The sequence below is a fragment of the Amaricoccus sp. B4 genome, assembly GCF_043226085.1.
Lineage (GTDB): Bacteria > Pseudomonadota > Alphaproteobacteria > Rhodobacterales > Rhodobacteraceae > Amaricoccus.
Genome location: NZ_CP171225.1, coordinates 2495975 through 2551510, shown reverse-complemented (window position 1 = coordinate 2551510; position 55536 = coordinate 2495975). Strand labels below are relative to the sequence as shown.

Genomic DNA, 55536 nt, shown 5'->3' with positions numbered 1-55536 from the left:
AGGCGGCCGCGATAGCCACCTTGGAGGCCCGCGAGGACGCGCAGGAGCGTGGTCTTGCCGACTCCGGACGGGCCGGTGATCGCCACCGTCTCGCCCGGCGCCACCGTCAGCGCAAGCGCGCCGAGGATCGCCGTACCACCGAGGTCGAGCCCCTCGAGCTCGAGCGCGATCGCAGGCGCTTCCCCGGCGGCGGGGGTCGCCCGCTCAGCTTCCGGGGCGATAGAAGACGCCATCGGGCAGAGCCTTCACCGGACCGAGAAGTTCCTCGCCGCCAAGACCGGCCATGAGCTGGAGCATGCGGTCGGCCGCCACCTCGTCCACCGGGCCGGGCGCAGGCGTGCCGGCAAGGAAGCCTGCCTTCAGCGCCGCGAACTCGGCATCCGATTTGGCGTTCATGCGCGGGCGCAGCCGCTCCCAGGCCGCATCGTCGGTCGCCAGAAGCTCCTTTGCCTGCTGCGAGGCGTTGGCGAGCGCATCGGCAATGCCCGGATGCTCGGCAATCGTTTCGCCCTTGAGCACATAGCCGAGCAGCGGCGTGTCCGGGTCGAGCCCGAGTGCCACGGCCGCGTCATCGACGGTGACAAGCGAGCGCATCCCGTCGGCTTCCATCTTGGCAAGGAAATGCCAGAAGTTGATCGCACCATCCAGCCCGCCCGAGATCGCCGTCTTGTAGATGAGCGGCGGGGCCCCGAAGACCTGCTCGGTCTCGCCGGCGAGATCCATCCCGTATTCCTGCTCGGCATAGGCGCGGAGGATCAGCCAGCTCTTGTCGAGCGGGCCGCCCGCAATGCCGATCTTGCCGCCGCGGAGATCGGCAAGGGTTTCGGCCTCGCTGTCGGCGGGCACCAGGAGCCCCCCCACCGCGCGGGAATAGGGGACGAAGACGTAATCCCGGCCGTTGGCGCGCTGGCGGGCAACCCAGAGCCAGTCGGAGACGATCGTGTCCGCCTCGCCACCCTGGAACGCCACCTGCGCGGCCGAACCGCCCGCGACGCCACGGACTTCGAGCTTGAAGCCGTTGGCCTCGTCGAGACCGTAATGGCTGATGGTGTCGAGTTCCCAGTTGACCGTGCCCGACTCGAGCACCGCGGCGCGCAGGACCGGCGTTTCCGCACAGGCTGCAGATACGGACGCGGCCATGGCGAGCACCATGCCGCAAAGCATGCCGAATGGCTTCATGATGTCCTCCCCTTTGCCGCGCAGCCTACGGGATCGGGCCGGGGTCGGCAAATGGGACGAAAGGCTATGACGCTTCACGTTCCGGATACGACCAATGTGCAATTTCGCGGTTGGTGCAGAGAACAATAATGACCGGCATCCGACCGGAACACGGCTCTCTGGAATCGCCGTGACGCCAAAACGAGGAGGGAGGAACGCCCATGAATCGCTTCATCGCCGCCGTCACGGCAGGCATTATGGTCGCCTGTGCGGCCCATGCCGAAGTGACCGAGGAAGACATCGCCAATGATCAGACGATCACCAGCCAGATCGTCACCAACGGCATGGGACGGGGCCTCCAGCGCTTCAGCCCGCTCGACATCCTGAACAAGGACAACGTCAAGAACCTGGTCCCGGCCTGGGCCTTCTCCCTCGGAGGCGAGAAGCAGCGCGGCCAGGAAACCCAGCCGCTCGTCTATGACGGCGTGATGTATATCACCGGCTCCTACTCGCGCATGTATGCGATCGACCTCGCCACCGGCAAGGAGATCTGGCAGTACGACGCGCGCCTCCCGGAAGGCATCCTGCCCTGCTGCGACGTCATCAACCGCGGCGCCGCGATCTACGGCAACAACATCTATTTCGGCACGCTCGACGCCCGCCTTGTGGCGCTCGATCTCAAGACCGGCAAGGTGGTCTGGAACAAGAAGATCGAGAACTACAAGGAAGGCTATTCCTACACCGCCGCGCCGCTGATCGTGGACGGCAAGGTGATGGTCGGCAACTCCGGCGGTGAATTCGGTGTGGTCGGCGCGGTCTATGCCTATGACGCCGAAACCGGCGATCTAGTCTGGAAGCGCCCGACCATCGAGGGCAACATGGGCATGCTCAACGGCGAAGAGAGCACCATGACCGGTGAGCTCAACGCCACCTGGCCCGGCGACATGTGGAAGACCGGCGGCGGCGCCACCTGGCTCGGCGGCTCCTATGACGCGGACACCGACACGCTCGTCTTCGGCGCCGGCAACCCCTCGCCCTGGAACTCCTGGCTGCGCGGCGCCGGTCAGGCCTCCGGCAAGGACGACCATTCCGGCGACAACCTCTATGCTGCCACCCGCCTCGGCATCGATCCCGCCACCGGCGAGATCAAGTGGCACTTCCAGACCACGCCGCGCGAAGGCTGGGATTTTGACGGCGTGAACGAGGTTGTCGGCTTTACCGACAAGGACGGCAACAAGCGCTACGGCACCGCCGACCGCAACGGCTTCTTCTACGTGCTGAACCGCGAAGACGGCGCCTTCGTGCGGGCCTTCCCGTTCGTGCAGAACATCACCTGGGCCGAAGGCATCGACGAAACCGGCCGGCCGATCTACGTCGAGGCTGCCCGCCCCGGCGATCCGAGCAAGGCGGCCGACGGCGAGAAGGGTGAACCCGTCTTCGCGGTCCCGGGCTTCCTCGGCGGCAAGAACTGGATGCCGATGTCCTACAGCGAGAAGACCGGCATGTTCTACGTGCCGTCCAACGAATGGGGCATGGACATCTGGAACGAGCCGATCACCTACAAGAAGGGTGCCGCCTATCTCGGCGCGGGCTTCACCATCAAGCCGCTCTTCGAGGACCATATCGGCTCGCTCAAGGCGATCGACCCGAACACCGGTGAGATCAAGTGGGACCACAAGAACGACGCGCCTCTCTGGGGCGGCGTGATGACCACTGCGGGCGGTCTCGTCTTCTTCGGCACGCCGGAGGGCAAGTTCATCGCGCTCGACGACGAAAGCGGTGAAGAGCTGTGGTCGTTCCAGACCGGCTCGGGCATCGTCGGACAGCCGGTCACCTGGGACCAGGACGGCGAACAGTATGTCTCGATCGTCTCCGGCTGGGGCGGTGCGGTGCCGCTCTGGGGCGGCGAGGTCGCGAAGAAGGTCGCCTACCTGAACCAGGGCGGCATGGTCTGGACGTTCAAGCTTCCCAAACAGCTGGCCGCGGCGGAGTAACCTCCCCCTACTCCTCTCTGCAGCCTGACTTGCGCACCCCGATCTGATCGGGGTGCGTTTTTTTATGAGGCCGGGCGGGCCGGCCCCGGACGATGAACGGAATCTTGCCGGCGATCGACCTGACGCAGGGCCTGGCCGGGAGGATCAGACCGTCTTGTCCGCAGTCTCGGTCTTGGCCTTGGCGCTCCGCCGGGTTGCCGTGCCTGCGGCCTTGGCGCGCGGTGCGCGTTTCGGCTTGGCAGGGGCAGGTTCGGATGCAGCTTCGGCCGGGGCCGCAGCGGGAGCCGCCGCCGTCTTGGGCGCGCGTGCAGCAGCGGTCTTGCGGGGCGCGGCCTTGCGCGGCTTGGCCGTTTTCGGCACCGCTCCCTCGAATGCGACCTCCTGGCGGGCACGGTGCCAATGCTCCTCGGAGCGGCCCTCCGGGCGGCCCTCTTCCTCCCAGATGGAATGGGCGCGGGCACGGATCTGCTCCTCAAGGGTATTCGTCATGCTCGGTCTCCTTGGTCTCTCACTCCGCGCATGACGTTAGAGCGGCATTCCGGTCCAGAAAAGCCATTTGAACGGCGATTCGGCCCGTGAACCGCCCCGAAGCGCGATCCGCGCAGAGATTGTGCAGTCCCGCGCGCAGGAAGTGCCGCACAGGGGGCCCGCGTTTCACGTGAAGCAATGCCTGCCAGGGGCGGCGGAAGGCTCAGAGCGCGGCAAGCGCCGCCATCATGCCCTCGCGGCCCGGATGCTCGGCAACCCGGCGGTCCGCGAAGCTCAGCGTATCGAGCTTCGCATCGGCCGCGGCGCTGAGTGAAACGGAGATGCTGCGCGCAAAGAGCCAGCCGTTTTCCTTCGCCTGTTCGGCAAAGATCGTCGCGGTGCGCGGCGAGAAGACGGTGAAGACGTCAAGCTCTCCGACCCGGAGGAGATCCGCCGCCCGGCCCTCGATCTCGCAGGCCACCTGATCATAGAGCTCGGCCGCCCGGACCTCGATCCCCGCCGTCTCGAGCCGCCCGGCGAGATCGCCCGCCGCGTGAATGCCGCGGATGTGGAGGCAGGCCCCGGCCTCCGGCGGGTGGCGCGCGATCACGAGATCGGCGAGCGCCTCGACATCGCCATCCGCCGAGCGCGCATCGAAGCCTGCCGCACGCGCAGCGGCGGTGGTCATCGCGCCGACGCAATAGGCCAGCCGGGTGCGGTCCGGCGACCGGCGCACGAACTCCCCGACCCCGTTTGCGGAGGTGAAGAGCAGCGCGCCCACACCGGCGAGCTCGATCTCGCCCGGCAGCGGCTCGATCCGGAGCAGCGGCGCGATGAGCACCTCGAACCGCCCGGGAAGCTCTGCGGCGAGTGCCTTGGCGAAGGCAGTGGACTGGGGTTCGGGACGGACGAGAAGCAGGGTCTTCGGCAAGGTTCGGTTCCTTTCGCTCGCGATGACGGGCGCGCCGACGTTGCGCGTTCAAGGCGCCGGTGTTACCTGCGGGGCGCGTGCGAGGCAATCGCCTCGCAACCGGAAGGGGGACGCCTTGGCGCAGACGCGCATCATCCTCGGGATCGAAAGCAGCTGCGACGACACCGCGGCCGCCCTTCTGCGCGCCGAGCCCGGCCGGCCGGTCGGCGAGATCCTCGCCGCCGAGGTCTTTGGCCAGGAGAGCCTGCACGCGGCCTTCGGCGGCGTCGTCCCCGAGATCGCTGCCCGCGCCCATGCCGAGCGGATCGATGTGGTGACCGAGGCGGCCCTCGCCCGCTCGGGCCTGACCCTCGCCGATGTGGATGCGATTGGCGTCACTGCGGGCCCGGGCCTCATCGGCGGCGTGCTTGCCGGTGTGATGTTTGCCAAGGGCCTTGCCGCGGCGCGCGGGCTGCCGCTCTGGGGCATCAACCATCTCGCCGGGCACGCGCTCACGCCGCGGCTGGTCGAACCCATCGAATTTCCCTACCTCATGCTGCTCGTTTCCGGCGGCCACTGCCAGTTTCTCGCCGTCGAGGCTGCCGACCGCTTCCGTCGCCTCGGTGGCACCATCGACGACGCGCCCGGCGAGGCCTTCGACAAGGTGGCGAAGCTCCTCGGCCTTCCCCAGCCCGGCGGCCCGGCGGTCGAGGCCGAGGCAGGTGAAGGCGATCCCGCGCGCTTTGCGCTGCCGCGCCCGCTTCTCGACCGGCCAGGCTGCGACCTCTCGTTCTCCGGCCTCAAGACGGCGGTGCGCCGGGCCTGCGACAGGCTTGTCGCGGAACAGGGCGGGCTCACCCGCGCCGACCGGGCGGACCTGTGCGCCGGCTTTCAGGCGGCTGTCGTCGAGACGCTGGCGGAGAAGACCCGCCGCGCCTGCGCCGCCTTTGCGGCGGATCACGGGCCACGCTGCCTCGCGGTTGCCGGTGGCGTTGCGGCGAACGCGGCGATCCGGGCCGCCCTCCGGACCGTGGCCGAGGAGCAGGGCTTCGGCTGGTCCGCCCCGCCGCTCCGGCTCTGCACCGACAACGGCGCAATGATCGCATGGGCCGCAGCAGAGCGGATGGCGCTCGAGGGGCCCGACGATCTGACGCTTTCCGCCCGTCCGCGCTGGCCGCTCGACAGGGAGGCGGCACCGCTGCTCGGCTCGGGGCGCAAGGGGGCCAAGGCATGATCGGCGTCATCGGGGCAGGTGCATTCGGCTCGGCCCTGGCGGTTGCCGCCGCTGCGGCCGGGCGCCCAGTGCTGCTCTGGGGCCGCGATCCCGCCGCGATGGCCGCAGCGGAAGCCGCGCGCGCCGTGCCCAGGCTGCCCGGCATCACCCTTCCCGCCGAGATCACCTGCACCGGCGATCTCGGCGCGCTGTCCGGTGCGGACGCCCTGCTCCTCGTCGTCCCCGCGCAGCAGACCGAGCATTTCCTGCGCGAGAATGCGCACGCCCTGCCAGACGTTCCGCTCGTCCTCTGCGCCAAGGGGATTGAGGCGAAAAGCCTCCGCCTCCAGACCGGGATCGCCGCCGAAGCCGCGCCGGGGCATGCGCTCGCCGCGCTGACCGGGCCGGGTTTTGCCGGGGAAATCGCCCGCGGCCTCCCGACCGCGCTCACACTCGCCTGCGCCGATCCGGACATGGGCCGGAGCCTGCAGGAACAGCTCTCCGGTCCGCGCCTGCGCCTCTACCTCACCGACGATGTCATCGGCGCCCAGGTCGGGGGCGCGCTCAAGAACGTCATCGCCATCGCCTGCGGCATGGTGGAGGGCGCCCGGCTCGGCGCCTCGGCCCGCGCCGCGCTGATGACCCGCGGCTTTGCCGAGATGACCCGCCTCGCCGTGGCGATGGGCGCCCGCGCCGAAACGCTTGCCGGGCTCTCCGGGCTTGGCGATCTGTCGCTCACCTGCAACTCGGTACAGTCGCGCAATTTCAGCGAGGGCTGTGCCATCGGCAGCGGCGCGGTGCGGCCCGGCGGCACGGTCGAGGGCGTGGCCACTGCACGCGCGGCCTGTGAACTCGCCGCCCGTCACGGGGTGGAAATGCCGATTGCGGCGGCGGTGGCGGATGTGCTCGATGGGGCGCTGACGCTCGACGCCGCGATGGGGGCGCTGCTCGCCCGACCGCTCAAGGAGGAATGAATGCTCTTCGCGCTGATCTGCACCGACAAGCCCGGTGGCCTCGATATCCGCAAGGCCAACCGCACCGACCATCTCGCCTATATCGAATCGACCGGCGTGGTCACCCAGGCGGGTCCGTTTCTCGATGCCGAGGGCGGAATGTGCGGCTCGCTGGTGATCCTCGATGTGGAAGACCTCGCCGCGGCCGAAGCCTGGGCGGCGGGCGATCCCTATGCGAACGCGGGCCTCTTCTCGTCGGTCGAGATCCGGCCGTGGAAGAAGGTCATCGGCTGAGGAGGGCGCGAGAATGGCCCACTGGCTCTTCAAATCCGAAGCCTCGACCTGGAGCTGGGACCAGCAGGTCGCCAGGGGCGAGGCCGGCGAGGAATGGGACGGCGTGCGCAACTATCAGGCGCGCAACAACATGCGGGCTATGAAGCGCGGCGAGCGCGGCTTCTTCTACCACTCCCAGAAGGAGAAGGAGATCGTCGGCATCGTCGAGGTGATCGCCGAGGCCCACCCCGATTCCAAGGCGGGCGATCCGCGCTGGGAATGCGTCGACATCATGGCGATTGCACCCCTGCCGACACCCGTGACGCTCGACATGTGCAAGGCCGAGCCCCGGCTTGCCGACATGGTTCTCGTCAACAATTCCCGCCTCTCGGTACAGCCGGTCTCGGATGCCGAGTGGCAGGTGATCTGCGAGCTGGGCGGCGTCGCCGACTGACGCCACAATGTCAGGCGCGCGGCCCGGCCCTTCGCGCCCGGCCGCCCGCCGGCAGGCCCCCTGCGCGGCCGTGCGCAATCTGGCCAAGATTAATCGAATCTTAGTCAATAAACCTCTGATATAACGATTGTTTCAACTAGTACACGTATATCCGCACGAATAATAGTCGGGAGGCGTGGAATGCACATACTCGTGGTGGATGACAATGCCATCAATCTCACGGTGCTGAAGTCGATCGTGTCGCGGGTTCTGCAAAGCTGCGTCTCCGCGCTGAATGATCCCGAGGAAGCGCTCGCCTTCGCCAACCGCACGGTCTGCGACCTCGTGCTGGTCGATTACAGCATGCCCAGGATGAACGGCGTGGAGTTCATCAAGCGCTTCCGGGACAACCCGCAGAATGCGCATGTGCCGGTTGTGATGATCACCGTCGATTGCGAGCGGGCGCTGCGCATCGCCGCCATCGAGGCCGGAGCGACCGATTTTCTCACCCGGCCTGTCGATCCCGACGAACTCAAGGTCCGCGCGACCAATCTGCTCAAGCTGCGCCAGGCGCAGGTCGAGCTCGCCGACCGCGCCAACTGGCTCATGCGCAAGGTCGAGCAGGCGACGCGCAACCTGCTTGAGCGCGAGGAAGAGATGATCTGGCGGCTGGCCCGTGCCATCGAATACCGCGATGGCGGAACCGGCGAGCATATCAACCGCGTCGCGACGATCTCGCGCATCATCGCCGAGGAGCTCGGGCTCGATCCCGAGCATTGCCGCGACATCTATCTCGCCGCGCCCCTGCATGATGTCGGCAAGATCGGCGTTCCCGACGCGATCCTCATGAAGCCGGGCAGTCTCGACCCCGCCGAAACCGCCGCGATGCGCGAGCATGTGACCTTCGGCGCCGCGATTCTGGCAGATGGCAAGAGCAACCTGCTGCGCGTCGCGGAGTGCATCGCCAAGTCACACCATGAACGCTGGGATGGCACCGGCTATCCCGACGGGCTCGCGGGCGAGGCAATTCCCATCGAGGGCAGGATTGCGGCGATCGCCGATGTCTTCGACGCCCTCTGCACCGTCCGGCCCTACAAGGAGGCCTGGAGCCTGGAAGAGGCGCATGACGAGATCCTCGCCGGAACCGGACAACATTTCGACCCCCGCTGCGTCGTCGCCTTTGACAAGGGCTGGAGCCGCATCGTCGCCTACATGACCCCGAGCCCGGAAGCGAGCTCGGCCGCCTGAGCGATCGCCTATCGCCAAAACCAACCGGAGCAGTCAGATGAACCTCAAGCGTCTTTCACTCGGCCTCCTTGCCGCCATCGCCTTCGCATGCCCCTCCCTCGCCGGGGAGCTGGCCGCGCCCGAGGACCGGGTTGTCCTCACCGTCTCGGGAGCCATCGACAATACGAACGCGCCGGATGGTGCGGAGTTCGACCTCGCGATGCTCGACGCGCTGCCGCAGGACAGCGTCACCGGCAGGACCCCCTGGTACGACGATTCCCGCACCTTTTCCGGACCGCTGATCTCGGCGATCCTCGAGGCTGTCGGCGCGCATGGCAAGGCGCTGCGCGTGACGGCCGTGAATGACTATTCGGCCGAGATCCCCGTCAGCGATATCGAGGACTACCCCGTCATCCTCGCCACCCGCATCGACGGCGCCACCCTGTCCGTGCGCGAAAAGGGCCCGGGATTCGTGATCTATCCGTTCGACAAGGCGCCTGAGCTCTACAACGAGAAGTACTTCGGTCGCTCGGTGTGGCAGGTGACCTCGATCGAGATCTTCTAGCCCCGGCAGCACCGCCATGTGGGAGCGCCAATTCCGCCTGCGCAGCCTGGGGACGTGGATTGTCGTGCTCGGGCTTGCCTGCGCCGTGGCGATCTTCGTTGCGATCGTCACGATGTATCTCTCGCTCAACGAACGTCATCGCGGCGAGGAGGCAAGTGCTCGGGAAAGCGCGCTCTGGGCCTCGTTCCAGGCCGATCGGGAAGCCGGACGCTTCGTGGAATCGGTCCTCGTCGCCATGCGATCGCCGACGCCGAAGACCCTCAACGAGCTCCGCACCCGCTATGACGTGCTCTACAGCCGGGCGGGCATTCTCTCCGAAGCGCAATTTTCGATCTCGTTCGGGCCCGGCGCTGACGTGGAGGACAGCGTTTCGGGCGTTGCCGACTCGATCTTCGGCCTTGCGCCGGAAATCGACTCCCTTGCCGACAACGACGCGCTCATCGCCGCGCTGCCGATGCTCTACGGGCAGGCGCAGGCGATTCGCAGGGCGACGGAAAAGCTGACACTCCACACCAACGCCGCCAACAACGAGGCCAGTGTCGCGGCACGCGCCGAGACCTCGACACTCCACGACCGGATCGCCTTCAGCGTCACCCTTCTCATGATCGTGCTCGGGCTTCTCGTCGGCCTCCTGTTGATGCAGCTCATGCAGATCTCCCGAGCCGGGCGGGAAATTGCCAGGATCAGCGAACGCAACCAGCGGGCCCGCGAAGCGGCCGAGGCCGGCAACCGCGCCAAGTCGGCATTTCTCGCCTCGATGAGCCACGAGATCCGCACGCCGCTCAGCGGCATCATCGGCATGGCCGAAGTCCTCTCGCATACGCGCCTGAGCATTCCTCAGGCGCGCCAGCTCAGCACCATACGCCTTGCGGGCGATCACCTCCTCGACGTCATCAACGACATTCTCGACTTCTCGAAGCTCGAGTCGGGTCTGGTGGAGGTGAACCTTGTCACCTTCAACCTTTCCGAAGTGATGGATGCGCTCGGCGACATCATGATCCCCCGCGCCGCCGAACGCGGCCTCCAGCTCACCTTCGAAAGCCCCGACATCTCGCTTCACAGCGACCCCGCCCGGCTGCGCCAGGTGCTCATCAATCTCGTGAGCAACGCGATCAAGTTCACCCCTGAAGGCTCCGTCCATGTGCGGGTCACGCGTCGCGGCCCGGACAACCTGCGCTTCGAGGTCGAGGATACCGGCGTCGGCATCCCGCCCGAGGCGATACCCAAGCTCTTCAAGGAGTTCAGCCAGGTCGACGCCAGCTACACGCGGCGGTTCGGCGGCACCGGGCTCGGGCTCGCCATCAGCAAGCGGCTCGTCGAGGCCATCGGCGGCGGCTTCGATGTCCATTCGGTGCCGGGCGAAGGCACGCTCTTCGGCTTCGAGGTGCCGGCCTCGCCGATCGGCGAGGCCTTGCCCCGCTGGCCCGAAGCCCCAAGCCAGCCAAACGAAGAGACCCGCTTCGAGGGGCGCATTCTCGTCGTGGACGACAATGCCATCAACCGCGAGGTCGCCTGCAGCCTTCTCACACGCCTTGGTGTCGAGACACGCACGGCGGAGAATGGTGCCGAGGCCTTGCGGATCCTCGACGAAGAGGTGTTCGACGTCGTTTTCATGGACATGCAGATGCCCATTCTGGACGGGCTCGAGACCACCCGCCGCCTGCGGAACGAGAGTTACGCCGGCGCGATCATCGGGCTTACGGCGAATGCCTTCACCTCCGACCGCATGGCTTGCCTCGATGCAGGGATGAACGACTTCATGCCAAAGCCCGTGACCCGACCCAAGCTGATCGAGATGCTCTGCCCGCGGCTCCGCCAGCGCGCCGAGATCGAGCCGGCCCCGCCCGTGGCCGAGGATCCCGAACCCCAACCGGCGGAAACCGTCGAACGGCGGTCGGTTTCGGACTACCGCGCCGCGCTGATCGAGGAACTCGGGGCCGAAACCTACCAGGAGCTGCTTCTGGCCTTCATCGAGGATGCCCAGCAGCGTCTCGACGTGATCCGGGGCACCCTCTGCGAGACGCAGATCGAGCGCGAGCTCCACTCCCTCAAGGGATCGGCCCTGACCCTCGGGCTCGAGGAGATCGCCGAACTCGCGCAGGACATGCGCAGCCTCAGCCCCGACTTCGCGGACCAGCTTGCGCGGATGGAGAGGCTCGTCCGGGGTGTGGCCGAAACCCCGCTCATCCGGTCCGCCTGACGCCACCGATCACGTCTCCATGAGCCGCCGCCGGAAATGGCGATCCGGCGCGTGAATCCTGCGGCGACAGGAAGATGAGGCGATCGATGAAGCACATACGGCCGGTACCGGGCATGGACGCGCCTTCGGACGACACGACTGCGCAGACAAGGCCGGGCGCGCGGCGGCGCTGGCGGCGCGCCGCTGGCCTTGCCGCCCTCCTCGCCCTCCTGCTCGGTGGCGGTATCGCCTACCGTGCAAGCCTCGCGGGCGCGCCCGGCCCGGAGGTCATGACCGCGCCGGTGGTGCGTGGCGACATAGAGGATGCCGTGCTGGCGACCGGCGTGCTGAAACCCGCCCGGCTCGTCGCGGTCGGGGCGCAGGTCTCGGGCCGGATCACCCGTCTCGCCGTGGCGATCGGCGACGAGGTGAAGGCCGGCGATCTCATCGCCGAAATCGACTCGATCCCCCAGAAGAACGCGCTCCGCACCGCCGAGGCATCGCTCGCCGAGGTAAAGGCCCAGAAGGCGGAGAAGGAAGCCACGCTCGGCAATCTCGAGCGCACACTCGCCCGCCAGACGGCGCTGGCCGACCGGCGGACGATTGCGCAGGCCGATCTCGAAACCGCCCAGGGCGATGTCGCGGTCACCAAGGCGCAGATCGAGGCGCTCGATGCTGGGATCGCCGCGGCCGAGGTTGCCATCGAGACCGCGCGGGTCAATCTCGGCTATACCCGCATCACCGCCCCGATCGACGGAACCGTGCTCGCGGTCAGTGCCCAGCAGGGCCAGACGGTCAACGCCGCCCAGACCACGCCCACCATCGTCGTGCTCGGCGATCTCGACACGATGGCGGTCCATGCCGAGATTTCCGAGGCCGATGTGACCCGCGTCGCGCCCGGTCAGGAGGTCTATTTCACCATCCTGGGCGATCGCGGCACGCGCTATTCCGCGAGTCTTGCCTCGATTGCGCCCGCGCCCGAGTCGATCACCGAGGATTCGAGCCTCGGTCTCACCGGCACCGCCTCCGCCTCGTCGACCAGCACGAGCGCGATCTATTACGACGGGATCTTCGAGGTGCCGAACCCCGACCGGCATCTGCGCACCTACATGACCGCGGAGGTCCATGTGGTGCACGCGAGCGCCCCGGACGTGCTTGCGATTCCCCTCACGGCGCTCGGCCCCGCAGCAGCGGACGGCAGCCGCACCGTGCAGGTTCTCGGGCCGGATGGCACGATCAGCACCCGCCGGGTCGAGACCGGCGTCATGGACAGGAGCAATGCCGAGGTGCGCAGCGGGCTTTCCGAGGGCGAACGTGTGGTCATCGGCACGGGCACCGGCGCAGGGAGTGCTCCGGCCGCCGGGCCGCGCATGCCGCGCGCGCCGATGGGGCTCTGAGGGAAAGACGGCATGGCCAGCGCACCGCTTATCTCGCTCCGCGGCATTTCGCGCGCCTATCCTTCGGGCGAGCGAATGGTCTCCGTGCTCCGCGATGTCGATCTCGACATCCGGGCCGGTGAGATGATCGCGATCGTCGGGGCCTCGGGCTCGGGCAAGTCGACGCTGATGAACATTCTCGGCGGGCTCGATCAGCCGAGCACCGGCACCTACCGCTTTGCCGGGCGCGAGACCGCGCATCTCGATGCCGACGAGCTGGCCGCGCTGCGGCGGGAGCACATCGGCTTCATCTTCCAGCGCTATCACCTGCTCCCGGAGCTCACCGCGCAGGAAAACGTCGAGATGCCGGCGATCTATGCCGACCGGCCGGCCGAGGCGCGCGCGGACCGGGCCCGCGCGCTGCTCGAGCGGCTGGGGATGGGCGAGCGGCGGCAGTACCGGCCGGGCCAGCTTTCGGGCGGGCAGCAGCAGCGGGTCTCGATCGCGCGCGCGCTGATGAACGATGCCGAGGTGATCCTCGCCGACGAACCGACCGGCGCGCTCGACAGCCGGAGCGGGGCGGAGGTGCTGAACATTCTCAGCGAGCTCCATGCCGAGGGCCGGACGGTCATTCTCGTCACCCATGACATGGAGATCGCGAAACGCGCCGGGCGGATCATCGAGCTGCGCGACGGCGCGATCATCAGCGACCGCACCCTCGGGGACGCGCCCCTGCCCCGGATCGGGCAGGCGGTGCGGCGGGGTGCGGAGGGCGGGTTCGGGCTTGGCCGGTTCGGCGAGCTCTTCCGCATGGCGCTCCTGACCATGCGGGCCCACAAGCTCCGGACCTTCCTCACCATGCTCGGGATCATCATCGGCATCGCCTCGGTGATCTCGGTCGTCGCGCTCGGCGAGGGATCGCGGCAGAAGGTGCTGGCCGAGATCTCCAGCCTCGGGACCAACACGCTCGAGATCTTTCCCGGCGAGAGCTTCGGCGACGTGCGCTCGAACAAGGTCCGGAGCCTGGTGATCGCCGACGCCGACGAGATCGCGCGGCAGCCCTATGCCGCGGCGGTGACGCCGAGCGTGACCGCGAGCACGCGGGCGCGGCGGGACAATATCGAGGCGACGGTGCAGGCAAATGGCGTCGGCGCGGGCTATTTCGAGGCGCGCGGGGTGAAGCTGGTGGCCGGAAGCCTGCTCGAGCCGGCCGATATCGCCGATCTGGCCCAGGTCGCGGTGATCGACACGGGCACGCGGGATGCGCTCTTTCCCGGCAGGACCTCCGAGGAGGTGCTGGGCGAGGTCATCCTGCTCGACAAGGTGCCGGCACGGGTGATCGGGGTCGCCGATACCTCGGGCATGATGGGGCCGGCGGGCAGTCTGCGCGCCTTTCTGCCCTACACGACCGTCCAGTCGCGCATCGTCGGCTCGACCACGCTGCGCTCGATCACGCTCAAGGTGGCGGACGACACGGATGTGGCGCTGGCCGAAACGGCGGTGACCGAGCTTCTGACCCGGCGGCACGGGGTGAAGGACTTCTTCGTCATCAATACCGACGACATCCGCCAGACCATCACCGCGACGACGGAAACCCTTACACTGCTCATCGCGGCGATCGCGCTCATCTCGCTTGTCGTGGGCGGGATCGGGGTGATGAACATCATGCTGGTCTCGGTCTCGGAACGGGTTTCGGAGATCGGGGTCCGCATGGCGGTGGGCGCGCGGCAGCAGGACATCCTCCGGCAGTTCCTCGTGGAGGCGGTGGTGGTCTGTCTGCTCGGCGGGGTGCTCGGGGTGGGGCTGGCGCTCGGGCTCGGGCCGCTCTTTGCGGCGGCGGGGTCGAGCTTCACGCTGATCTATTCGACCGGGCCGATCCTCGGCGCGGTGGCCTGCGCGAGCCTGATCGGGATCACCTTCGGCTACATGCCCGCACGTAGCGCCTCGCGGCTCGATCCGGTCGCAGCGCTCAGCCAGGGATGAGGCCGCGACGGTGAAAAGGGGCGTTTCACCGTGAAAACGAAAAAACGGCTTTGAAATCATTGGATTTTCGTAGTTAACATATCATGAACGGCAGGGGGATGCCCGCCTCCCTGCCCGGCCGGGCCGCGCGGGCGCGGCGGCCCGCCGATCGCCCGATCACGGGGTTGCGGGGCGTGGCGGGCTCCGGTTCAATCCCCCCTCGACGCACCCGAGCGGAGATGCCCAGCATGACCGACACGCCCGCCCTTCTCTTCGTCTGCCTCGGCAACATCTGCCGCTCGCCGCTGGCGGAGGCCGCGTTCCGCAAGGCAGCCGCCGAGGCCGGGCTCGCGGCGGAGGCCGATTCCGCCGGCACCGGCGACTGGCATGTGGGCGAGCCGCCCGACCGGCGCGCGCAGGCGACGGCCCGGCGGCACGGGATCGACATCAGCGGCTATCGCGGGCGGCAGGTGAGCGCGCGGGATTTCCACCGCTTCACCCATATCCTCGCGCTCGATCACGCCAACCTCGACAACCTTCGGGCGCTGCGGCCACGGGACGCGACCGCGCGCCTGAGCCTGCTGCTCGATCATGTGCCCGGGCAGGAGGGCGAGGCGGTGGCCGATCCCTACTGGGGCGACGAGACGGGGTTCGACACGACCTGGGCGGAGGTGAGCGCGGCGGCCGAGGCGCTGGTCGCGAAACTTCAGGCCCGGTCGTGAGCGCGGCCTCGGAAGCCGCGGCGCTTCTCGGCTCACCGCTCCGCCGCACCGCGCGGCTCCATGGCGGCGATCTCTCGGAAGTGCTGGCGCTCGAGCTCGTCGACGGGCGCGAGGTGATCGCGAAGCCCGGCCCGACGGCGCGGGCCGAGGCCCGGATGCTGCGGGCGATCCGGGCGGCGGGGGCGCCCGCCCCCGAGATCCTGGCCGAGGACGACGGGTTGCTCGTGCTCGAGCTTCTGCCCGATGACGGCACGCTGGGCGAGGCCTGGGCAAGCCTCGGGGCGGTTCTGGCGCGGCTTCATGCGGCGCGCGGCGCGGGCTACGGCTGGCCGGAGGATCACCGCTTCGGCAGCGTGGCGATCCCGAACCGCGCCCTGGACAGCTGGCCGGAGTTCTGGGCCGAGCGGCGGCTTCTGCCCGCGCTGCCGCATCTGCCCGCGCCGCTGGCGCGCCGGGTGGAGCGGCTGGCCGGGCGGCTTGGCGATCTGCTGCCGCGGGCGCCGGCGCCGGCGCTGCTCCACGGCGATCTCTGGTCGGGCAATGTGCTGGTGTCGGGCGGGGCGGTGAGCGGGTTGATCGATCCCGCCTGCTACCATGGCGATGGCGAGGTGGATCTCGCGATGCTGGCGCTCTTCAGCGCGCAGGGGCCGGAGTTTCGCGCCGCCTACGGGCCGGAGGAGCCGGGCTTCGCGGCGCGGCAGCCGGTCTATCAGCTCTGGCCGGCGCTGGTGCATCTCAGGCTCTTCGGCGCGGGCTATGCCGGGATGGTCGACCGGCTTCTGCGCGCGGCGGGCTGCTGAGGCGGCCTCAGCCGCGGCCGCCGGCGGCGATCTCGCGATCGACCCGGAGCGAGAGCGCGAAGGCGAGGCAGGAGACGGCGAGGCCGACGCCGGCCGCGGCCTGCCAGCCGCCGAGGCTCACGCAGGCGGCGAAGACCGGCGGGCCGAGCAGCGATCCGGCGGCGCCCGCCTGGGCGATGGCGCCGTTCGAGGCCGTGACATCGCCATCCGCCGAGAGCTGCGGCAGGCGGGCGAAGGCGAGCGCGGGGAAAATGCCCGAGACCATGTTGAGCCCGATGAAGAGCGCGGCGAGCAGCGGACGCGGCAGATCGAGGAAGAACGGGAAGACCGCGAGCGGCGGCAGGAGCAGCGCGGCGGCGAGGAGCGGCGCGAGGCTGCTGCCGCGGGCAAGGCGGCGGCCGAGGAGGAGCGGCGCGGCGGCGCCGGTGACGGTTGCGAGCGCACCGAGCCCGGTGAGGAGCCCCGCCCCCGCGACGCCGAAGCCGCGCGCGCCGACGAGATATTGCGGGGCCAGCGCGAGGAGGCCGACCTGGAAGCAGGTGAAGCCGCCGAAGCCGAGGGCGGCGATGACCGCGCGGCGCGACGGGCGGCGGGCCTCTGCCGCCCCCGGCGCGCCGGAGGGGAGGCGCACGCGGGCGCCGAGCGCCAGGACCGCGCAGGCGAGTGCCGCCCAGAGCGCCAGCGCCGTGCGCCAGCCCCAGAGATCGGCGACCCCGCCCGCGAGCGTCGCGCCAAGCGCGATGCCGATGGCGACGAAGGTGCTCCAGATCGCGAGCGCCTGCCCGGCCCGGCCCCGCGGGGCGGCGCGCGCGATCAGCACCGGCGCGGAGACGATCACCCCGAGATAGCCGAGCGCCTCGACGCCGCGGAAGGCGAGGAGCGCGCCGGCCCCCGGCGCCAGCGCCTGGCCGAAGCCGCCGAGGGCGAGGAAGACGAGGGCGAGCCGCAGGGTGCGGCGTTCGGTGAGCCGGGTGGCGAGGCGCGCGGCGCGGCTGCCGAAGAGCGCGCCGCCGATCTCGATCAGCGAGATGGCGATCGCGCCCGCGACGAGGCCGAGCCCGAGACCGGGGCCGATCGCGGGCATGAGCGGGGGCATCTTGCCGATCTGCGCGGCGGCGGTGATGCCGGCGAGAAAGACCCAGGCCTGGGTGCGGGTGAGGAGCGCCATGCCGCGCTTCTGCACCGCGCCCCTGTCCGGGCGCAAGGTTTAGCCTTCGTCGGCGAGATAGAGCGCGATCATCCGGCGGATCTCGCTTTCGACCAAGCCGGCGGCGGCACCGGAGGCCGCGGGCGTGGCGGCGCCGGCAAGGGCGGCGAGCACGATCGCGGAGATCATCGCGCGGGAGGCGGGCAACGGCGGCCAGGCCCGGGCGAGCGCCTCGGCGATGCGGGCGCGCAGGCGGTCGGCGGCGGCGCGCGCGGCCTCGGGGGGCGCATCGCGCCGGGCCGCGAGGGCGGCATGCGCCGGATGCGCCGCGGCATGGGCGAGAAGGGCGGTGAAGATCCGGTCGGCCAGCACAGGCGGCGCGCAGGCAGGTGTGCGCGCGGCGTCGATCGCGGCGAGGAGCGCGGCTTCGGCCTCGGATTCGAGCGCGGCGGCGAGCTGCTCCTTCAGCGGGAAATACTGGTAGAGCGATCCGATCGAGACCCCGGCCTCGGCGGCGATGGCGGTCATCGTGGTGGCGTCGTAGCCGTTGCGGACGAAGAGCGCCGCGGCGGTACGGCGCAGGAGGGCCGCGCGGGCGCGGCCCTTGGCGGTGCGGGGAACCCGGCCTGCGGGTGCTGTCTCGGCGGCGTCGGGCATGGCGGGGCTCCGCGATACGAGGCCTCTTTCCTATACCCGCGCGCGGCCGGACCGTCATCGGAATTGCACATGTTTCGCAGAGGGTCGGGCGCGCGGGACTGGCGGAGCGGCGGTGCATGCCCTATCTGGACGCCTCAATCCCGGAAGCTAACGCGGGGAGATTCGGCTTGAGCAGCGATTTCGTCATCGGCTGGGAGGAATGGGTCGCCCTGCCCGATCTTGGCCTGCCCGCAATCAAGGCCAAGGTGGACACCGGCGCGCGCACCTCGGCGCTGCATGCCTCGGTGATCGAGCCCTTCGGCCCGGCGGACCGGCCGCAGGTGCGTTTCCTGATCCAGCCCGACCCGGACAATCCCGGCCTCGAGATCACCTGTTCGGCCCCGGTGACCGACCGGCGGAACGTGACGAGCTCGAACGGCGAGACGGAGCTGCGCTACGTGATCGCGGCGCGGCTGCGGGTGGCGGACCGGGTCTGGCCGATCGAGGTGACGCTGACCGACCGCAGCCAGATGGCCTATCGGATGTTGCTCGGGCGCACGGCGATCGGCGAGGCGATGGTGGTGGACCCCAACCGCTCCTTCATCCAGCCCGCGCTCTCCTTCGAGGACTACCGCGACCTGCCGCGGCGCCAACCGGTGCGCCGGCCGCTCCGGATTGCGCTGCTGACCCGCGAGCCCGACAACTACTCGAGCCTGCGGCTGGCGGAGGCGGCGCGCACGCGCGGGCATGTTCTCGAGATGATCGACACCAGCCGGTGCTACATGAAGATCGGCGGGCTGGCCTCGGAGGTGCATTACGACGGCAAGGTGCTGCCGCGCTATGACGCGGTCATCCCGCGCATCGGCGCCTCGATCACCGCCTACGGGCTTGCGGTGCTGCGGCAGTTCGCGAGCACGGGCGCCTATTGCCTCAATCCGGCCGATGCGATCGGCGCCTCGCGCGACAAGCTGCTGGCGCATCAGATCCTGTCGCGCGCAGGTGTAGGCATGCCGATGACCGCCTTCGCCAATTCGCCGAAGGACACGCGCGATCTCATCAGCCTCGCGGGCGGCGCGCCGGTGGTGGTGAAGCTGCTCGAATCGACGCAGGGCCGCGGCGTGGTGCTGGCCGAGACGCGGAAGGCCGCGGAGAGCATCATCGACGCCTTCCGCGGCCTCAACGCGAACTTCCTCGTGCAGGAATTCGTCAAGGAGGCGGGCGGGGCGGATCTGCGCTGTTTCGTCGTGGGCTCGAAGGTGGTGGGCGGCATGCTGCGCACCGCGGCGGAGGGCGAATTCCGCTCGAACCTGCACCGGGGCGGCGCGGCGAAGGCGGTGAAGCTCAGCAAGGCCGAGCGGGACGTGGCGCGGACGGCGGCGCGCGAGCTGGGGCTTTCGGTTGCGGGCGTCGACATCCTGCGCAGCGCGCAGGGGCCGAAGGTGCTCGAGGTCAATTCCTCGCCCGGACTTCAGGGCATCGAGGGCGTCACCAAGCAGGACATCGCGGGCAGGATCATCGAGCATCTGGAGAGCCGGGTGCGGCCGCTCGCGCGCCAGCGGGACGGCGCGCCGCGGCGCACCGGCGCGGTTCAGGAGGCCGATTCGAGCCGCACGGGCACGTAGAGCGCGCGCCCCGCGCCGAGGCCCGCGAGGCAGCAGAGCCCGGCGACGACGCAGAAATAGACCCCGACCGCCGCAAACCCGCCGCTCCAGGCGTGCAGGAGGCCGACGAGCAGCGGGCCCAGGGCGCCGAGCCCGTAGCCGACGCTCTGGACCATGCTCGAGAGCTCGGCGGCGACGCGCGAATCCTCCGAGCGGAGCACGATCAGGGTGAGCGCGACGGATGTGAGCGCGCCCTGGCCGAAGCCCTGCAGGATCGCCCAGCCCCAGACGGTGGAGACCGGGGCGAAGATGCAGCCGAGAAACCCGGCGCAGGCGGTGAGCGTGACAACGACATTGACGTGGCGCTGATCGGCGCGGCGGGCGGCGAAGGGCGGCGCGAGCAGGCAGGCCGCCATCTGGCAGAGCACGGAAACGGAGAGGATGGTGCCGGCCTCGGCCGCATCGAGGCCGCGGGCCTGAAGGATCGGGGAGAGCCAGCCGAAGACGGAGAAGGAGAACATCGACTGCAGCGCCATGAAGGCGGTGAGCTGCCAGGCGAGGCGGCTCTGCCAGAGGCCGCGGACCCGGAGCGCGCTGAGGCGGGCCTGGGCCGTCTCGCCCCGCTGCATCTGCGGCGCCCAGAGCAGGGCCGCGACGAGGCAGGGCACGGCCCAGAGGCCGAGCGCGGCGGACCAGGAGCCGCCGAGGGCGCGGGCGAGCGGCACGGTGAAGCCCGCGGCAAGTGCGGCGCCGCCGCAGAGCGCCATGACGTAGAAGCCCGACATCACGCCGGCCTCCGCGGCGAAATCGCGCTTGATGAGGCCCGGCAGGAGCACGTTGAGATTGGCGATGCCGAGGCCCGCGAGCAGGGTTCCGGCCGCGAGCGCCGGGATCTCGGCAATGGCGCGCAGGCCGGTGCCGAGCGCGAGCACGAGAAGGAGGCCGAGCACCGCCCGCTCGGTGCCGAAGCGGCGGGCGAGGTGCGGCGCCATCGGGCCGAAGATGCCGAGGCAGAGCACCGGGAGGGTCGTCAGCAGGCTGGCGCCCGCGGGCCCGAGCCCGGTGCCCGCCATCACCTCGGGCAGAAGGGTGCCGAGGCTCGAATAGAGCGGGCGGAGGTTGAAGCCGATGAGCACGATCGTCGCGGCGAAGGCGAGCCGCGGGAGGCCCGGCGCCGGCTGGTGCGGCGGCGGGGGCGGGACCGTCGCGGCTTCGGCGTCGATCAGGGTTTCCTCGGCAAAATCGAGGGGCGGCGCGGCGGGCCGGTCGGTCACGGGCGGTGGTCTCGCAGTCTGGTGGTCGGGCGGCCGCGAGGATGCGCGAGCCATGCGGCGGGGTCACGCGGAAAACGCGGGGCGTGTGGCGGCGGGCCGCTGGGCGGAGACCGGGACCTGCGCCGTTCCGCGGTCCATCCCGGTCCCTTCGGCGTGGGCCATGTGGGGGATGATGACGGGAGGGCGCTCGGGCGCTGCCGCGCCCTGCCCCCTGCCCCTGCGGGTTGGGCCCGCCGGCTTCGACCGATCAGGCGGAGATCTCGGGCTTTCCCGCGGGGCTCAGAGCAGGCCGTTGCTGCGGAAGGAGGTGTCGAGTTCCTTGCCGATGATGACGTGGTCGTGGACGGTGACGCCGATCGCATCGCAGGCGAGCACGATCTGTTCGGTCATCTCGACATCCGCCCGGCTCGGGGTCGGGTCGCCCGAGGGGTGGTTGTGGACGAGGATGATGGCGGTGGCGTTGAGCTCGAGCGCGCGTTTCGCGACCTCGCGGGGGTAGACGGGCACGTGGTTGACCGTGCCCTTGGCCTGGGCCTCGTCGGCGATGAGCGTGTTCTTCTGGTCGAGGAAGAGGATGCGGAACTGCTCGGTGTCGCGATGCGCCATCACCGTCTTGCAGTAGCTCATCAGCGCCTCCCACGAGCTCAGCACCGAGCGCTGCATCACCTTGGCCCGCGCCATGCGGTGGGCGAGCGCCTCGACGACGCGGAGCTGGAAGAAGACCTTTTCGGTGGTGCCGGGGATCTGCAGCAACCGGTGTTCAGAGGCGGCGACGACGCCGTTGAGATCGCCGAATTCCTCGAGCAGCTTCTTGGCGAGCGGTTTAACGTCGATGCGCGGGATGGCGTTGAAGAGCAGGAGCTCGAGGAGCTCGTATTCGGGCATGGATTCGTGGCCGCCGGTCAGGAAGCGCTGGCGCAGGCGTTCGCGGTGGCCCCAGTAATGCGGAATGTTGCCGGTGATCTGCGGCGGGCCGGAGGTGGCGTCCTCGGGGCGGAGCGCGGCGGGCGCGCTGCGCATGTAGGCCTCGATCGGCGGCAGGCCGCGCTCGAACGCCTCGAGGCTTTTCAGCGCCTCCTCCGAAAAGCCGCGCAGCTTCCGTTTCCTTTCATCCGTCATTACCGCCTCCAGGGATGCCCGGGGGCCACAGTCGGACGGGTTGGTTAACGGAGTCTTTCCCGCACTGCGGGATCAGCTGCCGAAAAGGGTGCGGATCTCCTCCCAGGCGCCGGGGGCGCCCGCGACGACGCGCTCGCGGGCGGCGTCTTCCGGGGCGTGGCGGAGCGGCAGGCTCTGGCCGCCCGCCTCGCCGATCATCATCAGGCCGCCGAGGCAATCCCAGGGATACATCACCGGCTCGAAATAGCCCGCGAGGCGGCCGGCGGCGACATAGGCGAGCATGAGCGCGCCCGAGCCGTTGCGGAAGAACATGCCGCCCTGCTCCAGGAGCTCGCGGATCTTGCGGCCGGTGAATTCCGGGTCGGAATAGGCGCTCGCCCCGATGGCGGTGATGCCGGACCGCATGGTGAGGTGTCCGGGGATGCGGAGCGGCTTGCCGTTGAGCTGGGCGCCCGCGCCGCGGATGCCCGCGTAGGTCTCGCCATGGGTCGGCACCTCGGTGACGGCGGCGACGCAGTCGGCCCCCTTGAGGATCGCCAGCGCCACGCACCAGTTCGGCATGCCGTGGAGATAGGGCGAGGTGCCGTCGATCGGGTCCATCACCCAGGTGAAGCCCGAGCGGCCGGGGGTGAGGCCGTATTCCTCGCCGAGAAAGCCATCGTCGGGGAAGCGCGCGCCGATCGCCGCGCGCAGCTCGCGCTCCACGGTGCGGTCGGCTTCGGAGACCACGTCCTGCGGGCCGCCCTTGGCCTCGACGACGAGCCGGTCGCGGTCGAGCCAGAAGCGGTGGGCGGTGCGGCCCGCCTCGGCGGCGACCTCGAGGGCGAGATCGTGGCGGGCGCGGATTTCGGGATCGGTCATCGGACGGCGGCTCCTCTGGCTCGGCGGGCTTCGCAGCCGCACCATCGGGGCACGGGGTGAAAAGTCAAGCGCCGGAGCGGCTGCGCGCAAGGTAGACATAGAACGCGCCGTCACCGCCATGACGGCGGTGGGCCGGGGCGAGATGCAGCACCTTGTGGGTGAGCGGCGGCAGCGAGAGCCAGTGCGGCACCGAGCGGCGGAGCACGCCGCCCGCGCTTTCCCCGGACATGAAATCCTCGCCCGGCCGGCCCTTGCCGGTGATGACGAGGACGAGCCGGAGGCCGCTTGCATGGGCGTTGAAGACAAAGCCCGTGAGCGCGGCATGGGCGCGCGCCGCCGTCATGCCATGGAGGTCGATGCGGGCCTCGGGCTTGAGCTGGCCGCGGCGCAGCCGGTCGAAGCGGCGGCGGTCCATGCGGACGCCGGGGGCCGCGGGGGGCTCCGGCGCGCGGGGTTTCGCCGCCGCCGCCGGGATCCGCGGCGGAGCGGGAGGTGTCAGCGGCGGTGGCGGCGGGGGCGCGAGGCTGACGGGCTCGAGCACGGGCGGCTCGTCGGTGGCGGCTTCGGGGTTGAGCGGCACGACGGTCGCCCGGAGGCGCTCCCAGAGTGCGCGCTCCTCGGCACTCAGATCGCGCCGCCGCCGTTTGCCCATCGCCGGTCTCCCGCCGTCATCTTCTCAGCCGCCGGTGCCGCTCAGGTGCCAGTTCGGGTTGTCGGAGGTCATGTCGCGGCTGAAGGTCCAGACATCGCGCTGCTGCTTGAGCTCGTTGGGCGCGCCCTCGACCACTTCGCCCGAGGAGTCGCGCACCACGGAGGTGAGCTCGCCCACGAAGCGCATGATGATGTCGGCCTCGTTGGTGGCGCTGTCGAAATGGGCATCGATCAGCTTCACCTCGCGAATGCCGGAGAACTGCGCCTCGACGGTGTAGCCCTTGCGGTTGCGCTCGCCGATGGCGGAGGCGAAGGGTTCGTAGACCTCGGAGGCGAGGAAACCGCGGAGCGTATCGAGATCGCCGTTCTCGTAGGCCATCACGATCATTTCATAAGCCGCACGGGCGCCGTGGCTGAATTCGGACACCGAAAAGTCGGGATCGACGCGTTTCATCTCCGCCAGCGCCTTGCCCGCGGGCGACTCCGGATCGATGATGTCGGCAATATCCCGATCGACGCCGCCACCCTCGATCACGTCAAATGTGCGATCATTGGCTACAGATGCGTTGCGATCCGGAACTTCCCGCGGCTTTTCGAAGCCTTCGCGCGTACCAAGCACGTTGCGAAGACGCAGGATCAGGAACAGTGCAACGCCGGCGAGGATTATGATCTGGATCATTTGCGACCCCATCGGCCACCCTTTCGGTTATTTTGCCGCCAATTTGTGGCGTTTCTCTCGGTCGTGACTTATGTAAGCACTCGATATCGCGAAGTCCATTGAGCGGCAGGGCCGCAGGGGGAGGAAACCGGACGCATGTGGCTGTTTCTGATATTTGTCGGCGTTCCGATCCTCGAAATCGCCCTCTTCGTCAAGGTGGGCGGCGCGATCGGCCTCGGGCCGACGCTGCTCATCGTCATTCTGACCGCGATCATCGGCACCGCGCTGATGCGGCGGCAGGGGATGGCGGCGCTCGCACGGCTGCAGCAGCAGCTTGAGCAGGGCGGCGATCCCGTCGGGCCGATCGCCCATGGCGCGCTGATCCTCGTCGCGGGGATGCTGCTGCTCACGCCGGGCTTCTTTACTGATACCATGGGACTGCTTCTGTTGATACCCGCGGTACGCGACCGTGTGATCGCCTGGGGGGGAAAGCGCATCACGGTGCAGACCGTTTCCTTCGGGCAGACCCGGCGAAGCGCGCCGCACCGCCCTGCCCCGCCCGCGGGCAATGACACGATCGACGTGGACTACGAGGTGATCGACGAGGACGCGCCGCGCGGCAGTTCGGGCTGGACCAAGCATCCGAAGTGAGACCTGCGGCTGCGTTGTGACCCGAAGCGCGGCATGCTAGACCGCGCCAGGATCGGACTCCTCGAGAAGGAAAACACGACACATGGCTGATGAAACCAGCAACGGCGCCGAAGCGCCGGCACTGCCGAAACTTCAGATCCTGACCCAGTATGTCCGGGACATGTCCTTCGAGAACATCGCGGTCCAGAAGGGCCTCGCCTCGGAAGGCAAGCCCGACATCCAGGTTCAGGTCAATCTCGATGCCAAGCAGCGCGGCGGCGACCGCTTCGAGGTCTCGATCAAGCTGACCGCGAATTCGACAATCGGCGAGAACCCGGTGTTCATCCTCGAGATCGACTATGCCGGGCTCTTCGTGATCCAGAACGTGCCGAAGGAACAGCTGCATCCGTTCCTGATGATCGAATGCCCGCGCCAGATCTTCCCGTTCCTGCGCCGGATCGTGAGCGACGTGACCCGCGATGGCGGCTATCCGCCGCTCAACCTCGAGCCCATCGACTTCATCGGCCTCTACCGGGCCGGAATGGCGCGGCAGGCCGAGCTGCAGAAGGAAAAGGAAGAGGTGGCCGGGAGCGCCTGAGCCCCCTGCCCCTCTATTCGGCGTTCCAGAGGGCCGGGGCGCCGAGGGCCGCGATGAAGGCCGCGTGCGCCTCGCGCTCCGCTTCGGTCAACCGGGACGGAAGCGGGCGCGGCCGGGGACCGGGACGCCAGTCGCCGCCGGCCCCGCCGCCGGCGCTCGAATGCACCACCGAGAGCGAGAAATCGGGCTGCCGCCCGCCCATCAGTTCGAGATAGACCTCCGCCAGCAGCTCGGAGTCGAGCAGCGCGCCGTGTTTCTCGCGGCCGGAATTGTCGACGCCGAAGCGGCGGCAGAGCGCGTCGAGCGTGTTCTGCGCCCCCGGAAAGCGCCGCCGGGCGATGTCGAGCGTATCGACGGCCTGCGCCCAGGGAAGTGACGGCTTCTTCACCCAGCCAAGCTCCGCATTGAGGAACTTCATGTCGAAGGCGGCATTGTGGATGACGAGCTTCGCATCCCCGACGAAATCGAGAAACTCCTGCGCGATCTTCGCGAAGACCGGCTTGTCGGCGAGAAACTCCGTCGAGAGGCCATGTACCGCGAAGGCCTCCTGCGGCATGTCGCGCTCGGGATTGATGTACTGGTGATAGGTCCGGCCGGTCGGCATCAGGTTGCGCAGCTCCACCGCGCCGATCTCGACGATCCGGTCGCCCGATGTCGGATCGAAGCCGGTGGTTTCGGTGTCGAGTACGATTTCACGCATCGAGATGCCCCCTCTTGCCGCCACGGATCTCGGCGATGACCTCCTCCACCGCCTGACGGGCGGATTCGAGGCCGAGATCGGTGCGGATCACGAAATCCGCCCGGAGACGCTTTTCCGCATCCGGGATCTGGCGCGCAAGGATATGTTCGAGTGTGAGGTCCGACATGCCCGGCCGCTCCATCACGCGCGCGCGCTGCACCTCGACCGGGGCCGTCACCACGGCCACGCCGTCGAGCCATGTCTCGGCGCAGGTCTCGTAGAGCAGCGGAATGTCGAAGAGCAGGATCTCGGCCTCGGCATTCTGCTGCAGGAAGGCCTCGCGATCGTTGCGGACCAGCGGATGCACCCGCTCCTCGAGCACCGGCAGCAGGCCGGGATCGGCGGCAACCGCGGCGCGCAGGGTATCGCGATCGACCCCTCCGCGCCTGATCGCTTCGGGAACGAGCTCGCCGATCACCGCGACTCCCGCTCCACCGGGGGCATAGAGCCCATGAACAACGGCATCGGCATCCCAGACCGGAACCCCCTGCCCCGCGAACATCGCCGCGGTGGTCGATTTGCCCATGCCGATCGACCCGGTCAGCCCCAGTCTGTAGGGACGCCGCCGTTTCATTCCCGCATCACCGCCGTCCGAAGGGCCTCGTCGACCACCGGATTGCCGCCAAACCAGGCGCGGAAGCCGGGAATGCCCTGATGGAGCAGCATTCCGAGGCCATCAACGGTACGGAACCCCTGGTCCGCCGCACTTTGAAGGAACGGAGTCATGAGTGGCTCATATACTATGTCGGTCACTACAGCCTCGGGCCAAGCGGCGCGAAGATCAAGCGTCATCGGCGGCTGGCCCTTCATGCCGAGCGATGTGGTGTTCACAATGGTGGCAGCTTCCGAGGCGCCCTCCGCCGCCGCATCCCAGTCGATGACGCGGATTTTCGGCCCGAAATGATCCGCCAGCGCCTCGGCCCGGTGCCGGCTGCGGTTGGCGAGGCGGATTTCCGGCGCGCCGCTTGTCAGAAGCGCGTGCAGGATGGCGCGCGCCGCGCCGCCGGCACCGAGCACCAGCGCGGGGCCTTCGGCGCCGGTCCAGCCGGGGGCGTTCTGGCGGAGGTTTTCGAGAAACCCGAAGGCATCGGTGTTGTCGGCGTGAAAGCTGCCGTCGGGATTGAAGGTCAGGGTATTGGCCGCGCCGATCTGCCGCGCGGCGTCGGAGAGGGTGGCGGCACGGGCGAGAACCGCCTCCTTGTGCGGGATCGTCACGTTGACGCCGCGAAATCCGAGCGTTGCCAGCGCCGCGAGACCCGCGTCGAGCGCCTCCGGCGCGAGGCCGATCGGCACATAATATCCGGCGATGCCCTCGCGCGCGAGCCAGTGGCCATGAAGTTTCGGGGAGCGGGAATGGCCGATCGGCCAGCCGACGACCCCGGCGAGCGGAGGACGATGCGTCATGTCTGTCCGATGCCTCTTGTGCGCAGGAAACCCAGAAGTTCGAGCAGCGGCAGGCCCAGGATGGAGAAATAATCGCCGCTCACATGGGTGAAGAGCTGTGCGCCACGGGCCTCGAGCCGATAGGAGCCGACCGTCTCGCAGAGTGTTTCGCCCTCGGCCGCGATATAGTCGTCGAGAAATGCATCCGAAAAGCGCCGCATGGCGAGTTTTGCCCGGCCGATGTTGCGCCAGACGGGCCGGACGTCCTCGTAGACCACGGCGGCGGAGAGCAATTCGTGCGTCCGGCCGCGCAGGAAGGCGAGCTGATCGCGGGCGGCGGCGAGATCGGCGGGCTTGTCGAGGATCCGGCCCTCGCAGACCAGGACCTGGTCGGCCCCGATGACGATGGCGCCCGGATGGCGATTTGCGCCGCGATGCGCCTTGTACTCGGCCAGCGTATCGGCTACATCTCTTGCAGACGCATTTTCCGCCGCAAGGCTCGCCTTGATCGCCGCCTCATCGACGGCGACCGGATCGCGGGTGAAGGGAATTGCCGCGTTCTGAAGGAGCGCGGCGCGCGCCCGGGAGCCTGAGGCGAGAATCACCGGGCGCATCTCGGGGGGATCGGTCGGAAAATGCTCTGTCATGGGGGTCTAATGCGGCCTCGGTACGGGTCTCGCAAGGGCTTCACGCCAGCCGCGGGTCCTCGAAAACGGTCCGAAAGCAAAGAATCCTGCGGACAGATGTGTGGATAACGCGGTGGGATGCGTGCGCGAATCCTGTGCGGTAATCATTCTTAACGAATTCTTTCCATGTCCCCTCCATTCGTTACCACCAGTTATCCACGGTGCATCGTTTGAGTCACAGGGATTGGGATAACTTTTGGCGCCTCGGTGAGTCTCAAGCCGAGGAATCGGGATTCCGATTTTGACCCGCCGGTCAATAGGTATATAACCCTCTGAAATGTAATGATAAAAAAATCGGCTTCAAAAACGCTCGGCGCCGATCGCGTTTTCCCACAGTGGATAACTCCTGTGGAAAACTTTGTGGGAAAATCTGGAGTACCGGTTATCCCCATGACTCACCGGCTCTTTCTACCTAAACAAAATCAAAGCCTGAAAGGTCTTTCTATGAGTGGATAAGCCCTCGCTTGCACGCTTTGCGAGATGTGCTAGCCCGGATATCGAACCTGACTTCGGAGAGACCCAATGTTCGATCTGCTCTCGGAGATGTATCTCTGGACCAAGGCCTTCCACGTCATGTCGATGACAGCCTGGATGGCCGGCATGTTCTATCTTCCGAGGCTCTTCGTGTACCACGCCGAACGGGGAGCGCCCGGCTCGGAGGTTTCGGAAACGCTGAAGATCATGGAACGCAAGCTTCTGCGGCTCATCGTCAACCCGGCGATGGTCGCGACCTGGCTTTTCGGGATCCTCTTGCTTCTGACCCCGGGGGTCGTGTCATGGACACAGGATCTCTGGATCTATCCGAAGCTCGCCGCTGTGCTGATGCTCACCTGGATGCATCACTGGCTGGTAAGACGTTGGAAAGAATTTCGGGATGATAAGAATACCAGAACAGGACGCATTTACCGCCTCATGAACGAGGTTCCGACGCTCGCACTGGTCATTATCGTCATCATGGTGATCGTGCGGCCGATTTGACATGATGGCCAACTTGTGACAATGAACCCCAAAAGGGGTGGCGTTCTGCCAGTATTCCCTTCCTTCCTCATAAACGCATCTCCCTCATAATCAGAGTTTGCAATGGACCTTTCCACGGATTTCAAGCAGCTGTCTTTGGCCGATTTGAAGGCCAAGAGCCCCGCCGATCTTCTGACCTTCGCGGAAGAGCTTGAAATCGACAACGCCTCCAGCATGCGCAAGGGCGACATGATGTTCGCCATCCTCAAGGACATGGCGGAAGAAGGCGTCGAGATTTCCGGTGACGGGGTGCTCGAGGTGCTGCAGGACGGTTTCGGCTTCCTGCGCTCGCCCGAGGCAAATTATCTCGCCGGACCGGACGACATCTATGTGAGCCCGAACCAGATCCGGAAGTTCAATCTCCGCACCGGTGACACGGTCGAGGGGGTGATCCGGGCACCGAACGAGAACGAGAAGTATTTCGGGCTGGTGAAAGTCTCCAAGATCAACTTCCAGGAGCCGGAAGCTGCGCGCCACAAGGTGCATTTCGACAACCTCACGCCGCTCTATCCCGACGAGCGGCTGACCCTCGAGGTCGAGGATCCGACGATCAAGGACAAGACCACGCGGGTCATCGACCTGGTGGCGCCGATCGGCAAGGGCCAGCGCGGGCTGATCGTCGCGCCGCCGCGCTCGGGCAAGACGGTGATCCTGCAGAACATCGCGAGTTCGATCGAGAAGAACCACCCGGAATGCTTCCTGATCGTGCTGCTCGTGGACGAGCGCCCGGAGGAAGTCACCGACATGCAGCGCTCGGTGAAGGGCGAGGTTGTTGCCTCGACCTTCGATGAGCCGGCGGCGCGCCACGTGGCCGTGGCCGAGATGGTCATCGAGAAGGCGAAACGCCTGGTCGAACACAAGCGCGACGTGGTGATCCTCCTCGACTCGATCACCCGCCTCGGCCGCGCCTACAACACCGTGGTTCCGAGCTCGGGCAAGGTGCTGACCGGTGGTGTCGATGCCAACGCGCTCCAGCGGCCGAAGCGCTTCTTCGGCGCGGCGCGCAACATCGAGGAGGGCGGGTCGTTGACCATCATCGCGACCGCGCTCATCGATACCGGCAGCCGCATGGACGAAGTGATCTTCGAAGAGTTCAAGGGCACCGGCAACTCGGAAGTCGTACTCGACCGCAAGATCGCGGACAAGCGCGTCTTCCCGGCCATCGACATTCTCAAGTCCGGCACCCGCAAGGAAGAGCTTCTGGTCGACAAGGTGAACCTCACCAAGATGTTCGTGCTGCGCCGGATCCTCAACCCGATGGGGACGACCGACGCGATCGAGTTCCTTCTTGGCAAGCTGAAGCAGACAAAAAGCAATTCCGAGTTCTTCGACTCGATGAACAGCTAGGAAGGCACATGTGGGTGCGGCGTCTAAAGACACAATATTCGCTCTGGCGACCGCGCCCGGTATAGCCGGCGTTTCTGTGGTTCGGATTTCCGGGCCACAAGCTTTGACTTCACTATACTTGCTTTGTGGCAAAAAGCCGCATCCGCGACTTGCTTCTCTTTTCTGGGTCAATAATCCCAACACCGGCAAGCGCATCGATCGGGCGCTGGTCCTCCTGTTTCCGGGGCCCGCAAGTTTCACCGGCGAAGATGTGGTGGAGCTGCATCTGCATGGCAGCCCCGCGGTCGTGCGCGCCGTGCTGCGCATTCTCGGTCAGGTTCCGAAGGTGCGGCTTGCCGAACCTGGCGAGTTTACCCGCCGGGCGGTGCTGAACGGCAAGCTCGATATTGTCCAGGCCGAGGGGCTCGGGGACCTGCTGGCCGCCGAGACGGACGCGCAGCTCAAGCTGGCGCTCGATGTCATGGAAGGCCGGCTTTCGCGGCAGGCGCTCGGCTGGCGGGACAGTCTCCTTCAGGTGCTGGCGCTGATTGAGGTGACCATCGATTTTTCCGACGAGGAACTGCCCGAGGGCGTGCTCGATCCGGCGGTGGACATGATCGCCGGGTTGGCCCGAGAGATGCGCGGCATGGTCTCCGGCAGCTCGGTCGCCGAGCGGCTGCGCTCCGGATTCGAGGTGGCGATTGTCGGGCGGCCGAATGCCGGGAAGTCGACCTTGCTCAACTGGCTTGCGGGCCGTGAGGCGGCGTTGACGTCGCCCCATGCCGGGACGACTCGGGATGTGCTCGAAGTGCGTCTCGATCTCGGCGGAATTCCCGTGACCTTTCTCGACATGGCGGGGCTGAGAGACTCCGAAGACGAGATCGAATCGCTTGGCATTCGGCGGGCACGTGAGCGCGCGGAACGTGCCGATATCCGACTCTTTTTGTTGGCTGACGGGGAGTCGACCGACGGGATCGGTGTTGCGGTCGAGGCTCATGATCTGGTGCTGCATGGGAAGGCCGATGTGGCGGCTTCTTCCGGCCGTGGGATCTCCGGGCTGACGGGGGCGGGGGTTCCCGAAATGCTTCGCGAGCTGGAAGCGATCCTCGGTGAGAGGGTTGCGCGCGCGAGCCTGCTTTCGCACGATCGGCAGCGAAAGGCGGTCGAGGAAGCGCTGATCTGGATTGACGCGGCTGAGGTCGGCTTGCGCTCCGGCGGCGTCGATGTCGAACTGGTATCTGCAGATATCCGCAGTGCCGTCACAGCGCTTGATTACCTGGTCGGAAAGGCCGATATCGAGGCAGTGTTCGACATCATCTTTCGGAACTTCTGTCTGGGAAAGTGATCCATGTTTCACGTGAAACAATCCGGCTACGATGTGATCGTGGTCGGCGGAGGCCATGCCGGTACCGAGGCCGCCTATGCGGCGAGCCGTTGTGGCGTCAGGGTCGCACTTGTCACCCATCGGTTTGACCGTCTCGGCGAAATGTCCTGCAATCCGGCCATCGGCGGATTGGGCAAGGGGCATATGGTCCGCGAAATCGACGCGATGGACGGAATGATGGGGTGGGCGGCCGACCAGGCGGGGATCCAGTTCCGCTTGCTGAACCGATCCAAGGGGCCGGCGGTGCGCGGGCCACGGTCGCAGATCGACCGGAAGATCTATCGGGATGTGGTCCAGGGCCTGTTTTCACGGCTCGAGAATGTTGATGTGATCGAAGGGGAGGTCACCAATCTTCTGGTGCGCTCCGATCAGGTTGCGGGTGTCGAGCTCGACGGCGAGCATGAGATCGGCGCGCGCGCGGTCGTACTGACAACCGGGACGTTTTTGCGGGGCCGGATCTTCATCGGCGAGAGGTCGTTCGAGGCGGGCCGTATCGGCGATGCCTCCGCGACACGGCTCGCGGACCGCATGGCGGAATTTGATCTGCCCTTGGGGCGGCTGAAGACGGGGACCCCGCCCAGGCTCGATGGAAAGTCTATCAACTGGGGAATTCTCGAGAAACAACAAGCGGATAGCGAGCCGACGCTGTTCTCTTTCCTTTCAAACGTGCCTGCGGCTCGACAGATTTCCTGCGGAATTACGCACACAAATCCCCGGACCCACGACATCATTCGGGAGAATATCGGCCGATCCGCGATGTATGGCGGCCATATTTCAGGGGTCGGACCGCGGTATTGCCCGTCGATCGAAGACAAGGTGATGCGGTTCAGGGACAAGGAAAGCCATCAGGTCTTCCTTGAGCCCGAGGGTCTGGACACCGATGTGGTCTATCCGAACGGGGTTTCGACCTCGTTGCCGGAGGAGGTGCAGCATCAGTATGTCCGGAGCATGGCGGGGCTCGAGAACGTCGACATCCTGCAGCCTGGATATGCGGTGGAATATGACTATGTGGATCCGCGCTCGCTCGACCGCCGGCTCAGTCTGAAGGCGGTGAGCGGGCTATATCTTGCGGGACAGATCAATGGAACCACAGGATATGAGGAGGCTGCGGCGCAAGGGCTCGTTGCCGGGCTGAATGCGGCAGGCGAGGTCCTGGAGCGGGAACCGTTCGTTCTGGGCCGGGATGAGGCCTATATCGGCGTGTTGATCGATGATCTGGTGACGAAGGGGGTTTCTGAGCCCTATCGGATGTTCACTTCACGAGCCGAGTTTCGGCTGTTCCTGCGGGCGGATAACGCAGATCAGCGGCTTACGCCGCGTGCGATCGCGGTTGGATGCGCTTCAGACGCGCGAATCCGGGCGTTTTCCGAGAAAATTCAAGTGCTTGATGAAGCGCGAGCCCTGGCGAAGGCCGTAGCAGTGACGCCGGGGCAGGCGGCTGAGGCCGGGATTCAGGTCAATCGGGACGGCGTCAGGCGCTCGGTGTTTGATCTTCTATCCTATCCCAATGCCGGATTTGACCAGGTCCGCGGGCTTCTGGGCCCGGATGTAGTGTTCTCGGATGAAATCTGGGAGCAACTCGAGAACGATGCACGATATGAGCCCTATCTGAAGCGGCAAAGCGTTGAGGCGGCGCAGCTTCGGAAGGATGAGGGTGTTCGCATTCCGGCGGATCTCGACTATTCGGCGATGCCGGGTTTGTCGTCTGAGCTTCGGGCAAAGCTCGAAAGGGTTCGCCCCGAGACATTGGGGCAGGCGGCGCGGATTGAAGGGATGACCCCGGCGGCGCTTACGCTTGTTCTGCTGCGGGCCCGGCAGGGTTCCGCCTCTTCGGTGGCCTAGATCGTGACGGTTTTGACAGGTCGAGAGGGGTTTGAAGCGCGCTTCGATGTTTCACGTGAAACAATGGAGCGTCTCGATCTCTATGCGGAGCTGATCGCGCGCTGGAATCCACGAATAAACCTCATTTCGAGGAAGACCGAGCTGGAGCTCTGGGACCGCCACATGACGGATTCCGCGCAACTCTGGCACCTAAGGCCCGAAACGGCCGGAATCTGGGCTGATTTCGGATCTGGAGCGGGGTTTCCGGGGCTTGTTCTGGCGGTTCTCTGTGCCGGTGAAGGGGGATCCACGCAATTCCATCTCGTGGAGAGTGACAGCCGGAAGTGCGCGTTTCTTTCCACGGTGGCGCGGGAATGCGGAGTGCCCGTCTCGATCCATAATGCCCGGATTGAAGCGGTAGCGCCGCTCAAGGCTGAGGTCATCTCGGCGCGCGCGCTTGCCCCCCTGCCACAACTGCTCGAATTCGCCGAAAAACATCTCGATCCGGAGGGTATTTGCTTGTTTCCGAAGGGGGAGACGGTGCATAAGGAGATCGAGGACGCGCTGCGGTTGTGGCAATTTGACTGCCGAACGCATCCGAGCCTAACGGATTCACGGGCTGCCATCTTGGAAATTGGAGCTATCAGGCGTGCTTGACCAGGACTCCACCCCCCGCATCATCGCAATCGCGAACCAGAAGGGCGGTGTCGGAAAGACGACGACAGCGATCAATCTCGGCACGGCGCTCGCCGCGCTGGGGCATGATGTTCTGGTGATCGACCTGGATCCGCAGGGAAATGCCTCGACGGGTCTCGGAATCTCGCCCTCCGAGCGGACTTTTACCACCTATGACCTGCTGTTCCGGCGCGAAGGCGTGGATGTGCAGAGCTATATGACCGCGGTTCCGGGGCTTCAGATCATTCCCGCGACACCGGATCTGAGCTCCGCGGATGTCGATATGGTCTCCGATCCGCGCCGGCTGCATCGGATGCGGGATGTTCTGCGCTCCAAGATCGAGGCGTTCAGCGAGCGGGAGTTCATTCTCATCGATTGCCCGCCCTCTCTCAATCTTCTGACGATCAATGCGCTGGTGTCGGCGGATACCGTTCTCGTGCCGTTGCAGTGCGAGTTCTTCGCCCTCGAAGGGCTTTCGCAGCTGATGCGGACGGTCCAGACGGTGCGGAGCAACTCCAATCCCGCGCTCCGGATCGAGGGGATCGTGCTGACGATGTATGATCGGCGCAACAACCTCTCGGGTCAGGTCGAGGCGGATGTGCGCGACAATCTCGGCGCTCTGGTCTATGAGACGGTCATTCCGCGCAACGTACGGTTGAGCGAAGCGCCGTCCCATGCGGTTCCTGCCTTGATCTACGATCATGCCAGCAGCGGAAGCATTGCCTATCAGAAGCTCGCCGGGGAGCTGCTCGCCCGGATTCAGGGAACGCGAGACGTGGCCGCAACGGCCTGACGGGAGGGACAGGGACTTGGAAAAGAAGGGACTGGGCCGGGGGCTTTCCGCACTCCTGGCCGATGTGGCGCCGAGCGACGAACCTTCACTGATGCGTCCGGTGATGCCGCCCGACCGGATGATCCCGATCGAACGCATCCATCCCAATCCCAACCAGCCCCGGCGGACCTTCGACGAGAAGGATCTGCAGGATCTCGCCAACTCGATCCGCGAGAAGGGTGTGATCCAGCCGCTGATCCTGCGGCCCCTGCAGGATCGGCCGGGTGAATTTCAGATCGTCGCCGGCGAGCGGCGCTGGCGCGCAGCCCAGGTGGCGGAAAAGCACGAGCTTCCCGGCGTCATTCGCGAGCTCAGCGATGCCGAGGTGCTCGAGCTTGCGATCATCGAGAACATCCAGCGCGCGGACCTCAATTCGGTCGAGGAGGCGCTTGGCTATCGTCAGCTCATGGATCGCTTCGGGCACACGCAGGAAAAGCTCGCGGAAGTGCTCGGCAAGAGCCGGAGCCATATCGCGAACCTGCTGCGGCTGCTGACGCTGCCGGAGCAAGTGCTCGACATGGTTCGTGCCGGCCAGCTTTCGGCTGGCCATGCCCGGACGCTCGTCACGGTTGCCAATCCCGAGCAGCTTGCCCGGCAGATCGTCGAGAAGGATCTCTCGGTGCGTCAGGCCGAGCAGCTTGCCCGCACCATCGGCGACCGGAAGCCCAAGAAGGCCGGAAAGGTCGAGCCGCAGAAGGATGCGGACACCCGCGCGCTCGAGCAGGATCTTTCGGCCAATCTGCGGCTGCAGGTGCTCATCAACCACAAGCCGGGGCAGCAGAAGGGCGAATTGCGCATCCGCTACACCTCGCTTGAGGAGCTCGACGGGCTATGCCAGCGGCTTGGCGGATAATCTATTGAAATAAAAGGGATTTAGTCACGCCATTGAGGACGGGGCGGCCTTTTTCCGTGACGGTGAGGCGATCGCCCGCGTGGCGGACCATGCCGAGGCCTTCGAGCGCCTCGATCGGGCCGATGGCAAGCGGCGCTCCGGCGAGGGCGGCATGGCGCGCGAGCGAGATGCCCTCGGTGAGCCGCAGGCCCATCATCAGCATTTCCTCGGACTGGATCTCGGCATCGAGCGTATCGGTGGACTCGATGCCGCTGCCAGTGCGCTCGACGGCTGCGAGCCATTCGGCGGGATCGCGATAGGCGACGGTTGCCGCGCGCTCGCCCGAGCGGGTCAGCCGGCCGTGGGCGCCGGGGCCGATGCCCGCGTAATCGCCGTAGCGCCAGTAGACGAGATTGTGCCGGCATTCGGCGCCGGGCCAGGCGTGGTTCGAGACCTCATAGGCCGACAGGCCGGAGGAGGCGCAGATTTCCTGCGTGAGTTCGTACATGTCGGCCGACAGCCCGTCATCGGGCAGGCCGCGGAGCCGGCTGCGGGCGAAGAGATCGCCGAAGCGCGTGCCGGGTTCGATGGTGAGCTGGTAGAGCGAGAGGTGATCGACCGCGATGGCGATGGCCTCGCGCAGTTCCGCCTCCCAGGCGGCGCGGCTCTGGTTCTGCCGGGCATAGATCAGGTCGAAGCTCACCCGCTCGAAGACCGCGCGGGCCGTCTCGAAGGCCCCGATCGCCTCGGCCGCGGTGTGAAGCCGCCCGAGCGCCTTGAGGTCGGGATCGTTGAGCGCCTGGACACCGAGCGAGATGCGGTTGACGCCGGCGTCCCGGAAGGCGCGGAACTTTCCGGCCTCGACAGAGGTCGGATTGGCCTCGAGGGAGATTTCGGTGCCGGGGGCGAGATCCCAGACCTCGGCGATGGTGCGGATCACCTCGCCGACGGTTTCGGGCTCCATGAGGCTCGGCGTGCCGCCGCCGAAGAAGACCGAGGTGACCTGGCGCCGGGGCAGGGTCGCCGCGGTGGCGCGGATCTCGGCCGCGAGGGCAGCGCGCCAGCGTGCGTGATCCACGCGCGCCGAGACATGGCTGTTGAAATCGCAATACGGGCATTTGGAGGCACAGAAGGGCCAGTGGATGTAGACCCCGAAGCCGCCGGACTGCCAATCCTCACGCAAAGCAGCCCGCCACCAACTTGCGGAAGGCATCGGCGCGGTGGCTGATGCGGTTCTTTTCCCAGCGGTCCATCTCGCCAAACGTGATCTCATAGCCATCCGGCAGGAAGACCGGGTCGTAGCCGTGGCCCTCTTCGCCGCGCATCGGCCAGACGCACTGGCCCTCGACACGACCGTCAAAGACCTCGTCATGGCCATCGGGCCAGGCGAGCACGAGGGTGCAGCGGAAGCGGGCGGTGCGCGGGGCAGGGGCGCCGATCCGGTCGAGCTCTTCCTGCACGCGGGTCATCGCCAGCACGAAATCCCGGCCGTCGGGCGTTTCGGCCCAGTCGGCGGTATAGACGCCGGGGGCGCCGCCGAGCGCATCGACCTCGATGCCGGAATCGTCGGCGAGCGCGGGCAGGCCGCTCGCCTTCGCGGCGGAATGCGCCTTGATGCGGGCGTTGCCGACGAAGGTGGTTTCGGTTTCTTCCGGTTCGGGCAGCCCGAGTTCGCCCGCGGAGACGATCTCGATCCGGTAGGGCTCGAGCAGATTGCGGATCTCCTCGAGCTTGCCCTTGTTATGGGTCGCGACGACGAGTTTCGGCTCGTTGAACCGGCGTGTCATGCCACCGCGGCCTTCTGGGCGGCGACAAGCTCGGTGATACCCTTCTCGGCGAGATCGAGCAGCCGGATCAGCTCGTCGCGGGTGAAGGTCGCGCCCTCGGCGCTGCCCTGCACCTCGATGAGGCCGAGGCCGTCGGTCATCACGAAGTTCGCGTCCGTCCCGGCGGTGCTGTCCTCGGCATAGTCGAGATCGAGCACCGGCTGGCCGCCGTAGACGCCGCAGCTCACGGCGGCGACATGGGCGGTGATCGGGTCGTTCTTGATCGTGCCCTTGGCCAGCAGCTTGTTGACCGCCAGCCGGAGTGCGACCCAGCCGCCGGTGATCGAGGCGCAGCGCGTGCCGCCGTCGGCCTGGATCACGTCGCAATCGACGGTGATCTGCCGTTCGCCGAGCGCCACGCGATCGACGCCGGCACGGAGCGAACGGCCGATGAGCCGCTGGATCTCCTGGGTGCGGCCCGACTGCTTGCCGGCGGTCGCTTCGCGGCGGTTCCGCGTCGTGGTGGCGCGCGGCAGCATGCCGTATTCGGCGGTGACCCAGCCGAGGCCGGTCTTGCGCATGAAGGGCGGTACGTTTTCCTCGACGCTCGCGGTGCAGAGGACGTGGGTGTCGCCCATCCTGACGAGGCAGGAACCCTCGGCATGCATCGTCACGTTGGTCTCGATGATGACAGGGCGGAGCGCATCAGCGGCGCGGCCGGAAGGGCGCATGGGGGAATTCTCCCGAATTTGTGGCATCGCTCGTATGGCGCCCCCCTTAGCGGCTCGGGCCACTGGCGTCCAGCGTCGCGGCTCATGATTGACCGGACCTGCCCCGACACATACATCTTTGTGGGTGGTTCAGCCCGCGGGGTTCGATGCGTGTCGCAAGCAGCCTCTTCCTTGAGCGAAATGAGCGCGCGGAGCCGCGAGGTCTTCCGGCGGCTGGTCGAGACCTATCTTGAGACCGGCGAGCCGGTGGGCTCGCGCACCCTGAGCCGGGCCGTTAGCGAGAAGGTCTCGGCGGCGACGATCCGCAACGTGATGCAGGATCTCGAATACCTCGGCCTTCTCGACAGCCCGCATGTCTCGGCCGGCCGCATTCCGACCCAGCTCGGCCTGCGGCTCTTCGTGGACGGCATTCTCGAGATCGGTGACGTGGCAGGATCGGAGCGGGCGGAGATCGAGCGCTCGCTCAGCCGGGCCGATGGCGATCTGCCCGACATGCTCGACCGTGCGGGCGACATGCTCTCGGGGCTGACGCATGGGGCGAGCCTCGTGCTCGCGCCGAAGACCGAGGCGCCGATCCGGCATATCGAGTTCGTGGCCCTGGCCCCGGATCGCGGGCTCGTCGTGCTGGTGACGGCCGACGGGCATGTGGAAAACAGGCTCTTCACGCCGCCCGCCGGGCTCACGCCCTCCGCGATGCAGTCGGCGGCCAATTTCCTCAACGCGATCCTTCAGGGCCGCACGCTTTCGGAAATGCGCAGCGTTGTTGCTGAGGAGATCGACAAGCGCCGCGCCGAGCTCGATGCGCTGTCGCGCCAGATGATCGAGAGCGGGCTTGCCACCTGGAGCGACGAGCCGGGGGATGGCGGGCGGCTCATCGTGCGCGGGCGTTCCAATCTGCTCGAGGCGACGGGCGATGCCGCGGATCTCGAGCGCATCCGCGAGCTTTTCAACGATCTCGAACGCAAGCGCGATCTGGCGCAGTTGCTGGAACTCAGCGAGATCGGTGACGGGGTGCGTGTCTTTATCGGCTCGGAGAACAAGCTTTTTTCACTTTCCGGTTCATCTCTAGTGGTCTCTCCCTATATGAATGCGGATCGAAAAATCATTGGTGCGGTCGGTGTGATCGGGCCGACGCGGCTGAACTATGGCCGTATCGTTCCGATCGTCGACTATACCGCTCAGCTGGTGGGGCGGCTGGTTTCCAGCCGGTCCCAGGTCTAGGACGGAATGGGAATGGGCAAGGACAGACTGGACGAGATGCAGGACGAGGCGTTTCTCGACGATCCTGAAGCCGTGGATGCGGATGACGAGGAAATCACCGATGCGGCCATCGAGGCCGAGGAGGTTGCCGCGCTCAAGGCCGAGAACGGCGAACTGAAGGACCGCCTGCTGCGTGCGCTGGCCGATGTGGAGAACATCCGCAAGCGTGGCGAGCGGGACCGCCGCGACGCCGAGCTCTATGCCGCGACGCGCTTTGCGCGCGACCTGCTGTCGGTGCATGACAATTTCGACCGGGCGCTCGACAATATCACCGACGAGCTGCGCGACGCCGCACCCGGGCTGATCGAAGGGATCGAGCTCACCCAGCGCGATCTGCTGAACGTGTTCGAGAAGCACAAGATCGTCCGCGTGGAGCCGGCCGTGGGCGAGCGCTTCGATCCCAAGCAGCATCAGGCGATGTTCGAGGCTCCGGTGCCGGGCACCAAGGCCGGCGACATCATTCAGGTGATGAATGTGGGCTTCATGATCGCCGACCGGCTGCTGCGCCCGGCGCAGGTGGGTGTCTCCGCCGGATCGCCGACCCCGCCGCCCGCCAGCAAGGAGTAAGTCTCCGGCCTCACGCCTCGATCAGCGCCCGCAGCTCATAGACGAGCGCGAGCGCGTCGCGGGGCGTGAGCTCGTCGGGCGAGACCGCCCTGAGCCGTGCCTCGACCGCCGGCGAAGCGCCCTTGGCCTTCGTAGGCGTCTCGGGCGCTTCGAGCATCCGGCTGAAGAGCGGCAGATCGTCGACAAGCGCCTTGGCCTTGCCGCCCTGCTGCCGTTCGCCTTCCTCCAGCGCCTCGAGCACGATGCGCGCGCGCTCCACCACCGCTTTCGGCAGGCCCGCGAGTTCCGCGACCTGGATGCCGTACGAGCGGTCGGCGGCGCCGTCGCGCACCTCGTGGAGGAAGATCACCTCGCCCTCCCATTCGCGCACCGCGACGGTGGCGTTCCGCAGGCCCGGGAGTTTCGCGGTGAGGGCGGTGAGCTCGTGGTAATGGGTCGCGAAGAGCCCGCGGCAGCGGTTGCCGTCGTGCAGGTGTTCGAGCACCGCCCAGGCGATCGAGAGCCCGTCATAGGTGGCTGTGCCGCGGCCGATCTCGTCGAGGATGACGAGCGCGCGCTCGCCGGCCTGATTGAGGATCGCCGCGGTCTCGACCATCTCGACCATGAAGGTCGAGCGGCCGCGGGCGAGATCGTCGGCCGCCCCCACGCGGCTGAAAAGCTGATCCACCACGCCGATGCGCGCGGCCCGCGCGGGCACATGCGCGCCGATCTGCGCGAGCAGGGCGATGAGCGCGTTCTGGCGCAGGAAGGTCGATTTGCCCGCCATGTTGGGGCCGGTGACAAGCCAGATCGGCCGGGCGCTCGCGCCGCCCGCGCTCAGCTCGCAGTCATTGGCAACGAAGCTCTCGCCCGTGCGCCGGAGCGCCTGCTCGACCACCGGGTGACGGCCCTCGGTGATCGCGAAGGCGCGCGAGGCGTCAACCTCGGGGCGCACCCAGCCCTCGGAGGCGGAGAGATCGGCGAAGCCCGCGGCCACGTCGATCTCGGCGAGCGCCTTGGCCGTCGCGCCGATCCGGGAGGCGGCCGCGAGGATCGCCTGGCGCAGGTCCTCGAAGATCCGCTTCTCGATCTGGAGCGCGAGCGAGCCTGCATTGAGGATGCGGGTCTCGATCTCGGACAGCGGCAGGGTGGTGAAGCGGACCGCGTTCGCCGTGGTCTGGCGGTGGACGAAGAGCTCGTTGAGCGGCGCGCTCATCATCCGGGTCGCGTGGGTTGCCGGGGTCTCGATGAAATAGCCGAGCACGTTGTTGTGCTTGATCTTGAGGGCATTGACGCCGCTCTGCCGGACGTATTCCGCCTGAAGCTCGGCGATCACGCCGCGGCCCTCGTCGCGGAGGTGGCGGGTCTCGTCGAGCTCGGCATCGAGGCCGGCGGCGATGAAGCCGCCATCGCGGGCGAGCAGCGGCGGCTCGGCGACAAGGGCGGCATCGAGAAGCGAAATCAGCTCGTCATGCCCGCGCATCGCGTCCTGTGCAGCGACGACCAGATCCGGGCCGCCGGCGGGCAGGAGTTCGCTCAGCCGCTCGGCCTCGCCGAGCCCGTCGCGGATCGCCGCGAGATCGCGCGGCCCGCCCCGGTCGAGCGAGAGCCGCGAGAGCGCGCGTTCGAGATCCGGCACCTTGCGCAGCCCCTCGCGCACCCGGCGGGCGAGCCCTCTGTCCTCGGCGAAGACGGCAAGCGCATCCTGCCGGGCGTGGATCGCGCCGACATCCGTCGAGGGCGCGTTCACCCGCGCCTCGAGCAGCCGCGCGCCCGCGCCGGTCAGCGTGCGGTCGATCGCGGCGAGGAGCGAGCCCTCGCGCCCGCCGGAAAGGCTGCGGGTCAGTTCAAGATTGCGCCGGGTTGCGGCATCGATCTGCATGAGGCCACCGGGTGTCTCGCGGGCGGGCGGCTTCAGGAAGGGCAGGCGGCCCTTCTGGGTCAGGTCGAGGTAGTCGATGATCGCGCCGAGCGCCGAGATCTCCGCGCGCCCGAAGCTCGCGAAGCCGTCGAGCGAGGCGACCTTGTAGACGTTCGCGATCCGGCCTTCGGCGAGGGTGGACTCGAAGCTGGCGCGCGCCAGCGGCGTTGCGACGCCGCCGGCTTCGGCGATCAGGCCGCGCAGCTCGTCCTCGTGAGCCTCGCTCAGCAGGACCTCGCGCGGGGCGAGGCGGGCAAGCATCGGCCCGAGGCGCAGGCGCGGGCAGGGGGCGACGGTCACGTCTCCGGTCGAGAGATCGACCCAGGCAAAGGCGCCCTCGCCGCGAATGTCGGAAAAGGCCGCGAGGTAATTGTGCCGCCGGCTTTCGAGCAGGCTTTCCTCGGTCAGCGTGCCCGGGGTGACGAGCCGGACGACCTCGCGCCGCACCACGGATTTCGAGCCGCGCTTGCGGGCCTCCGCCGGATCCTCGGTCTGTTCGCAGACGGCGACACGGAAGCCCTTGCGGATGAGGGTGAGCAGGTAGCCCTCCGCGGCGTGGACCGGCACGCCGCACATCGGGATATCCTCGCCGAGATGCTTGCCGCGCTTGGTGAGCGCAATGTCGAGGGCGGCGCTCGCCGCCTCGGCATCCTCGAAGAAAAGCTCGTAGAAATCGCCCATCCGGTAGAAGAGCAGCGCATCGGCGTGCCCTGCCTTGATCTCCAGATACTGCGCCATCATCGGCGTGACGACCGCGTTCATGTCTCGTCCCGTGTCCTGCTGCCCCTGACCGGCGCGGACTCGATCACGCGCGGGCGGGGAAGGCAACCCGAACCGGTGCCGGTTCGGCGCGGGCGGTTCAGATCAACGGCCGGATCGGCGGCGGCGCGTTCTCGATCCCGGCGATATCCGCGAGCCTCTCGCGGTCGAAGATCTCGAGCTTCTTCGTCTTCCAGGAGGCGACCTGCAAAGCGCGCAGGCGCGAGAGCGTCTTGTTGGTGTGGACGAGCGACAGGCCGAGCGCATCGGCGAGGTCTTCCTGCGTGAAGGGCATGTCCATTGAGGTCTTCGTCGCGATCCCGACGTCGAGCGCCCGGCCATGCAGCATGTGGAGCGCATGGGCGACGCGTTCGAGCGCGCTCCGCCGTCCGACGGTCACCAGCTGATCGCCGAGGAAGTGCTCCTCGCGCGCGGCAAGCCAGGTCACGTCGAAGCTGCGCTCGGGCTGCTCGCCGAACATGCGGTAGAGATCGGCGCGGTTGAAGACGCAGAGATGCATGGCGGAGACGGCGGTGACGGAATGCTGCATCTCGGCCATCACTGCCGCCTGGAGCCCGATGAAGTCACCCGGCAGCACGAAGCCGATCACCTGCCGCCGCCCGTCCTCGAGGGTCTTGAAGCGGATCGCGGTGCCTTCGAGCACGGTGTAGAGATGCGGGCTCGACGTGCCCTCGAGCACGATCGGCGTGTCGCGATCGACCCTCAGCTCCCCCGCCTTGAAGGTTTCCATGAAGGCAAGCTCTGACGCGCTGAAAGGCGAAAAGCACGGCATCGCGCGAAGACGGCAGTCGTGACAGGGCACACGGGGCGGATTATGTCCGTTTTTTTTCATTTGATATGTCGCAGTTACATGTCTTCACGCGGAGGACACCCCAAGCTGAGGCCATGACGGTCGGGCCCTGACCCGACTTTACATGCGTATCCACGCTAGGGGGAGGCATTTCATTGAAAAAACCGGAGGATGAATTTCTGAGCAAGGTCGTCGCGCTGATGCCGAGATTGCGGAATTTCGCCATCGGTCTCTGCCGGGACGCGGTGGAGGCGGACGACCTCGTGCAGGAGACGGTCCTGCGTGCGATCCAGAGCCGGCGCAGTTTCCAGACCGGAAGCAATCTCGGGGCCTGGATGATGACGATACTGCGCAACTGTTTCCTGTCGGACATGCGCCGGTCGCAGCGGGCCCGGCTGGCACTGAGCCAGATCGTCGCGCCGGCGGGCGTCCTTGCCGCCACTCAGGAAAGCGCGCTCCAGCTCCAGGAAGTGGCTCGCCACATCGCGGGGCTGCCCGCGGCACAGCGACGGCCGCTGCTGATGATCGGCGTTGCGGAGGCGAGCTATGCCGAGGTGGCCGCCCATTGCGGCTGTTCGGTCGGCACGGTCAAGAGCCGGGTCAGCCGCGCCCGCCAGCGCCTGGTAGACGCCGCGGGGTGAGGCCTGCTGCGGGGGATAAAGGGCCTCAGCCCTTCATCCCGTCCCAGAAGTTCTTCACGCGGCTGAAGAAGTCGTGTGTTTCCGGGCTGTTGTCCTTGCCCGCCTCGTCGAACTCCTTGAGGAGCTCCTTCTGGCGGTGGCTGAGGTTGACCGGCGTCTCGACCCGGAGCTCGATGTAGAGATCGCCGTGGCCGGCGCCGCGCAGTGCGGGCATGCCCTTGCCGCGCAGCCGGAGCTGCTTGCCGGTCTGCACCCCGGCCGGAACCTTTACCCGGGTCCGCCCGCCATCGAGCGTCGGGGCTTCGATCTCGCCGCCAAGCGCAGCGGTCGTCATCGAGACCGGAATGCGGCAGAAGAGGTTCTGGTTGTCGCGCTCGAAGATCGCATGATCGGCGACCTCGATGAAGATGTAGAGATCGCCCGCCGGTCCACCGCGCAGCCCCGCATCGCCCTCGCCCGCCAGCCGGATCCGCGTGCCGGTCTCGACGCCGGCGGGGATGTTGACATTGAGCGTGCGATCCTTGCGCACCCGGCCCGCGCCGGCGCAGGAGCCGCAGGGATTCTTGATGATCTGGCCGCGGCCCTGACAGGTCGGGCAGGTGCGCTCGACGGTGAAGAAGCCCTGCTGCGCCCGAACCTTGCCCATGCCTGAGCAGGTCGGGCAGGTGGCGGGTTCCGCGCCGCCCTCGGCGCCGGTGCCATGGCAGACCTCGCAGACGACGCTGCCCGGAACGGTCACGGTCGCCTGCTTGCCGCGGAAGGCTTCCTCGAGCGAGAGGCGGAGGTTGTAGCGCAGATCCGAGCCGCGCGAGGCGCGCTGGCCGCCGCGCGCCCGTGCTCCGCCGCCGCCACCCATGAAATCGCCGAAGAGATCGTCGAAGACGTCGGAGAAGGCGGAGGCGAAATCCGCATTGGCACCTGCGCCGCGGAAGCCGCCTGCGCCGGGCCCGGCGCTGCCATTCTCGAAGGCGGCATGGCCGTAGCGGTCGTAGGCGGCCTTCTTGTTGCCGTCCTTCAGGACGTCATAGGCCTCGTTGACTTCCTTGAACTTCGTCTCGGCGTGCGGATTGTCCTGGTTGCGGTCAGGATGCAATTCCATGGCCTTCTTGCGGAAAGCCTTCTTGATCTCTGTCTCGGTCGCGGTTCTCGTTACGCCGAGCACCTCGTAATAGTCACGTTTCGCCATGCGGGCGAGCTCCCCTGCAACAGCAAAATGGCCCCCTCGAATCGAGAGGGCCACCCTGCGGGATCAACCGGATCAGGACTTCTTGTTGTGGTCGTCGCCCAGATCCTCGAAATCGGCGTCGACAATGTCGTCGTCCTGGCCCGAGGTGGAGTTGCCCGTCGCGCCATCGGGGCCGGCATCGTCCTGGCCGGCCATCTCTTCGGCCTGCGCCTTGTAGATCGCCTCGCCGAGTTTCATCGACGCTTCGGTCACGTCCTGGATGCGGGCGCGGATCGCTTCCGGATCGTCCTTCTCCATCGCTTCCTTCAGCGTCTTGATGGAGAGCTCGATCGCCTCGATCGTGGTCGGATCGACCTTGTCGCCATGCTCCTTGATCGACTTCTCGGTGCCGTGGATCAGGCTTTCGCCCTGGTTCCGGGCCTCGACCAGCTCGCGGCGCTGCTTGTCGGCCTCGGCATTCTCCTCGGCGTCCTTGACCATCTTCTCGATGTCCTCGTCGGAGAGACCGCCCGAGGCCTGGATGGTGATCTTCTGTTCCTTGTTGGTGCCCTTGTCCTTCGCCGACACGGAGACGATGCCGTTGGCGTCGATGTCGAAGGTCACCTCGATCTGCGGCACGCCGCGCGGGGCAGGCGGGATCTGCTCGAGATTGAACTGGCCGAGCATCTTGTTGTCGGCCGCCATCTCGCGCTCACCCTGGAAGACCCGGATGGTCACGGCGTTCTGGTTGTCTTCCGCAGTCGAGAAGATCTGGCTCTTCTTGGTCGGGATCGTGGTGTTGCGGTCGATGAGGCGCGTGAACACGCCGCCGAGCGTCTCGATGCCGAGCGAGAGCGGGGTCACGTCGAGAAGCACAACGTCCTTCACGTCGCCCTGGAGCACACCGGCCTGGATCGCCGCACCCATGGCAACGACCTCGTCAGGGTTCACACCCTTGTGCGGCTCCTTGCCGAAGAACTTCGTAACTTCCTCGATGACCTTCGGCATGCGGGTCATGCCGCCGACGAGCACGACCTCGTCGATCTCGGATTTCGAGATGCCGGCATCCTTGAGCGCCGCGGCGCAGGGCTTCATCGAGCGGGCGATCAGATCGCTGACCAGGCTTTCGAGCTTGGCGCGGGTCAGCTTCAGCACGAGGTGCAGCGGCTGATGCGTCTTCGGGTCCATCGAGATGAACGGCTGGTTGATCTCGGTCTGCGACGAGGACGAAAGCTCGATCTTGGCCTTTTCGGCGGCTTCCTTCAGGCGCTGGAGCGCCATCTTGTCCTTGGTCAGGTCGACGCCGTTCTCTTTCTTGAACTCGTCGGCGAGATACTGGACGATCCGCATGTCGAAGTCTTCACCACCGAGGAACGTGTCGCCGTTGGTGGACTTCACCTCGAAGAGGCCCTCGTCGATCTCGAGGATCGAGATGTCGAAGGTGCCGCCGCCGAGGTCGTAGACCGCGATCGTCTTGGTGCCTTCCTTGTCGAGCCCATAGGCGAGCGCAGCCGCGGTCGGCTCGTTGATGATGCGCAGCACCTCGAGGCCCGCGATCTTGCCGGCGTCCTTGGTGGCCTGACGCTGGGCGTCGTTGAAGTAGGCGGGAACGGTGATGACCGCCTGGGTCACGGTCTCGCCGAGGTAGCTCTCGGCGGTTTCCTTCATCTTCTGGAGCGTGAAGGCCGAGATCTGGCTCGGAGAATACTTTTCACCCTTCACCTCGAGCCAGGCATCGCCATTGGCGCCCGAGACGATCTTGTAGGGGACCATCTCCTTGTCCTTCGCGACCATGGCGTCATCGTAGCGGCGGCCGATGAGGCGCTTCACGGCGAAGAGAGTGTTTTCGGAGTTGGTGACAGCCTGGCGCTTCGCGGCCTGGCCGACCAGACGCTCGTCGTCCGTGAAGGCGACGATCGACGGGGTGGTGCGGGCGCCCTCGGAGTTCTCGATGACCCGCGGCTGGCTCCCGTCCATGATGGCGACGCAGGAGTTCGTTGTACCGAGGTCGATTCCGATGACTTTCGACATGTGTATTCCTTTCGTGCGGCGATCGCGCAGGGCAGGTCCGGGCATGGCCCCCGCCCCGCATCCCTTGACCGGGCCTCACGATTTCGTGCGGATCCCGGGGTCTGCAGGTATATAGGATCGGTATTCTGGCCCTGCAAGCAGTCCGGCGGGCGGGCTCCGGCGTTTTTTCGAGCGGTTTGTCGGCGGAAATGATCGAAGATCGCGGATTTATCATTCATCAGGGCGCGATCCCGGCCGACGCGCAGGAGCGGCTTGTCGCGGATATCCGGGCGGTTGCCGCCGCGGCGCCGTTCTTTTCGCCCGAGACCCGCGGAGGCCGGCGGATGAGCGTGCGGATGACCTCGGCCGGGCGCTACGGCTGGTTCAGCGATCGCCGCGGCTACCGGTATGTTGAGCGCCATCCCTCCGGCGTGCCCTGGCCACCGATCCCGGAAAGCGTGCTCGCGCTCTGGCGCACGTACGGCAGCAGGGCGCGCGATCCCGACTGCTGTCTCGTCAACTATTATGGCGCGGGGGCGAAGATGGGGCTTCACCGAGATGCCGACGAGGCGGACTTCTCCTGGCCGGTGCTCTCGATCAGCCTCGGCGATCCGGCGCGGTTTCGCATGGGAGGCCCGGAACGCAGCGATCCTTCCCGCTCGATTCCGCTCGAAAGTGGCGATGTGGTGGTGATCGGCGGTGCGGCCCGGCTCTCCTATCACGGCATCGACCGCATCGCCTTCGGCGGCAGTCGCCTGCTTCCGAAGGGCGGCCGGATCAATCTCACCCTGCGCGTGGTGGACTGAGCTCAGCGCGTGAGCGAGCAGCAGCCGGCGAGGAGTTGCAGGCTGTTTCCGGTTTCGAGCAGGAGATTTGCCGCAAGCCCGTAGCGATGCACCCCGGCCGCGCTCTCGCTGCAGTCGGCGGCGGTGAGGCTGAGCGTCGCCCGGCTCCCGTCATTTTCGGCAAGGATCATCCGCGCGGCGCTCCCGGAATCTTCGGGAGATATGCGCGCGACGATATCGAAGCCGTGCTCGAGATTGTCGGGGAGGGCAAGCGAGGCGCCGTCGTCAAGGATCTGGAACCACCAGCGCGGCGTGGTGCCGAAGCAGGCGAGCACCTGTGGCGCCGTGGTGTCGCTCCAGACCGGATTGCTCAGCTGCAGGTTCTCCTGCGCGACCCAGCCGGTGTGCTCGTGCATGTTGATACGTGCCCAGCGGCCATCGGGATCGGTTGCGACAACCTCGATGCCGCGGCCGTCCGCGGGCAGGAACCCGAGCTCCTCGCTCGCCGGATCGGGTTCGGCATGGACCACCAGCACGCTGCCGGGCGGCACGCCGATCACCTCGAAGAGCGCCGGAAGCTGGATCGCGCCGGCGGCAGCGGGCGCGAGGACGAGTGCGGCGATTGCCGGGCGCAGGGGGGATCTCAAGGCTGGCCCAGTTCCGGCAGCGGGCGTTTCCGGCCCGCCTCGTCCACCGCGACGAAGATGAACCGGGCCTGCGTCACCCGGCAATGCTCGCCCGAAGGCTGCCGCCGGATCCAGGCCTCGACGCAGATGGTCATCGAGGTCGTGCCCTCGCGGACCATCTCGGCGTAGATCGTGAGAATGTCCCCGACGCGCACCGGCTGCTGGAAGGTCATGCCATCGACCGCGATCGTCGCGACGCGCCCCCGCGCCCGGGTGCGTGCCAGCACGGAGGAGCCGAGGTCCATCTGGGACATGAGCCAGCCGCCGAAGATATCGCCATTCGCGTTGGTGTCCGCAGGCATGGCAATGGTCTGCAGCGTAAGCTCGCCGTGCGGCATGGTGTCCGTCATGGGCGGGATATCCTCCTTGGCAGGTTTGCGCGCACCGGCGTGCCGCGCTCGCAGGGTGTCTGGATCGGATGTTTACAAAATGCGCGCGGCTGGTCCATAGCTGCCTCGATATGACAATCGCGGCGCGTCTGGCTGCTGCCCGTGCCGCCCAGTCCGGTCAGAAGGGTTCCAGGTTCATGGATTATGCAGGTATCGTCGCCACCATCCGCAAGCTCGCGCTCGAGGCCGGGTCGGCCATTCTCGAGGTCTACAACCGCGACGATTTCGAGGTCCGCTCGAAATCCGACGAGTCTCCGGTGACCGAGGCCGACGAACTCGCCGACCGGCTGATCTCTGCGGGCCTCAAGGCGGCGCATCCCGAGATCCCGATCGTCACCGAGGAGCAGGCCGATACCCACGGGCAGGCACACCCTGTCTTCTTCCTCGTCGACCCGCTCGACGGAACCAAGGAATTCATCAAGCGCCGCGGCGATTTCACCGTCAACATCGCGCTGATCGAGAACGGCGTGCCGACCCGCGGCGTCGTCTATGCCCCGGCCAAGGAACGCCTGTTCTATACCGACGCCGATGGCCGCACCGTCGAGGAAGCCGCGCCGCATGATCCGGCGGCACCCGGCGCGACCACGCCGCTTTCGGTCTCGACACCGGATCCGGAGGCGCTCGTCGTCGTCGCCTCGAAGTCGCACCGCGATCAGGCGACCGATGACTACATCAATCGGTACAAGGTCTCGGATTTCCGCTCCGCCGGGTCGTCGCTCAAGTTCTGCCTCGTGGCGGCGGGCGAGGCCGATCTCTATCCGCGCCTCGGCCGGACCATGGAGTGGGACACCGCGGCGGGTCAGGCCGTGCTCCTCGGCGCCGGCGGCCGCGTGGTGCGTTTCGACAGCCATGAGCCGCTCATTTATGGCAAGGGTGGCTTCGAGAACCCGTTCTTCATCGCGACCGCGCCGGGGATCGACCTGCTGAAGGGCTGAACGCGCATGTCCGTTCTCATTGTCATCCCGGCCCGCTACGCCTCGACCCGCTATCCCGGCAAGCCGCTGGCCGAATTGCGCGGGGCGACGGGCGAGGCGCGCAGCCTTGTGCGCCGGAGCTGGGATGCGGCGATGTCGGTGCCGGGCATCGCCCGGGTCGTCGTGGCGACGGACGACGAGCGGATCGCCGCCGCCGCCCGCGCCTTTGGCGCCGAAGTGGTGATGACGCCGGAAAGCTGCCGCAACGGCACCGAACGCTGCGCGGCGGTGGTCGAAGCCATCGGCTCGGAGCACGATATCGTCGTCAATCTCCAGGGCGATGCGCCCCTCACGCCGCACTGGTTCGTCTCCGCGCTCGTCGCGGCAATGGAGGCCGATCCCTCCTGCCCGGTGGCGACGCCCGTGCTGCGCTGCGATGCCGCCGCGCTGGCCGGTTTTCTCGAGGATCGCCGCCACGGACGGGTCGGCGGAACGACCGCGGTATTCGACCGCAATCACAACGCCTTGTATTTTTCCAAGGAGGTCCTTCCCTTCACCGGGCGCGTGCTGGGTGAGGGCGACGAGATCCCCGTCTTCCACCATGTCGGCGTCTATGCCTACCGTCCGGCGGCGCTTCTGGCCTATGCAGACTGGGCGCCGGGGCACCTGGAGGGCTGGGAAGGGCTGGAGCAGCTCCGCTTCATGGAGAACGGCGTCCTGGTGCGCTGCGTCGAGGTGGATGGCCAGGGTCGTGCATTCTGGGAGGTGAATAATCCTTCCGATATTGATCGCGTTGAGGGTATATTCAGGGAATTGGGCATTTCTTGAAACAAAACACTTCGTTCAGCACTTAACGCGTTGCAGCAAGAATCTTATGGGAAATCGGAGAGGATTCGTGTTAGCCAGCCACGGTAAGATAACCCGGTCCGTCCGGGTTTGGGTTCTTTGAGTGATGGGGATTGGGATGACAAATCGAGTGACCAAGGCGGTCCTTCCCGTAGCGGGTTTCGGGACACGTTTCCTTCCGGCGACGAAGTCCGTGCCTAAGGAAATTCTTCCTCTGGTCGATCGGCCGCTCGTGCAATACGCGATCGACGAAGCACGCGCTGCCGGGATCAAGGAGTTCATCTTCGTGACGTCCCGCGGCAAGAGCGCGCTCGAGGATTACTTCGACAGCGCGCCCGAGCTCGAGCAGGCGCTGCTCGACGGCAAGAAGCATCACCTGATCGAACTGCTCAAGCAGACCAACATGGGCAGCGGCGCCGTTGCCTACATCCGCCAGCAGGAGCGCCGCGGCCTCGGCCATGCGGTATGGTGCGCCCGCCGCCTCATCGGCGACGAGCCCTTCGCGGTGATCCTGCCCGATGACGTGATCGACGCCGATACCCCCTGCCTCCAGCAGATGGTCGAAGCCTATGCCGAGACCGGCGGCAACATGGTTGCGGCGATGGAAGTCGAGCACAGCCGCGTTTCCTCCTACGGCATCCTCGATGTCGAGGACGCCACCGCCGCCTCGATGAAGGTCCGCGGCATGGTCGAGAAGCCGCAGCCCGAGGATGCACCTTCCGACATGGCCGTGATCGGCCGCTACATCCTTTCGCCGCAGGTGCTGACCAATCTCGATTCGATGGACACCGGTGCCGGGGGAGAGATCCAGCTCACCGACGCCATCGCGGCCGAGATCGGGCGGAGCAACAACGTCTACGGCTACCGCTTCAAGGGCCGCCGCTTCGACTGCGGCTCGAAGTCGGGCTACCTCCAGGCGACCGTTGCCTTCGGCATGGCGCGCGAGGATCTGCGCGAGGAGTTCGAGGAATTCCTGCGCGGCTACCTCCAGGTCGATGTGCCGAAACCGGCGATGCGCGCCGTCTGAGGTGCGATAGGGCACGCCGGCCCGTTTCGGGGCCGGCGGCCTTTCGCGCCTGCCGGCGGGCCCGGCTGATATCCGCCATCCAAACAGAGAAACGCCCGGTGCAGGATCCTGCACCGGGCGTTTCTCTGTTTGCGCTCGTTCCGGTCTGATGTGCCCCGGATGGGGCGGCTGCCCCGGAGGTGTCCGCCTCGGCGGAGGGACCCCCGGGGCTCAGGCCGCCTGTGAGCCCCTCTCTTCCGTCAGGATCGCGTAGAGCGCCGACGGTTCGAAGGTGGATCGGAGTTTGGCGCAGACCGCCTCGCTGCGCAGGGTCCGCGACACCCGCGCAAGCGCCTTGAGATGCTCGGCCCCGGCCGCCTCAGGGGCGAAGAGGGCAAAGACCAGATCGACCGGCTGGCGGTCGATCGCCTCGAAATCCACGGGCTTCTCGAGCCGGACGAAGAGCCCCTTCACCTGTTTCACATCGCCGAAACGGGCATGGGGAATGCCGACACCGCGCCCAACCCCGGTGGGGCCGAGCGCCTCGCGTTCCATGAGAGCACTGTAGGTGGCTGCGGAAGGCAGACCGTAGACGGATTCCGCCATATCGGCGATGTCCTGAAGCAGCCGCTTCTTGCTCGTCGCCTTGAGTGGAGCCCTTACGGCCTCCACGCTGATGATATCCGAAAGCTCCATCGACTGGGCTCCCTTACCACAAATCGTGTCTACTGGGAATTCCGCGGATCGATCCAGCCAATGTTCCCGTCTTCACGGGTGTAGACAACATTCACGCCGCCATGTTTCTCGTTGCGGAAAACGAGAAGCGGTGCGCCAGCGAGTTCCATCTGCATCACGGCCTCGCCGACCGAGAGATTGGGGACGCGCGTCTCCATCTCAGCGATGATGACCGGCTGCAGGGTCTCGGGCTCCGCATCTTCCGCATGGTCGTTGCCGGCGAGGATGTAGGACGGGGCGCCGATGGCCTCGATCGGATTCTCGCGGCTGCGGTGGTGATCCTTCAGCCGGCGCTTGTAGCGCCGCAGCTGCTTGTCCATCCGCTCGGTGCAGCCTTCGAACGAGGCGTAGATCTCGTTCGCACGCGACTTTGCCTGAACGGTGAGCCCTGTCGGAAGGTGTACCGAAAGGTCAGAGACGAATTCGTGCGCCTCCTTCGAAAAGGTCACGACGGCCTCCACGGGGCGGTCGAAATATTTTCCGACCGCTTCCTCGAGCCTGTCCTCGACGTGAGTACGCAGCGCGTCTCCCACGTCGATCTGTTTTCCGCTGACCTGTATGCGCATGTGTTTCTTACCCCCCCGAACGTATGCCTGTGGCTCGGCTCGGATCTGCCAATACGGGCGGACCCTATGGACGGGCTCCCTTGTCTTGTCAACCGCCGAGGCCCGCGCAGGTTGTGCACCGGAATCCTTTATATCCCGGAAAGACCTATCTTTCTGCGCCGGCGCTCGACCGAGGAAGGTATGCCCAGCACTGTACGGTATTTCGCAACCGTCCTTCGCGCAATATCTATCCCTTCCTCCTTGAGGAGCGCGACGAGCGTATCGTCCGAAAGCGGCTTCGCCGGCTTTTCCGCCTCCACCATCGCGCGAATGCGGGTCTGCACCGCCGTGGCCGAATGCGCCTCGCCGCCCGAGGCAGACGGGATCGCGGAGCTGAAGAAGAACCGCAGCTCGAAGACCCCCTGATCGCAGGCCAGATACTTGCTCGCGGCAACTCGGCTGATGGTCGATTCGTGCACACCAATCCGGTCCGCAACCGCGCGCTGCGTGAGCGGACGCATCGCCGCGACCCCATCGCTGAAGAAGCGCTCCTGCTGGAGCACGATCTCGGTTGCCACCTTGAGGATGGTCCGGGCCCGCTGCTCGAGCGCGCGCACCAGCCAGTTCGCGCTGCTGCGGCATTCGGAGATGAAGGCGCGGGCGCTCGTGGTGTCGCTGCCAAGATCGGCGACATAGGCGTTGTCGACAAGCACGCGGGGCAGGGTTTCGGTGTTGAGCTCGACCGAGAGCCCGGCGGGCCCCCGCGTGACGTAGATATCCGGCACCGCGGCCTGCACGGGCGCCGCGCCGAAGCGCAGGCCCGGTTTCGGATCGAGCGCGCGGAGCTCGTCGAGCATGTCGGAGATATCCTCGGCATCGACGCCGCAGAGCCGTTCGAGATCCTCCCGCCGCCCCTTTGCGGTGAGATGGAGGTTCGCGAGCAACGCCTCCATCGCCGGATCCAGCCGGTCGCGCTCGCGGAGCTGGAGCGCAAGGCATTCCTGGAGCGTGCGCGCCCCGACCCCCGTCGGCTCGCAGGCCTGCACCGCGCGGAGGCCGCGGGCGATCTGCGGCATGGTGAGCCGGTGCCGCTCCGCGATTTCCTGGGGTGGCACGCGCAGGTAGCCGTCGTCCTCGAGCTCGTCTGCGAGGATGAGGGCCGCCTCGAGCGTCGCCTCGTCGAGCCGCATGAACCTGAGCTGGGCCTGGATGTTCTCCCAGAGCGTCGTGTCGGCCGCCACACGCTGGATCATGTCGTCGGCGGTGGTATCCCCCGATCCACCGCCACCGGGCGCTGCAGGGCCTGTGAGCGGCGCTGCGGGCCGGATGTCGATGAGGGGGTTCTTCTCGACCTCGGCCGAGACATATTCCGCCAGCTCCACATTCGACATCTGCAGCAGCTTGATGGATTGCTGGAGCTGAGGGGTCATCACCAGCGTCTGCTGCTGGCGGAACTCCATGCGGGGGCTCAGTGCCATGGGCGCTCCCCTTTCATGACGTGGGCCAGCCGATTCCGGCTACATCTGGAAGTTCTCACCCAAGTAGACCCGCCGCACATTTTCGTCCTGAACGACCTCCTCGGGCGTGCCCGTCATCAGGACGCTGCCGCCGTGGAGGATATAGGCACGATCCACGATTTCCAGCGTTTCTCGCACGTTGTGATCGGTGATGAGCACCCCGATCCCGCGGTCCTTGAGATGCCGCACCAGCGCGCGGATGTCGCTCACCGCCAGCGGATCGACGCCCGCGAAAGGCTCGTCGAGCAGGACGAACTTCGGCTGCGAGGCAAGGCAGCGCGCGATCTCCACGCGGCGCCGCTCGCCGCCCGAGAGCGCGACCGCCGGGGTGCGCCGCAGATGGGTTATGGAGAATTCGCCCATGAGCTCGTCGAGCATCTCGTGCTGTTTTTCCGGGTCG

General features: G+C 67.1%; 57 protein-coding genes (2 of these 57 only partly in view). 29 read left to right on the top strand and 28 right to left on the bottom strand.

What is annotated here, in order from left to right:
* Positions 1-233: the 5' end (the start) of an ABC transporter ATP-binding protein gene (locus ACF66B_RS12275; RefSeq protein ID WP_111429399.1), read on the bottom strand. The gene continues 415 nt to the left of window position 1, outside the view; 233 of the gene's 648 nt are visible here — the first part of the coding sequence; its start codon is at positions 231-233; the stop codon falls past the left edge of the window.
* The gene (locus tag ACF66B_RS12270) at positions 205-1179 is read right to left on the bottom strand and encodes an ABC transporter substrate-binding protein (RefSeq protein WP_162683218.1); all 975 of its coding nucleotides are present in this window, start codon (positions 1177-1179) and stop codon (positions 205-207) included. The genes ACF66B_RS12275 and ACF66B_RS12270 overlap by 29 nt, the downstream gene beginning before the upstream one ends.
* Before the next feature lie 200 nt (positions 1180-1379).
* Here ACF66B_RS12270 and ACF66B_RS12265 point away from each other — a divergent pair, with 200 nt between their 5' ends.
* Positions 1380-3152 carry a PQQ-dependent methanol/ethanol family dehydrogenase gene (locus ACF66B_RS12265; protein WP_111429400.1) on the top strand — a complete coding sequence of 591 codons (1773 nt, stop codon included), beginning with the start codon at positions 1380-1382 and terminating at the stop codon, positions 3150-3152.
* Positions 3153-3296: 144 nt separating this feature from the next.
* Here ACF66B_RS12265 and ACF66B_RS12260 read toward each other — a convergent pair whose 3' ends face one another.
* Both ACF66B_RS12260 and ACF66B_RS12255 read right to left on the bottom strand, forming a co-directional pair.
* Positions 3297-3641 carry a DUF2934 domain-containing protein gene (locus ACF66B_RS12260; protein WP_111429401.1) on the bottom strand — a complete coding sequence of 115 codons (345 nt, stop codon included), beginning with the start codon at positions 3639-3641 and terminating at the stop codon, positions 3297-3299.
* A 202-nt stretch (positions 3642-3843) separates the two neighbouring features.
* A complete protein-coding gene (locus tag ACF66B_RS12255) occupies positions 3844-4551 on the bottom strand; it encodes a uroporphyrinogen-III synthase (RefSeq protein WP_162683219.1) in 708 nt (235 codons plus the stop codon).
* A gap of 115 nt (positions 4552-4666) precedes the next feature.
* Here ACF66B_RS12255 and tsaD point away from each other — a divergent pair, with 115 nt between their 5' ends.
* The 11 genes from tsaD (at position 4667) to ACF66B_RS12200 (ending at position 16233) form a co-directional block, all read left to right on the top strand.
* A complete protein-coding gene (tsaD, locus tag ACF66B_RS12250) occupies positions 4667-5764 on the top strand; it encodes a tRNA (adenosine(37)-N6)-threonylcarbamoyltransferase complex transferase subunit TsaD (RefSeq protein ID WP_162683220.1) in 1098 nt (365 codons plus the stop codon).
* Positions 5761-6717, top strand: coding sequence for an NAD(P)H-dependent glycerol-3-phosphate dehydrogenase (locus tag ACF66B_RS12245; protein WP_111429404.1), 957 nt, complete (start codon positions 5761-5763; stop codon positions 6715-6717). Before tsaD ends, ACF66B_RS12245 begins: the two co-directional genes overlap by 4 nt.
* Positions 6718-6990: a YciI family protein gene (locus ACF66B_RS12240; RefSeq protein ID WP_111429405.1), complete on the top strand. Its 273-nt coding sequence runs from the start codon at positions 6718-6720 to the stop codon at positions 6988-6990.
* 13 nt (positions 6991-7003) lie between these two features.
* Complete coding sequence (locus ACF66B_RS12235) at positions 7004-7423, top strand: EVE domain-containing protein (protein ID WP_111429406.1); 420 nt, start codon at positions 7004-7006, stop codon at positions 7421-7423.
* Between the two features lie 180 nt (positions 7424-7603).
* Positions 7604-8650 carry an HD domain-containing phosphohydrolase gene (locus ACF66B_RS12230; RefSeq protein WP_111429407.1) on the top strand — a complete coding sequence of 349 codons (1047 nt, stop codon included), beginning with the start codon at positions 7604-7606 and terminating at the stop codon, positions 8648-8650.
* Between the two features lie 37 nt (positions 8651-8687).
* Positions 8688-9194, top strand: coding sequence for a hypothetical protein (locus tag ACF66B_RS12225; protein WP_111429408.1), 507 nt, complete (start codon positions 8688-8690; stop codon positions 9192-9194).
* 16 nt (positions 9195-9210) lie between these two features.
* Complete coding sequence (locus ACF66B_RS12220) at positions 9211-11394, top strand: ATP-binding protein (RefSeq protein WP_111429409.1); 2184 nt, start codon at positions 9211-9213, stop codon at positions 11392-11394.
* A gap of 86 nt (positions 11395-11480) precedes the next feature.
* Positions 11481-12770 carry an efflux RND transporter periplasmic adaptor subunit gene (locus ACF66B_RS12215; RefSeq protein ID WP_392662749.1) on the top strand — a complete coding sequence of 430 codons (1290 nt, stop codon included), beginning with the start codon at positions 11481-11483 and terminating at the stop codon, positions 12768-12770.
* 12 nt (positions 12771-12782) lie between these two features.
* A complete protein-coding gene (locus ACF66B_RS12210) occupies positions 12783-14732 on the top strand; it encodes a MacB family efflux pump subunit (RefSeq protein WP_111429411.1) in 1950 nt (649 codons plus the stop codon).
* Positions 14733-14959: 227 nt separating this feature from the next.
* Positions 14960-15433, top strand: a complete 474-nt coding sequence (locus ACF66B_RS12205) for a low molecular weight protein-tyrosine-phosphatase (RefSeq protein ID WP_111429412.1) — start codon at positions 14960-14962, stop codon at positions 15431-15433.
* Positions 15430-16233, top strand: a complete 804-nt coding sequence (locus ACF66B_RS12200; protein WP_111429413.1) for a fructosamine kinase family protein — start codon at positions 15430-15432, stop codon at positions 16231-16233. Before ACF66B_RS12205 ends, ACF66B_RS12200 begins: the two co-directional genes overlap by 4 nt.
* Positions 16234-16240: 7 nt before the next feature.
* Here the strand turns inward: ACF66B_RS12200 and ACF66B_RS12195 are convergent, their stop codons facing one another.
* Both ACF66B_RS12195 and ACF66B_RS12190 read right to left on the bottom strand, forming a co-directional pair.
* Positions 16241-17437: an MFS transporter gene (locus ACF66B_RS12195; RefSeq protein WP_162683221.1), complete on the bottom strand. Its 1197-nt coding sequence runs from the start codon at positions 17435-17437 to the stop codon at positions 16241-16243.
* A 3-nt stretch (positions 17438-17440) separates the two neighbouring features.
* On the bottom strand, positions 17441-18037 hold the full coding sequence (locus ACF66B_RS12190; RefSeq protein WP_111429415.1) for a helix-turn-helix domain-containing protein: 597 nt from the start codon (positions 18035-18037) through the stop codon (positions 17441-17443).
* Between the two features lie 167 nt (positions 18038-18204).
* Between ACF66B_RS12190 and rimK the strand changes: the two genes are divergently transcribed.
* Positions 18205-19638 (top strand): 30S ribosomal protein S6--L-glutamate ligase, encoded by a 1434-nt coding sequence (rimK, locus tag ACF66B_RS12185; RefSeq protein WP_392662743.1) that lies wholly within the window; start codon positions 18205-18207, stop codon positions 19636-19638.
* Here the strand turns inward: rimK and ACF66B_RS12180 are convergent.
* The 5 genes from ACF66B_RS12180 to ACF66B_RS12160 all read right to left on the bottom strand — a co-directional run bounded on the left by ACF66B_RS12180 (position 19605) and on the right by ACF66B_RS12160 (position 24201).
* Positions 19605-20891 (bottom strand): CynX/NimT family MFS transporter, encoded by a 1287-nt coding sequence (locus ACF66B_RS12180; RefSeq protein ID WP_392662742.1) that lies wholly within the window; start codon positions 20889-20891, stop codon positions 19605-19607. The genes rimK and ACF66B_RS12180 overlap by 34 nt on opposite strands.
* Before the next feature lie 279 nt (positions 20892-21170).
* Positions 21171-22010 (bottom strand): DNA repair protein RadC, encoded by an 840-nt coding sequence (gene radC, locus ACF66B_RS12175; protein WP_111429418.1) that lies wholly within the window; start codon positions 22008-22010, stop codon positions 21171-21173.
* A gap of 72 nt (positions 22011-22082) precedes the next feature.
* A complete protein-coding gene (locus tag ACF66B_RS12170) occupies positions 22083-22871 on the bottom strand; it encodes an inositol monophosphatase family protein (protein WP_111429419.1) in 789 nt (262 codons plus the stop codon).
* Between the two features lie 64 nt (positions 22872-22935).
* Positions 22936-23523, bottom strand: coding sequence for a Smr/MutS family protein (locus ACF66B_RS12165; protein ID WP_111429420.1), 588 nt, complete (start codon positions 23521-23523; stop codon positions 22936-22938).
* A gap of 24 nt (positions 23524-23547) precedes the next feature.
* The gene (locus ACF66B_RS12160; protein WP_392662737.1) at positions 23548-24201 is read right to left on the bottom strand and encodes a Tim44/TimA family putative adaptor protein; all 654 of its coding nucleotides are present in this window, start codon (positions 24199-24201) and stop codon (positions 23548-23550) included.
* A 135-nt stretch (positions 24202-24336) separates the two neighbouring features.
* Between ACF66B_RS12160 and ACF66B_RS12155 the strand changes: the two genes are divergently transcribed.
* Together ACF66B_RS12155 and secB are read left to right on the top strand one after the other, a co-directional pair.
* On the top strand, positions 24337-24831 hold the full coding sequence (locus tag ACF66B_RS12155; RefSeq protein ID WP_111429422.1) for an FxsA family protein: 495 nt from the start codon (positions 24337-24339) through the stop codon (positions 24829-24831).
* A gap of 82 nt (positions 24832-24913) precedes the next feature.
* Entirely contained in the window at positions 24914-25408 is a 495-nt protein-coding gene (secB, locus tag ACF66B_RS12150; protein WP_111429423.1) for a protein-export chaperone SecB, read from the top strand.
* A 13-nt stretch (positions 25409-25421) separates the two neighbouring features.
* Here the strand turns inward: secB and dnaQ are convergent, their stop codons facing one another.
* Genes dnaQ through ACF66B_RS12130 form a run of 4 tightly spaced genes read right to left on the bottom strand, consistent with a single transcriptional unit; the run spans position 25422 to position 28177 of the window.
* Entirely contained in the window at positions 25422-26108 is a 687-nt protein-coding gene (dnaQ, locus tag ACF66B_RS12145) for a DNA polymerase III subunit epsilon (RefSeq protein ID WP_111429424.1), read from the bottom strand.
* Complete coding sequence (gene coaE, locus ACF66B_RS12140; protein WP_111429425.1) at positions 26101-26721, bottom strand: dephospho-CoA kinase; 621 nt, start codon at positions 26719-26721, stop codon at positions 26101-26103. Before coaE ends, dnaQ begins: the two co-directional genes overlap by 8 nt.
* On the bottom strand, positions 26718-27551 hold the full coding sequence (locus tag ACF66B_RS12135) for a shikimate dehydrogenase (RefSeq protein ID WP_111429426.1): 834 nt from the start codon (positions 27549-27551) through the stop codon (positions 26718-26720). The genes coaE and ACF66B_RS12135 overlap by 4 nt, the downstream gene beginning before the upstream one ends.
* Complete coding sequence (locus ACF66B_RS12130; protein ID WP_392662730.1) at positions 27548-28177, bottom strand: Maf family protein; 630 nt, start codon at positions 28175-28177, stop codon at positions 27548-27550. The genes ACF66B_RS12135 and ACF66B_RS12130 overlap by 4 nt, the downstream gene beginning before the upstream one ends.
* 561 nt (positions 28178-28738) lie before the next feature.
* Between ACF66B_RS12130 and hemJ the strand changes: the two genes are divergently transcribed.
* The 7 genes from hemJ to ACF66B_RS12095 all read left to right on the top strand — a co-directional run bounded on the left by hemJ (position 28739) and on the right by ACF66B_RS12095 (position 36124).
* The gene (gene hemJ, locus ACF66B_RS12125; RefSeq protein WP_111429427.1) at positions 28739-29194 is read left to right on the top strand and encodes a protoporphyrinogen oxidase HemJ; all 456 of its coding nucleotides are present in this window, start codon (positions 28739-28741) and stop codon (positions 29192-29194) included.
* 102 nt (positions 29195-29296) lie between these two features.
* Positions 29297-30580 carry a transcription termination factor Rho gene (gene rho, locus ACF66B_RS12120; RefSeq protein WP_111429428.1) on the top strand — a complete coding sequence of 428 codons (1284 nt, stop codon included), beginning with the start codon at positions 29297-29299 and terminating at the stop codon, positions 30578-30580.
* 10 nt (positions 30581-30590) lie between these two features.
* Positions 30591-31904 carry a tRNA uridine-5-carboxymethylaminomethyl(34) synthesis GTPase MnmE gene (mnmE, locus tag ACF66B_RS12115; RefSeq protein WP_111429429.1) on the top strand — a complete coding sequence of 438 codons (1314 nt, stop codon included), beginning with the start codon at positions 30591-30593 and terminating at the stop codon, positions 31902-31904.
* A gap of 3 nt (positions 31905-31907) precedes the next feature.
* The gene (gene mnmG, locus ACF66B_RS12110; protein ID WP_111429430.1) at positions 31908-33785 is read left to right on the top strand and encodes a tRNA uridine-5-carboxymethylaminomethyl(34) synthesis enzyme MnmG; all 1878 of its coding nucleotides are present in this window, start codon (positions 31908-31910) and stop codon (positions 33783-33785) included.
* Between the two features lie 3 nt (positions 33786-33788).
* Complete coding sequence (gene rsmG, locus ACF66B_RS12105) at positions 33789-34421, top strand: 16S rRNA (guanine(527)-N(7))-methyltransferase RsmG (protein ID WP_392662725.1); 633 nt, start codon at positions 33789-33791, stop codon at positions 34419-34421.
* Positions 34414-35232: a ParA family protein gene (locus tag ACF66B_RS12100; protein WP_392662722.1), complete on the top strand. Its 819-nt coding sequence runs from the start codon at positions 34414-34416 to the stop codon at positions 35230-35232. Before rsmG ends, ACF66B_RS12100 begins: the two co-directional genes overlap by 8 nt.
* A gap of 16 nt (positions 35233-35248) precedes the next feature.
* Positions 35249-36124 carry a ParB/RepB/Spo0J family partition protein gene (locus ACF66B_RS12095; protein WP_392662720.1) on the top strand — a complete coding sequence of 292 codons (876 nt, stop codon included), beginning with the start codon at positions 35249-35251 and terminating at the stop codon, positions 36122-36124.
* Position 36125: 1 nt separating this feature from the next.
* On the opposite strand, the gene hemW is transcribed toward ACF66B_RS12095, so the two are convergent.
* Genes hemW through rph form a run of 3 tightly spaced genes read right to left on the bottom strand, consistent with a single transcriptional unit; the run spans position 36126 to position 38600 of the window.
* A complete protein-coding gene (hemW, locus tag ACF66B_RS12090; protein ID WP_111429434.1) occupies positions 36126-37316 on the bottom strand; it encodes a radical SAM family heme chaperone HemW in 1191 nt (396 codons plus the stop codon).
* Positions 37279-37890, bottom strand: a complete 612-nt coding sequence (rdgB, locus tag ACF66B_RS12085; protein WP_111429435.1) for an RdgB/HAM1 family non-canonical purine NTP pyrophosphatase — start codon at positions 37888-37890, stop codon at positions 37279-37281. Before rdgB ends, hemW begins: the two co-directional genes overlap by 38 nt.
* A complete protein-coding gene (gene rph / locus ACF66B_RS12080) occupies positions 37887-38600 on the bottom strand; it encodes a ribonuclease PH (protein WP_111429436.1) in 714 nt (237 codons plus the stop codon). The genes rdgB and rph overlap by 4 nt, the downstream gene beginning before the upstream one ends.
* A 180-nt stretch (positions 38601-38780) precedes the next feature.
* Between rph and hrcA the strand changes: the two genes are divergently transcribed.
* Positions 38781-39821: a heat-inducible transcriptional repressor HrcA gene (gene hrcA / locus ACF66B_RS12075; protein ID WP_392664860.1), complete on the top strand. Its 1041-nt coding sequence runs from the start codon at positions 38781-38783 to the stop codon at positions 39819-39821.
* A 12-nt stretch (positions 39822-39833) separates the two neighbouring features.
* Positions 39834-40427 carry a nucleotide exchange factor GrpE gene (gene grpE, locus ACF66B_RS12070; RefSeq protein ID WP_392662715.1) on the top strand — a complete coding sequence of 198 codons (594 nt, stop codon included), beginning with the start codon at positions 39834-39836 and terminating at the stop codon, positions 40425-40427.
* Positions 40428-40437: 10 nt separating this feature from the next.
* On the opposite strand, the gene mutS is transcribed toward grpE, so the two are convergent.
* The gene (mutS, locus tag ACF66B_RS12065) at positions 40438-43089 is read right to left on the bottom strand and encodes a DNA mismatch repair protein MutS (protein WP_162683223.1); all 2652 of its coding nucleotides are present in this window, start codon (positions 43087-43089) and stop codon (positions 40438-40440) included.
* A 97-nt stretch (positions 43090-43186) separates the two neighbouring features.
* Complete coding sequence (locus tag ACF66B_RS12060) at positions 43187-43837, bottom strand: Crp/Fnr family transcriptional regulator (protein ID WP_392662712.1); 651 nt, start codon at positions 43835-43837, stop codon at positions 43187-43189.
* Positions 43838-44052: 215 nt separating this feature from the next.
* Between ACF66B_RS12060 and ACF66B_RS12055 the strand changes: the two genes are divergently transcribed.
* Positions 44053-44538, top strand: coding sequence for a sigma-70 family RNA polymerase sigma factor (locus ACF66B_RS12055; RefSeq protein ID WP_111429439.1), 486 nt, complete (start codon positions 44053-44055; stop codon positions 44536-44538).
* A gap of 25 nt (positions 44539-44563) precedes the next feature.
* Here ACF66B_RS12055 and dnaJ read toward each other — a convergent pair whose 3' ends face one another.
* Positions 44564-45724, bottom strand: a complete 1161-nt coding sequence (dnaJ, locus tag ACF66B_RS12050) for a molecular chaperone DnaJ (protein WP_111429440.1) — start codon at positions 45722-45724, stop codon at positions 44564-44566.
* A 72-nt stretch (positions 45725-45796) separates the two neighbouring features.
* A complete protein-coding gene (gene dnaK, locus ACF66B_RS12045; protein WP_111429441.1) occupies positions 45797-47734 on the bottom strand; it encodes a molecular chaperone DnaK in 1938 nt (645 codons plus the stop codon).
* 188 nt (positions 47735-47922) lie between these two features.
* Here dnaK and ACF66B_RS12040 point away from each other — a divergent pair, with 188 nt between their 5' ends.
* Positions 47923-48519 carry an alpha-ketoglutarate-dependent dioxygenase AlkB gene (locus tag ACF66B_RS12040; RefSeq protein WP_111429442.1) on the top strand — a complete coding sequence of 199 codons (597 nt, stop codon included), beginning with the start codon at positions 47923-47925 and terminating at the stop codon, positions 48517-48519.
* 2 nt (positions 48520-48521) lie between these two features.
* Here ACF66B_RS12040 and ACF66B_RS12035 read toward each other — a convergent pair whose 3' ends face one another.
* Both ACF66B_RS12035 and yciA read right to left on the bottom strand, forming a co-directional pair.
* Entirely contained in the window at positions 48522-49145 is a 624-nt protein-coding gene (locus tag ACF66B_RS12035; RefSeq protein ID WP_111429443.1) for a hypothetical protein, read from the bottom strand.
* Entirely contained in the window at positions 49142-49534 is a 393-nt protein-coding gene (gene yciA / locus ACF66B_RS12030) for an acyl-CoA thioester hydrolase YciA (protein ID WP_111429444.1), read from the bottom strand. Before yciA ends, ACF66B_RS12035 begins: the two co-directional genes overlap by 4 nt.
* 176 nt (positions 49535-49710) lie before the next feature.
* Here yciA and cysQ point away from each other — a divergent pair, with 176 nt between their 5' ends.
* From cysQ to galU, 3 genes are all read left to right on the top strand, one after another.
* Positions 49711-50508 carry a 3'(2'),5'-bisphosphate nucleotidase CysQ gene (gene cysQ, locus ACF66B_RS12025; protein ID WP_111429445.1) on the top strand — a complete coding sequence of 266 codons (798 nt, stop codon included), beginning with the start codon at positions 49711-49713 and terminating at the stop codon, positions 50506-50508.
* A gap of 6 nt (positions 50509-50514) precedes the next feature.
* Entirely contained in the window at positions 50515-51315 is an 801-nt protein-coding gene (locus ACF66B_RS12020; RefSeq protein WP_111429446.1) for a manno-octulosonate cytidylyltransferase, read from the top strand.
* A 136-nt stretch (positions 51316-51451) separates the two neighbouring features.
* Positions 51452-52360: a UTP--glucose-1-phosphate uridylyltransferase GalU gene (galU, locus tag ACF66B_RS12015; RefSeq protein ID WP_111429447.1), complete on the top strand. Its 909-nt coding sequence runs from the start codon at positions 51452-51454 to the stop codon at positions 52358-52360.
* Positions 52361-52570: 210 nt separating this feature from the next.
* On the opposite strand, the gene ACF66B_RS12010 is transcribed toward galU, so the two are convergent.
* From ACF66B_RS12010 to lptB, 4 genes are all read right to left on the bottom strand, one after another.
* Entirely contained in the window at positions 52571-53035 is a 465-nt protein-coding gene (locus ACF66B_RS12010) for a PTS sugar transporter subunit IIA (RefSeq protein WP_111429448.1), read from the bottom strand.
* A 29-nt stretch (positions 53036-53064) separates the two neighbouring features.
* Positions 53065-53640 carry a ribosome hibernation-promoting factor, HPF/YfiA family gene (hpf, locus tag ACF66B_RS12005; RefSeq protein WP_111429449.1) on the bottom strand — a complete coding sequence of 192 codons (576 nt, stop codon included), beginning with the start codon at positions 53638-53640 and terminating at the stop codon, positions 53065-53067.
* Positions 53641-53768: 128 nt separating this feature from the next.
* Positions 53769-55097, bottom strand: coding sequence for an RNA polymerase factor sigma-54 (gene rpoN, locus ACF66B_RS12000; protein WP_111429450.1), 1329 nt, complete (start codon positions 55095-55097; stop codon positions 53769-53771).
* A gap of 39 nt (positions 55098-55136) precedes the next feature.
* Positions 55137-55536, bottom strand: the 3' portion of a protein-coding gene (gene lptB, locus ACF66B_RS11995; protein ID WP_111429451.1) for an LPS export ABC transporter ATP-binding protein. Its footprint extends 365 nt past the window's final position; only the last 400 of its 765 coding nucleotides appear in the window; its start codon lies off the right edge, out of view — the gene reads right to left on this strand; its stop codon occupies positions 55137-55139.

Bases quoted from the DNA above. Each gene is read 5' to 3' on its own strand.
- ACF66B_RS12270 (WP_162683218.1), bottom strand. From the start codon at position 1,179: ATGAAGCCATTCGGCATGCTTTGCGGCATGGTGCTCGCCATGGCCGCG.
- ACF66B_RS12265 (WP_111429400.1), top strand. From the start codon at position 1,380: ATGAATCGCTTCATCGCCGCCGTCACGGCAGGCATTATGGTCGCCTGT.
- ACF66B_RS12260 (WP_111429401.1), bottom strand. From the start codon at position 3,641: ATGACGAATACCCTTGAGGAGCAGATCCGTGCCCGCGCCCATTCCATC.
- ACF66B_RS12245 (WP_111429404.1), top strand. From the start codon at position 5,761: ATGATCGGCGTCATCGGGGCAGGTGCATTCGGCTCGGCCCTGGCGGTT.
- ACF66B_RS12240 (WP_111429405.1), top strand. From the start codon at position 6,718: ATGCTCTTCGCGCTGATCTGCACCGACAAGCCCGGTGGCCTCGATATC.
- ACF66B_RS12235 (WP_111429406.1), top strand. From the start codon at position 7,004: ATGGCCCACTGGCTCTTCAAATCCGAAGCCTCGACCTGGAGCTGGGAC.
- ACF66B_RS12230 (WP_111429407.1), top strand. From the start codon at position 7,604: ATGCACATACTCGTGGTGGATGACAATGCCATCAATCTCACGGTGCTG.
- ACF66B_RS12225 (WP_111429408.1), top strand. From the start codon at position 8,688: ATGAACCTCAAGCGTCTTTCACTCGGCCTCCTTGCCGCCATCGCCTTC.
- ACF66B_RS12220 (WP_111429409.1), top strand. From the start codon at position 9,211: ATGTGGGAGCGCCAATTCCGCCTGCGCAGCCTGGGGACGTGGATTGTC.
- ACF66B_RS12215 (WP_392662749.1), top strand. From the start codon at position 11,481: ATGAAGCACATACGGCCGGTACCGGGCATGGACGCGCCTTCGGACGAC.
- ACF66B_RS12210 (WP_111429411.1), top strand. From the start codon at position 12,783: ATGGCCAGCGCACCGCTTATCTCGCTCCGCGGCATTTCGCGCGCCTAT.
- ACF66B_RS12205 (WP_111429412.1), top strand. From the start codon at position 14,960: ATGACCGACACGCCCGCCCTTCTCTTCGTCTGCCTCGGCAACATCTGC.
- ACF66B_RS12190 (WP_111429415.1), bottom strand. From the start codon at position 18,037: ATGCCCGACGCCGCCGAGACAGCACCCGCAGGCCGGGTTCCCCGCACC.
- radC (WP_111429418.1), bottom strand. From the start codon at position 22,010: ATGACGGATGAAAGGAAACGGAAGCTGCGCGGCTTTTCGGAGGAGGCG.
- ACF66B_RS12170 (WP_111429419.1), bottom strand. From the start codon at position 22,871: ATGACCGATCCCGAAATCCGCGCCCGCCACGATCTCGCCCTCGAGGTC.
- ACF66B_RS12165 (WP_111429420.1), bottom strand. From the start codon at position 23,523: ATGGGCAAACGGCGGCGGCGCGATCTGAGTGCCGAGGAGCGCGCACTC.
- ACF66B_RS12160 (WP_392662737.1), bottom strand. From the start codon at position 24,201: ATGATCCAGATCATAATCCTCGCCGGCGTTGCACTGTTCCTGATCCTG.
- ACF66B_RS12155 (WP_111429422.1), top strand. From the start codon at position 24,337: ATGTGGCTGTTTCTGATATTTGTCGGCGTTCCGATCCTCGAAATCGCC.
- secB (WP_111429423.1), top strand. From the start codon at position 24,914: ATGGCTGATGAAACCAGCAACGGCGCCGAAGCGCCGGCACTGCCGAAA.
- dnaQ (WP_111429424.1), bottom strand. From the start codon at position 26,108: ATGCGTGAAATCGTACTCGACACCGAAACCACCGGCTTCGATCCGACA.
- coaE (WP_111429425.1), bottom strand. From the start codon at position 26,721: ATGAAACGGCGGCGTCCCTACAGACTGGGGCTGACCGGGTCGATCGGC.
- ACF66B_RS12135 (WP_111429426.1), bottom strand. From the start codon at position 27,551: ATGACGCATCGTCCTCCGCTCGCCGGGGTCGTCGGCTGGCCGATCGGC.
- ACF66B_RS12130 (WP_392662730.1), bottom strand. From the start codon at position 28,177: ATGACAGAGCATTTTCCGACCGATCCCCCCGAGATGCGCCCGGTGATT.
- hemJ (WP_111429427.1), top strand. From the start codon at position 28,739: ATGTTCGATCTGCTCTCGGAGATGTATCTCTGGACCAAGGCCTTCCAC.
- rho (WP_111429428.1), top strand. From the start codon at position 29,297: ATGGACCTTTCCACGGATTTCAAGCAGCTGTCTTTGGCCGATTTGAAG.
- mnmG (WP_111429430.1), top strand. From the start codon at position 31,908: ATGTTTCACGTGAAACAATCCGGCTACGATGTGATCGTGGTCGGCGGA.
- hemW (WP_111429434.1), bottom strand. From the start codon at position 37,316: ATGCCTTCCGCAAGTTGGTGGCGGGCTGCTTTGCGTGAGGATTGGCAG.
- rdgB (WP_111429435.1), bottom strand. From the start codon at position 37,890: ATGACACGCCGGTTCAACGAGCCGAAACTCGTCGTCGCGACCCATAAC.
- rph (WP_111429436.1), bottom strand. From the start codon at position 38,600: ATGCGCCCTTCCGGCCGCGCCGCTGATGCGCTCCGCCCTGTCATCATC.
- hrcA (WP_392664860.1), top strand. From the start codon at position 38,781: ATGAGCGCGCGGAGCCGCGAGGTCTTCCGGCGGCTGGTCGAGACCTAT.
- grpE (WP_392662715.1), top strand. From the start codon at position 39,834: ATGGGCAAGGACAGACTGGACGAGATGCAGGACGAGGCGTTTCTCGAC.
- mutS (WP_162683223.1), bottom strand. From the start codon at position 43,089: ATGAACGCGGTCGTCACGCCGATGATGGCGCAGTATCTGGAGATCAAG.
- ACF66B_RS12060 (WP_392662712.1), bottom strand. From the start codon at position 43,837: ATGGAAACCTTCAAGGCGGGGGAGCTGAGGGTCGATCGCGACACGCCG.
- dnaJ (WP_111429440.1), bottom strand. From the start codon at position 45,724: ATGGCGAAACGTGACTATTACGAGGTGCTCGGCGTAACGAGAACCGCG.
- dnaK (WP_111429441.1), bottom strand. From the start codon at position 47,734: ATGTCGAAAGTCATCGGAATCGACCTCGGTACAACGAACTCCTGCGTC.
- ACF66B_RS12040 (WP_111429442.1), top strand. From the start codon at position 47,923: ATGATCGAAGATCGCGGATTTATCATTCATCAGGGCGCGATCCCGGCC.
- yciA (WP_111429444.1), bottom strand. From the start codon at position 49,534: ATGACGGACACCATGCCGCACGGCGAGCTTACGCTGCAGACCATTGCC.
- cysQ (WP_111429445.1), top strand. From the start codon at position 49,711: ATGGATTATGCAGGTATCGTCGCCACCATCCGCAAGCTCGCGCTCGAG.
- ACF66B_RS12020 (WP_111429446.1), top strand. From the start codon at position 50,515: ATGTCCGTTCTCATTGTCATCCCGGCCCGCTACGCCTCGACCCGCTAT.
- galU (WP_111429447.1), top strand. From the start codon at position 51,452: ATGACAAATCGAGTGACCAAGGCGGTCCTTCCCGTAGCGGGTTTCGGG.
- ACF66B_RS12010 (WP_111429448.1), bottom strand. From the start codon at position 53,035: ATGGAGCTTTCGGATATCATCAGCGTGGAGGCCGTAAGGGCTCCACTC.
- hpf (WP_111429449.1), bottom strand. From the start codon at position 53,640: ATGCGCATACAGGTCAGCGGAAAACAGATCGACGTGGGAGACGCGCTG.
- rpoN (WP_111429450.1), bottom strand. From the start codon at position 55,097: ATGGCACTGAGCCCCCGCATGGAGTTCCGCCAGCAGCAGACGCTGGTG.